At 64.6% G+C, this 57,671-nt stretch carries 48 protein-coding genes and 2 pseudogenes (1 of these 50 running past the window's edge); 30 read left to right on the top strand and 20 right to left on the bottom strand.

All coding sequences use genetic code 11. From position 1 onward, the window contains the following. The 6 genes from Q319_RS0102150 to Q319_RS0102125 form a co-directional block, all read left to right on the top strand. A protein-coding gene (locus tag Q319_RS0102150; protein WP_156039132.1) for a hypothetical protein crosses the window boundary here: on the top strand, positions 1 to 37 show its end. It extends 317 nt beyond the left edge of the window; 37 of the gene's 354 nt are visible here — the last part of the coding sequence; its start codon lies beyond the left edge, outside the window; its stop codon occupies positions 35 to 37. A 218-nt stretch (positions 38 to 255) separates the two neighbouring features. Then, a complete protein-coding gene (locus Q319_RS26810; RefSeq protein ID WP_156039131.1) occupies positions 256 to 435 on the top strand; it encodes a hypothetical protein in 180 nt (59 codons plus the stop codon). Then, a complete protein-coding gene (locus Q319_RS0102140) occupies positions 432 to 737 on the top strand; it encodes a hypothetical protein (protein WP_029480198.1) in 306 nt (101 codons plus the stop codon). Before Q319_RS26810 ends, Q319_RS0102140 begins: the two co-directional genes overlap by 4 nt. 561 nt (positions 738 to 1,298) lie before the next feature. Further along, entirely contained in the window at positions 1,299 to 3,278 is a 1,980-nt protein-coding gene (locus Q319_RS0102135; RefSeq protein ID WP_034413393.1) for a WD40 repeat domain-containing protein, read from the top strand. Positions 3,279 to 3,410: 132 nt separating this feature from the next. Continuing rightward, positions 3,411 to 3,698 (top strand): hypothetical protein, encoded by a 288-nt coding sequence (locus Q319_RS0102130; protein ID WP_029480195.1) that lies wholly within the window; start codon positions 3,411 to 3,413, stop codon positions 3,696 to 3,698. Positions 3,699 to 3,735: 37 nt separating this feature from the next. Further along, the gene (locus tag Q319_RS0102125) at positions 3,736 to 4,275 is read left to right on the top strand and encodes a hypothetical protein (protein WP_029480193.1); all 540 of its coding nucleotides are present in this window, start codon (positions 3,736 to 3,738) and stop codon (positions 4,273 to 4,275) included. A 150-nt stretch (positions 4,276 to 4,425) separates the two neighbouring features. Here Q319_RS0102125 and Q319_RS0102120 read toward each other — a convergent pair whose 3' ends face one another. Continuing rightward, positions 4,426 to 5,697 carry a hypothetical protein gene (locus Q319_RS0102120; RefSeq protein WP_029480191.1) on the bottom strand — a complete coding sequence of 424 codons (1,272 nt, stop codon included), beginning with the start codon at positions 5,695 to 5,697 and terminating at the stop codon, positions 4,426 to 4,428. 712 nt (positions 5,698 to 6,409) lie between these two features. Here Q319_RS0102120 and Q319_RS0102110 point away from each other — a divergent pair. The 5 genes and pseudogenes from Q319_RS0102110 to Q319_RS0102090 all read left to right on the top strand — a co-directional run bounded on the left by Q319_RS0102110 (position 6,410) and on the right by Q319_RS0102090 (position 10,300). Further along, positions 6,410 to 7,381: a diacylglycerol/lipid kinase family protein gene (locus Q319_RS0102110; RefSeq protein ID WP_081845849.1), complete on the top strand. Its 972-nt coding sequence runs from the start codon at positions 6,410 to 6,412 to the stop codon at positions 7,379 to 7,381. A 231-nt stretch (positions 7,382 to 7,612) separates the two neighbouring features. Then, positions 7,613 to 8,320, top strand: a pseudogene (locus tag Q319_RS25300) (HAD family hydrolase). Between the two features lie 213 nt (positions 8,321 to 8,533). Further along, positions 8,534 to 9,340 (top strand): GNAT family N-acetyltransferase, encoded by an 807-nt coding sequence (locus Q319_RS0102100; protein ID WP_029480185.1) that lies wholly within the window; start codon positions 8,534 to 8,536, stop codon positions 9,338 to 9,340. Between the two features lie 175 nt (positions 9,341 to 9,515). Next, positions 9,516 to 9,770, top strand: a complete 255-nt coding sequence (locus Q319_RS0102095) for a hypothetical protein (RefSeq protein ID WP_029480184.1) — start codon at positions 9,516 to 9,518, stop codon at positions 9,768 to 9,770. A gap of 8 nt (positions 9,771 to 9,778) precedes the next feature. Then, complete coding sequence (locus Q319_RS0102090; RefSeq protein ID WP_029480182.1) at positions 9,779 to 10,300, top strand: hypothetical protein; 522 nt, start codon at positions 9,779 to 9,781, stop codon at positions 10,298 to 10,300. A gap of 238 nt (positions 10,301 to 10,538) precedes the next feature. Here the strand turns inward: Q319_RS0102090 and Q319_RS0102080 are convergent, their stop codons facing one another. Then, positions 10,539 to 11,114: a hypothetical protein gene (locus Q319_RS0102080; protein ID WP_029480179.1), complete on the bottom strand. Its 576-nt coding sequence runs from the start codon at positions 11,112 to 11,114 to the stop codon at positions 10,539 to 10,541. After that, positions 11,111 to 11,413, bottom strand: a complete 303-nt coding sequence (locus tag Q319_RS0102075) for a PadR family transcriptional regulator (protein ID WP_029480178.1) — start codon at positions 11,411 to 11,413, stop codon at positions 11,111 to 11,113. Before Q319_RS0102075 ends, Q319_RS0102080 begins: the two co-directional genes overlap by 4 nt. Before the next feature lie 144 nt (positions 11,414 to 11,557). Between Q319_RS0102075 and Q319_RS0102070 the strand changes: the two genes are divergently transcribed. Next, entirely contained in the window at positions 11,558 to 12,844 is a 1,287-nt protein-coding gene (locus Q319_RS0102070) for a hypothetical protein (protein ID WP_029480176.1), read from the top strand. 33 nt (positions 12,845 to 12,877) lie between these two features. Here the strand turns inward: Q319_RS0102070 and Q319_RS0102065 are convergent, their stop codons facing one another. The 5 genes from Q319_RS0102065 to Q319_RS0102050 all read right to left on the bottom strand — a co-directional run bounded on the left by Q319_RS0102065 (position 12,878) and on the right by Q319_RS0102050 (position 16,020). Next, entirely contained in the window at positions 12,878 to 13,237 is a 360-nt protein-coding gene (locus Q319_RS0102065) for a hypothetical protein (RefSeq protein ID WP_029480175.1), read from the bottom strand. A gap of 105 nt (positions 13,238 to 13,342) precedes the next feature. Beyond that, complete coding sequence (locus Q319_RS0102060; protein WP_081845847.1) at positions 13,343 to 13,957, bottom strand: RES family NAD+ phosphorylase; 615 nt, start codon at positions 13,955 to 13,957, stop codon at positions 13,343 to 13,345. After that, on the bottom strand, positions 13,954 to 14,361 hold the full coding sequence (locus tag Q319_RS0102055) for a hypothetical protein (RefSeq protein ID WP_029480171.1): 408 nt from the start codon (positions 14,359 to 14,361) through the stop codon (positions 13,954 to 13,956). The genes Q319_RS0102060 and Q319_RS0102055 overlap by 4 nt, the downstream gene beginning before the upstream one ends. A gap of 407 nt (positions 14,362 to 14,768) precedes the next feature. Next, positions 14,769 to 14,906, bottom strand: a complete 138-nt coding sequence (locus Q319_RS27795) for a hypothetical protein (RefSeq protein ID WP_162178611.1) — start codon at positions 14,904 to 14,906, stop codon at positions 14,769 to 14,771. Positions 14,907 to 15,126: 220 nt separating this feature from the next. Then, a complete protein-coding gene (locus Q319_RS0102050) occupies positions 15,127 to 16,020 on the bottom strand; it encodes a hypothetical protein (RefSeq protein ID WP_156039130.1) in 894 nt (297 codons plus the stop codon). 105 nt (positions 16,021 to 16,125) lie between these two features. Between Q319_RS0102050 and Q319_RS24160 the strand changes: the two genes are divergently transcribed. Beyond that, positions 16,126 to 16,332 carry a hypothetical protein gene (locus tag Q319_RS24160; RefSeq protein WP_029480167.1) on the top strand — a complete coding sequence of 69 codons (207 nt, stop codon included), beginning with the start codon at positions 16,126 to 16,128 and terminating at the stop codon, positions 16,330 to 16,332. 75 nt (positions 16,333 to 16,407) lie between these two features. Here the strand turns inward: Q319_RS24160 and Q319_RS26065 are convergent, their stop codons facing one another. Beyond that, positions 16,408 to 17,343, bottom strand: a complete 936-nt coding sequence (locus tag Q319_RS26065; RefSeq protein WP_081845846.1) for a tyrosine-type recombinase/integrase — start codon at positions 17,341 to 17,343, stop codon at positions 16,408 to 16,410. A gap of 305 nt (positions 17,344 to 17,648) precedes the next feature. On the opposite strand from Q319_RS26065, the gene Q319_RS0102035 reads away from it, so the two are divergent. Both Q319_RS0102035 and Q319_RS0102030 read left to right on the top strand, forming a co-directional pair. Beyond that, positions 17,649 to 18,236, top strand: a complete 588-nt coding sequence (locus Q319_RS0102035) for a ParA family protein (RefSeq protein ID WP_029480164.1) — start codon at positions 17,649 to 17,651, stop codon at positions 18,234 to 18,236. After that, positions 18,236 to 18,658 (top strand): hypothetical protein, encoded by a 423-nt coding sequence (locus tag Q319_RS0102030; RefSeq protein WP_029480162.1) that lies wholly within the window; start codon positions 18,236 to 18,238, stop codon positions 18,656 to 18,658. The genes Q319_RS0102035 and Q319_RS0102030 overlap by 1 nt, the downstream gene beginning before the upstream one ends. A gap of 252 nt (positions 18,659 to 18,910) precedes the next feature. On the opposite strand, the gene Q319_RS0102025 is transcribed toward Q319_RS0102030, so the two are convergent. After that, positions 18,911 to 20,218, bottom strand: coding sequence for a replication initiator protein A (locus tag Q319_RS0102025; protein ID WP_029480160.1), 1,308 nt, complete (start codon positions 20,216 to 20,218; stop codon positions 18,911 to 18,913). 583 nt (positions 20,219 to 20,801) lie between these two features. On the opposite strand from Q319_RS0102025, the pseudogene Q319_RS24155 reads away from it, so the two are divergent. Then, a pseudogene (locus Q319_RS24155) lies at positions 20,802 to 21,515 on the top strand (IS5 family transposase). A 29-nt stretch (positions 21,516 to 21,544) separates the two neighbouring features. Then, a complete protein-coding gene (locus Q319_RS0102015; protein ID WP_029480158.1) occupies positions 21,545 to 22,540 on the top strand; it encodes a hypothetical protein in 996 nt (331 codons plus the stop codon). 119 nt (positions 22,541 to 22,659) lie between these two features. Here the strand turns inward: Q319_RS0102015 and Q319_RS0102010 are convergent, their stop codons facing one another. After that, a complete protein-coding gene (locus Q319_RS0102010; protein WP_029480156.1) occupies positions 22,660 to 25,218 on the bottom strand; it encodes a hypothetical protein in 2,559 nt (852 codons plus the stop codon). A gap of 262 nt (positions 25,219 to 25,480) precedes the next feature. On the opposite strand from Q319_RS0102010, the gene Q319_RS0102000 reads away from it, so the two are divergent. Both Q319_RS0102000 and Q319_RS0101995 read left to right on the top strand, forming a co-directional pair. After that, positions 25,481 to 25,873 carry a hypothetical protein gene (locus tag Q319_RS0102000; protein WP_156039129.1) on the top strand — a complete coding sequence of 131 codons (393 nt, stop codon included), beginning with the start codon at positions 25,481 to 25,483 and terminating at the stop codon, positions 25,871 to 25,873. A 317-nt stretch (positions 25,874 to 26,190) separates the two neighbouring features. After that, the gene (locus tag Q319_RS0101995) at positions 26,191 to 26,991 is read left to right on the top strand and encodes an SDR family NAD(P)-dependent oxidoreductase (protein WP_051655021.1); all 801 of its coding nucleotides are present in this window, start codon (positions 26,191 to 26,193) and stop codon (positions 26,989 to 26,991) included. 779 nt (positions 26,992 to 27,770) lie between these two features. Here the strand turns inward: Q319_RS0101995 and Q319_RS0101985 are convergent. Then, positions 27,771 to 28,694 carry a hypothetical protein gene (locus tag Q319_RS0101985; protein WP_029480152.1) on the bottom strand — a complete coding sequence of 308 codons (924 nt, stop codon included), beginning with the start codon at positions 28,692 to 28,694 and terminating at the stop codon, positions 27,771 to 27,773. 331 nt (positions 28,695 to 29,025) lie between these two features. On the opposite strand from Q319_RS0101985, the gene Q319_RS0101980 reads away from it, so the two are divergent. Continuing rightward, complete coding sequence (locus Q319_RS0101980; protein WP_156039128.1) at positions 29,026 to 31,482, top strand: NHL repeat-containing protein; 2,457 nt, start codon at positions 29,026 to 29,028, stop codon at positions 31,480 to 31,482. A 1,105-nt stretch (positions 31,483 to 32,587) separates the two neighbouring features. Here Q319_RS0101980 and Q319_RS0101970 read toward each other — a convergent pair. Continuing rightward, positions 32,588 to 33,052 carry a hypothetical protein gene (locus tag Q319_RS0101970; protein ID WP_029480149.1) on the bottom strand — a complete coding sequence of 155 codons (465 nt, stop codon included), beginning with the start codon at positions 33,050 to 33,052 and terminating at the stop codon, positions 32,588 to 32,590. A gap of 56 nt (positions 33,053 to 33,108) precedes the next feature. Continuing rightward, positions 33,109 to 33,759 (bottom strand): hypothetical protein, encoded by a 651-nt coding sequence (locus tag Q319_RS0101965; RefSeq protein WP_156039127.1) that lies wholly within the window; start codon positions 33,757 to 33,759, stop codon positions 33,109 to 33,111. Between the two features lie 606 nt (positions 33,760 to 34,365). On the opposite strand from Q319_RS0101965, the gene Q319_RS0101955 reads away from it, so the two are divergent. From Q319_RS0101955 to Q319_RS28940, 5 genes are all read left to right on the top strand, one after another. Next, the gene (locus tag Q319_RS0101955) at positions 34,366 to 34,809 is read left to right on the top strand and encodes a DUF2975 domain-containing protein (RefSeq protein WP_211252320.1); all 444 of its coding nucleotides are present in this window, start codon (positions 34,366 to 34,368) and stop codon (positions 34,807 to 34,809) included. Further along, a complete protein-coding gene (locus Q319_RS0101950; protein WP_029480142.1) occupies positions 34,809 to 35,015 on the top strand; it encodes a helix-turn-helix domain-containing protein in 207 nt (68 codons plus the stop codon). The genes Q319_RS0101955 and Q319_RS0101950 overlap by 1 nt, the downstream gene beginning before the upstream one ends. A 305-nt stretch (positions 35,016 to 35,320) precedes the next feature. After that, positions 35,321 to 36,889 (top strand): serine hydrolase domain-containing protein, encoded by a 1,569-nt coding sequence (locus Q319_RS0101945; RefSeq protein WP_162178610.1) that lies wholly within the window; start codon positions 35,321 to 35,323, stop codon positions 36,887 to 36,889. Positions 36,890 to 38,371: 1,482 nt separating this feature from the next. Next, on the top strand, positions 38,372 to 39,259 hold the full coding sequence (locus Q319_RS0101930) for a hypothetical protein (protein ID WP_029480138.1): 888 nt from the start codon (positions 38,372 to 38,374) through the stop codon (positions 39,257 to 39,259). Positions 39,260 to 39,502: 243 nt separating this feature from the next. Beyond that, the gene (locus tag Q319_RS28940; RefSeq protein ID WP_281173820.1) at positions 39,503 to 39,628 is read left to right on the top strand and encodes a hypothetical protein; all 126 of its coding nucleotides are present in this window, start codon (positions 39,503 to 39,505) and stop codon (positions 39,626 to 39,628) included. Positions 39,629 to 39,958: 330 nt separating this feature from the next. Here Q319_RS28940 and Q319_RS0101920 read toward each other — a convergent pair whose 3' ends face one another. The 4 genes from Q319_RS0101920 to Q319_RS0101905 all read right to left on the bottom strand — a co-directional run bounded on the left by Q319_RS0101920 (position 39,959) and on the right by Q319_RS0101905 (position 42,577). Beyond that, a complete protein-coding gene (locus tag Q319_RS0101920) occupies positions 39,959 to 40,507 on the bottom strand; it encodes a hypothetical protein (protein ID WP_029480137.1) in 549 nt (182 codons plus the stop codon). Positions 40,508 to 40,647: 140 nt separating this feature from the next. Continuing rightward, positions 40,648 to 41,301, bottom strand: a complete 654-nt coding sequence (locus tag Q319_RS0101915) for a DUF1648 domain-containing protein (protein WP_029480136.1) — start codon at positions 41,299 to 41,301, stop codon at positions 40,648 to 40,650. Beyond that, positions 41,298 to 41,606, bottom strand: coding sequence for an autorepressor SdpR family transcription factor (locus Q319_RS0101910; protein WP_034413379.1), 309 nt, complete (start codon positions 41,604 to 41,606; stop codon positions 41,298 to 41,300). The genes Q319_RS0101915 and Q319_RS0101910 overlap by 4 nt, the downstream gene beginning before the upstream one ends. After that, complete coding sequence (locus Q319_RS0101905) at positions 41,603 to 42,577, bottom strand: alpha/beta hydrolase family protein (RefSeq protein WP_029480134.1); 975 nt, start codon at positions 42,575 to 42,577, stop codon at positions 41,603 to 41,605. Before Q319_RS0101905 ends, Q319_RS0101910 begins: the two co-directional genes overlap by 4 nt. A gap of 929 nt (positions 42,578 to 43,506) precedes the next feature. Between Q319_RS0101905 and Q319_RS0101895 the strand changes: the two genes are divergently transcribed. From Q319_RS0101895 to Q319_RS0101885, 3 genes are read left to right on the top strand one after another with little or no spacing between them, the layout of a single operon-like run. Then, complete coding sequence (locus Q319_RS0101895) at positions 43,507 to 45,633, top strand: TerB N-terminal domain-containing protein (protein WP_029480133.1); 2,127 nt, start codon at positions 43,507 to 43,509, stop codon at positions 45,631 to 45,633. Between the two features lie 9 nt (positions 45,634 to 45,642). Continuing rightward, positions 45,643 to 46,995 carry an ATP-binding protein gene (locus Q319_RS0101890; protein WP_081845845.1) on the top strand — a complete coding sequence of 451 codons (1,353 nt, stop codon included), beginning with the start codon at positions 45,643 to 45,645 and terminating at the stop codon, positions 46,993 to 46,995. Continuing rightward, positions 46,992 to 49,187: a DEAD/DEAH box helicase gene (locus tag Q319_RS0101885; protein ID WP_029480131.1), complete on the top strand. Its 2,196-nt coding sequence runs from the start codon at positions 46,992 to 46,994 to the stop codon at positions 49,185 to 49,187. The genes Q319_RS0101890 and Q319_RS0101885 overlap by 4 nt, the downstream gene beginning before the upstream one ends. 18 nt (positions 49,188 to 49,205) lie before the next feature. On the opposite strand, the gene Q319_RS0101880 is transcribed toward Q319_RS0101885, so the two are convergent. Next, a complete protein-coding gene (locus Q319_RS0101880) occupies positions 49,206 to 53,681 on the bottom strand; it encodes a DEAD/DEAH box helicase (RefSeq protein ID WP_029480129.1) in 4,476 nt (1,491 codons plus the stop codon). Positions 53,682 to 53,973: 292 nt separating this feature from the next. Here Q319_RS0101880 and Q319_RS0101875 point away from each other — a divergent pair, with 292 nt between their 5' ends. Beyond that, the gene (locus tag Q319_RS0101875) at positions 53,974 to 54,984 is read left to right on the top strand and encodes a DNA-methyltransferase (RefSeq protein WP_051655020.1); all 1,011 of its coding nucleotides are present in this window, start codon (positions 53,974 to 53,976) and stop codon (positions 54,982 to 54,984) included. A 737-nt stretch (positions 54,985 to 55,721) separates the two neighbouring features. On the opposite strand, the gene Q319_RS0101870 is transcribed toward Q319_RS0101875, so the two are convergent. Further along, positions 55,722 to 56,186 (bottom strand): hypothetical protein, encoded by a 465-nt coding sequence (locus tag Q319_RS0101870; RefSeq protein ID WP_029480126.1) that lies wholly within the window; start codon positions 56,184 to 56,186, stop codon positions 55,722 to 55,724. Positions 56,187 to 56,949: 763 nt separating this feature from the next. On the opposite strand from Q319_RS0101870, the gene Q319_RS24150 reads away from it, so the two are divergent. Then, on the top strand, positions 56,950 to 57,671 hold a 722-nt coding region (locus tag Q319_RS24150; protein ID WP_034413375.1), incomplete at its 3' end, for a hypothetical protein.

The raw sequence follows: 57,671 nt of genomic DNA, 5'->3' as shown, positions 1-57,671 counted from the left end.
CTGGAGCCCTGGCGAGTCGCACCGCTGGGCGACGTGAACCGCCGTCCCCGCCACCATCTGCGGCCCGCGGCAGACCTGCTGACTCCGGGCGCCGGGAGAGCGGCGCCGACAGTGGCCCCTGAGCATGCGAGAGGTGCCTTCCTCGCGCGGATCCTGGCCGGGGAGAGGCTGCCGCCCGAGGCCCTGGCATTGGCTGAGCGGCTGACCGACGAGCAGCTGGCCTGGGCGCTGACCACGGACGCACGCGGCGTCGTTATGACCACCTGGCTTGACCACGACAACCTGACGCTGGCTTCAACAGACATGCGGGCGGCGCTGGCCGGCGAGGAGACGGCCTGGACCGTCAGCGCGGACGTGGACGGGCGTCCCACGGTGCTCGCCACCACCTCAAGCCTGCTGCACGCGGCGCTGGTGGCCGCGGAGCTGCGGACGTGAGCGCCCCGACCTGCCCGGACAGGCTGGCGCCGCTGGTCCTTTCTGGCACGCAGAAGATCACCGCTGAGTCACTCTCCGACCTGGCACTGCTGGAGGAGTGCCGGCAGGCCCACGCCTACGCGATTTTCACCTGTGAGGCGGGGGCGCGGGGCGGGCTCAAATTTTCTCTGGCCGAGGTGATCGAGGACATCCTGATTGACGCGCGGCGCCGCAGACCTCGGTGGATCCCCCAGGCCGTCTGGGTGGAGATTCGCGCGGCTGGCTGGGAGCGGCTGGTTGCTGAGTTGATCCCGCTGGAGTAGGATTTTTTGGACCGCGGTGCTCGGTGGCGCGCGGCGCGCCGGGCAGCAGCTTCGTGGGGCCGAACTATCGACGAACACGCTGCCTGGTGCAAAGGCTGGAGCCCGTGATAGACACGGGAATCTGAGGACATGCTGGAGTTGGGTTGACAGTGGCCCGCCGCGCCCATTCGAGTTCAAGGTCCCGGCGTGGGCGGGCGCTGGGCTTCTGGAAAGAAGCCTCTCATCCGGTCCAGGTCGTACGCCAGCAGCCAGGAAACGGTCTATCAATACCTCAAGGCCGCAGGCGACGCATAAGCTCGACACCCAGCGCATACCACGTTCGTTCTCGCAAGGCAGGCAGGGACGCTGGGTTGTCGGCAAAGCGTGGCTGTTGGAGGCGTGCGGCAACAGGCGACATGGCGAACGCAGTGACCCGGCGTCCACCGCGCCCCTGACGAACGGCTGGGAGAGACACGTCGCAGTCACGGCCCGCCCAGTGAATGCAGGGCGTCCAGGTAAAGTCAGTCTCCTCTTCTCGCCCAGACATCATCTCCCGGTCAAGGGGGACAGTAGCGTGGGGCCATGCCTCTGAACCGTGTCGCGTTGCTGCTCGCCGCCCTGACCTGCACCCTGTGGCCTGGCGCCGCCTGTGCCCTCCAGCCGTCGCCAGACGGCACGGCCCGCGTCGACGGCCACGCCTCGGGCACCTTCGACACGCTGAGCAGCTCCGCCGGCTTCGCAGGCGGACTGGCCTGGGGGCCAGACGGCACGGCCTACACCCTGGACGGCGCGAGGGTGCTGTACCGCTGGAACGTGCACAGCGGGCGTCCCGTATCCCGCACCACGCTCAGCCCCCCTGCCAGCCTGCCAGATGCCACCGCGGCCTTCGGGCCGCGCCTGCGGCTGGACGGCTACCGTGCAGACGGTGGGGCGCTCACAGGACCGTTCATCCGGGTGCGGGGCTATGTGAAAGCAAAGTCCTACCAGACCGCCTACACCCTGCGGGCCGACGGCCGGGCCGTGCTGGGTGACCTCTGCCCCCGTGCGGCGGGGCGCGCGGGCGGGTGCGCGGGCGGGTACAGCGTGACGGTCCTTGCCCCTCAGAAGGGACGGGCGACGTTGCGCCTGGAGGGCAACAAAGGGCCGAGCAGCGAGATCACCCTGCCTGCCGGGCAAGTGCTGGACGTGGAATCCTCGCCCGACGGCACGCGGGTGGCGGCGCTCCGCAGCGTGGCGAAACGCACCTACGACCCGGCGGCGCCCCTGTACCTGGACGTGGCGACGCGGGACGGCAAGGTGGTCTCGCGACAGGTGCTGGGAAGCTTCGGGGTGCAGCCCCAACAGGAGCCCCAGGTGCGCTGGGTGGACGCGGCGCGGGTGCTGACCGCGGCGCCCCGGACGACCTCCAGCACCTCCAGCCCCAGCGGGCAGAGCGTCAGCCTCTGGGGCCTCAGCGGTCAGTTTCCCCGCTGGACCGTCGGTGCGGGCGAACTGCGTGACGCCGTGCCCTCGCCGGACGGCACGCTGTTCATGACGGTGCGCCGCGGCAGCGTGCCGGAAGTGCGCCGCGTGTCCGATGGCTCCTTCATGCGCCCCCTGGGTGCGGCCGTCACTGCGTCGGTGCCGCTGCCAGGAGGCAGCGCGTTGGTGGCGCTGGACACCGGGAACGGGCAGGGCGAACTGCGGACCCTGCGTCCGGGCCGTCAGGGTCAGCCGCTAGGTGGGCCAGGACTGGAGGGCGTCAGCGGATTGGCCCTCAGCCCAGACGGACGGTTCATCGCTGCGGCGCGGCCAGGCGGTGTGGCGGTGCTCGACCGTGCCGGGCGGACCTTGCACACGCTGACGCTGCCCGAGGATGCGTACCAGTTGGAGGTGAGCTTTGCGGGTCCCAGGACACTGTTCGCACGTTTCGAGGACGGGGGCGGCAGCAGTTGGCGCAGCCGAACCTGGGACGCGGTGACCGGACGGGTACTGAACCAGGAAGCCAGCACCCAGCCCGCCGGGTCCTTGCGCCTGCGGGTGGCGTCTCGGCGGTTGCCCAGCGGCGAGTTCGAGTCCCGGCTGAGCGTGACTGGACCCGGCGGCGGAACGTTGTGGCAGGAGGCGTGGCGAGCAGACTACCGCCCCTTTCTCCTTCCCAGCCCCGACGGCCGTGCGGTGGTGCGCGGGGTGGCGCGGCGCATCAAGGAGCAGACTGAACAGTTCGACCTGTATCTCTACCGGTTCGACCCGCGCACCGGGCAGGCCGATCCTGGGCTGACCCTGCGGACGGGCGACCCCAAAGAGGCGTACCGGGGCCTGCGCCTGCTGGACTACGCGCCGGATCGCCGCTTTGTGCTGCTGGGGGAGGGTTCGGGCGACGGCTGCGGTGGGGCCTTCTACGGCCTGCGCCTCGCGGATCTGGAGGCCCGGCGGGAGGTGAAGCTATCGGCTGCCCTGACCGCGGGGCTGACGCGCTTCTTCGGCTGCGGCCAGCCGGTGCCGCAACCCACGGCGGCGTTCACGCCAGAGGGCAAAGGGCTGCTGGTGCGCGATGGGAACACGCTGAACTGGTGGCGTTGATCGCAGTGGGCCAAGGCGGGGACGTGTCCTTGCGCCGTCACAACCGGGGGTCCGTGAACGTGGGGGGACAGGAAAGGTCGTCCCCGCTGCGGCCACGGAACCCTTCGTCTCTGCACGCCCTGAAGAAGCGGCATGTCCACCACGCCAGAACCTGACTTTCTGAGCTTCCTGGGCGCATTTGCAGTGGCCTGCGTGGTGTCCATCTTGCTGTTCAGCCTGCACTCGGCGCAACCTCTCCAGAACTGCCAGGACACCATCCAGGCCTTCCAGGGCAGGGCGGCCATGAGCGCCCTGCTGGCCCTCACCTCTGGCTTGCTGATGCTGTGGAGACCTGAAAGGCGAGGCTTCTGGGGTGCGCTGAGCGTCTTGTTGATCGGCGCTGGCGCGCTGCTGCACTTCGCCACGCCGTTTTTCTGTTGACGTGATCATCCACCAGTCCCTGAGGTAGCGTGAACACATGCGCGCCTCAGTTCCAACCCTCACGCTGGGCGCCCTCGCCGGTCTTTTCCTGGGCGTCCCGGCGCTGCTGATCGGCGGCTACATCTGGCAGGCGGGACTCGACCTGCGGTCTCCCTCGTCCAGCCGCGAATGGGTGGGCCTGTGCGCCCGGGGGCGCGAGGACATTTTCTGCAAGGCGGCAAAACACGTGGTGGCCCGCGAGGTCACTGGCCCCTTCGTCGTGATCTACCCCGGCGTGACCGGCGACCGTGACCTCACTGCGGCGCTGACGGTATGGAAAGGGCATGACCCGACTGAACAGGAACTGGCCGCACTGGTGCGGGCCAACCTTTTCCTGACCGCAGACCTGGGTGTGGGGGAAGTGCGCTCACTGGACGGCCAGCTCTGGCAAGTCAGCCGTCCGGCGGACCAGAAAGGGTCATACAAAATCGGGCCACTGCGGGTCCACCGGCACACCCGGCCGGCCAAGCCCGACGACGGCGCGGTCTATGTCACCCTTGGACCCAGAGGGCACATAACCTTCCTGCCGCCACGCTGATCATCCAGCGCAAAGATGACATGCTCAGCGGAATATGCCCCGGCTGCCATGCTGCTCCATGCGTTCAAAAGCCCGTGCTGGACGCAGGGGCTGATGACATGCTCAAGTAGAATTGACACAGAGCAGCACCTTCGGGAATCAAGGACCTGCTCAGTTGAATTCGACAGAATGCTGGGAAGCGGGCAAAAAAGCGCGCAGCCAGACAGCAAGGGAGTGAGCGTACAGCAGCCTGTATTTGCCTTCGTAAAGTCCAAATGGATCCTGGCGCTCCCCACAGCGCCTGCATTCACTGATCGGGTAGCCGGGGCTGACGCGCTCGACCCAGGGGGAGAAGAATTGGAAGCGTTCGGCAGGTTCTAAAGGGTCCACACAGAGGATGGGCCAATGGCAGGACCTGCAGCGTCGTGCGATCAGCACCAGACGAGAATGCTTCTCAAAGTGCTCCAATAACTGATCAGCTGGATGGCCAAGGTAACTGGCGGCGAACCGTAATGCTGCGGCGTCCTTCCGAAAGAACTCGACCACCCCGGGCTTGAACGGGTGCATCAGCTCAGCTCCGAACACCTCGCGCTGTTCAGTCAACGCCTGCTGTATGGCTCGGCGGTGTTCTTGAAGGGCGCTGTGACGCTCAGCGGTCTGACGCTCGATGTCGGCCCGGCGCAGGGCAGTCTGAGCCTCTCGTTGCGCGGCACAGGCTGGACACCACCAGAGAACGAGGCCACTGCCGCCTTCACTGCGGGCGTAAAAGATCAGGTTCACCAACTTCGGGGGCACGCGAGTGCCTTCCAGGTATCGGTACAGCAAGTGCGGCTGGCTCAGTCGCCAGGCCAGCTTCTCTGGCAGTTCTGCCCGAGTGGTTCGGAGTCCACATCGCAAGTCTTTTTCGTCGTCCCCGACGATAAGTTCGTCCACCACCGGACACAGCACGTAGGGGTCCCGCGCCGTGGCTTCAGCTTGTAGTTCGAGCCATGGGACGCTGAGTTGCGCTGCCTTGACCCGCCCCACCCGGTGGCGGTGGTAGACCTCAAAGCCGAAGACAGCGCTTTGCTCCCGCATTGCAGCCACATCAAGCCGGTAGTCACCCAGCGCCACCTCCTCGGCGGCGTGGTCGAAGGCCGGCGGTTGCCAGGGTTCGTCGTGGGTCGCCTCGCACCCGAAGCGCTGGCAGACCCGCCGGATCACGAAGGACTGTTCGCGGTGGGTCAGGGCGTGGGCGAGACGCATCTTGGCTGAGAGGTGCAGGATGCTCTCGCCGGTGCAGGTGCTGCCGGATTTGTGGGAAAAGTCCGCGACGACGACCCGGCCTTGCCGCAGGTGTTCGCGGCGCAGCGAGACCGCCCTCGTGGCACTCCAGGTAGGCGAAAGGGCCACCATGTGCAGCCATCGCCCGGTCAACCAGACGGCCGGCAGTGTCGGCGGCATAGGGGACGGCGCGTGACATGTCCCAGCGTACGGCAAGCCCCGCAAGCAACAGGCAAAAAAAGTTGTCCAGCCCTACGAGCGTGGCCATCTGATTGCTCCAGTTCGCATTCCCCGTGGTGACGAGTTGACGGCGAAGATCACTGTCAAGGCATTGACGAGCGGGAGCACGCCATAAAAAAGCCCCAGCGTTCAGCTGGGGCGAGGCATCCGACTTCACTCGGCCGGGGTGGTGCTTTGCACTGGAGCCATTCTGCGGGAGGCTTTGTGAGCGGCCTGAGCCCGACGTGCAGGGAGCTTCATGGCTTACGCCCGGAACTGACCAACCAGGGCTGGGACACTGCCGGCTTCAGCCCAGCGCTCACCGGTTCCCGCTGGGTGCTGTGCCCACTGGCGAGGACCAGGTCGAGGTCATGCGCGGCGGGCGGCAGGGCTTTCACTGCGCTCAATTCCGCTGGATCGTGAGCGCGGGCCGCCGACGCGTGGGTGTCCGGTTCCCAGATGAAGCGCGTCAAGGCCGCAGGACCGCCAGGCATGGATGGTGGCGTATCTCGTCACCACCTTTGTGCAGAGGCTTTGTGGGGAGCAGGTTGAGAATCACGTTCCGGCGGAACTCGAGACGGCCCACAGCCCGCAGAGACCCGTGAACCCTAAAGAAGCAGAAAAGTCGTCCACCACGGTCAGCTGCTCGTCAGGCATATGAATTAGGTCACGTATGACAGACCCCTCCGCTTCCCCCGGCGCTGCGACCTCCCCTGACGCCCTCTCTGCCCTGGCAGGCAAGCGGGTGCTGCTGGTCTTCAATCCCAAAAGTGGCCAGGGAGAGAGTACCCTCCCCGATTTCGTCAGCCTGATTCGGGGGGCTGGGGCCGAAGTCACTGAGCGTGAACTGGTCAAGGACACGCCGATGAGTGAATACGTTGCCGATCTGGAGAACTTCGATCTCCTGGTCGGAGCAGGCGGTGACGGTACGGTGAGCAGCCTGGCCTACGCTGCGCGGTATACGGACGTGCCCATCCTCGCCTACCCGGCGGGCACCGCCAACCTGATCGCCAGGAACCTAGATCTGCCGGACGACCCTGCCGAACTGACGGCCGTTCTGGCGGCCGGCCAGAGCGTGCGGGTGGACCTGGGCGAGATTGAGGTCAGGGGCGAAAAAAGCGGCTTTGCCATGCTTGCGGGCGCGGGGGCGGATGCGGCGATGATCCGCGATTCCGAAGACCTCAAGGAGAAATACGGTGAACTCGCCTACGTCATGAGCGCGATGCGCCAGATCAATCCGAAGAAGACCACCTTTCACCTCGTCATTGATGGCGAGCCCCGCTCCTTTGAGGGCATTGGGGTGATGGTGGCGAACTTCGGCATGGCCAATTACCGCCTGCCGATCACGTCGGACATCAGTCCCAGCGACGGCAAGTTCACGGTGCTGATCAAGGCCGGGAACATTCTGCGCCTCGTGCCCAACATCATCGACTCCGTTCGGGCCAGGCTGAATCTCGGGGATCCCATGTTCAGCGGTAACCTGGAGACCCTGGAGGCCAAGATGGTGACGGTCGGGGCTGACGATCCTTTTCCCTTGCAATACGACGGTGAGCTGCACGTCGAGACGACACCCTTCACGGCGAGCATCGTGCCAAGTGCCGTCCGCTTCCTGACGCCCGTCAGGAAAGCGGATCTGGACACCTGAGCTGCCGTGAGGACACGCTGGACAGCCGGGGCAGGTCACGCAGGCGCAGACGGCGCTCGGCACGGCGGTCAAGGCTGCCACGGCAGCGCTGGTCAGCGCCGAGACCCGGCATCAGGCCATTCTGGGGGAGGCGCAGGCTCTGGTGGACGAGGCGAAAGCAGTGGCCGGGAAGCTGGCCTGCCAGCCCGCCTGACGATAGTGAAGCCTGGACAGGAGGCAGGAGGCTCTCCCATGGATCCCGTGCCCATGCCTGACCGTGACCTCCCCCAACTCAAGGCCATTTGCTTCGACTTTGACGGCACCCTGACCGATTTCGTCGCCGCGGACCTGACCGCCTTGGAGGCCTTGCGCCACCTCGCGGGCGTCACGCAGTCCAGGGAGACGTTCGTGGACGTGGCTGTTGAGGCGATTATGGCTTTCCACACTCAGGTCGAGCGAGGCGAGGCTGACCCCCTGCGCATGCACGAGGTGCGGCTGAGCCAGACGCTGGCCACCTATGGCGTCGCGTGGCGCAGCGAGTACCTGGAGGCATATCGCGCCCGCTTGCTCCAGGCGTGTTCTCCGGTGCCAGGAGCTCAGTCGCTGCTCACGGCATTGCGCCCCCGCTTCAAGCTTGCGTTGCTGACCAACGCCTATGACGGCACCGAGCAGCGTGACCGTCTACGCCACAGTGGGCTCGAGGAGTACTTCGATGTGATCGTCGCGTCTGGGGAGGTCTGAGTCTTCAAGCCGGATCCCCGCATCTTTCTGCACACACTGGACCTGCTGGGGGTCACGCCGGACCAGGCCCTGTACGTGGGCGACTCGCTCACGCATGACGTGCATGGGGCAGCCTCAGCAGGGATGCGTGCGGTGCTGGTCGGGCGGCGCACCGCCCACCCTGAGGCCTGGTACACCGTTCCCACTTTGCAGGCTTTGCGAGACGCCTGGGTGTCATAAGGCCAGCCCCTCAGTCCAGCCAACGGCAAATTCGTTCGGCGCTCGGCTGTCGGTCCTGTAAGCTCCCCCCATTCTGCTGTGCCCCGGAGGTCCCCATGATGCGAACCCGTCTGCTTGCCCACGTTGTGCCGTACGTTCGTCTCCCGGTCACCTCAATCCGTCGCTGACCCGAGCCCGACGGATTGCCAGTGACCCGCCTTCTGAGGTCACCACTTGAACACCTACTCCATCCACACACTGACGCTGCACACCTTGGCCGATGCCTTCGCCCTGGACCCTGACCGTGAGGAGGCCGAGCGGCGCCTCACCGCGCTACGGGCGCGTATCGCCGAAGGCAAGGCTGCGCCCGAGCAGTTCCTGATCCTGCGTTCCGAACGGGGCGTGGAGGGCATCGCCTCGCTGGCCGCTCCTGCGCAGGTGCCGGTCTTTCCCCACTTCCGCCCGGACGTGGGCCCGGGCGGCATCACCGTGCTCGCGCGCGCCATTCGTGAGCACGCTGGGCTGAAGCGCAAGTTGCTTTTGCAGGACAGCCTCGCGCCGCTGGATGCCGAGGCGGTCCTCGCGGCGGGCTGGGTGAGCGACGCCCCGGTCCAGGTGATGTACGAGACGGACCTCCGCGCGCGTGCCTACCCCCTCGTGCCCGGTGCCGTGGAAGGCGGCGACGAGCTTCGCCAGCGTCCTGAGATCGCCGCACTCATGGGCGCCCTGGGCCATTCAGACTGGGAATGGGCGGAAGGCTGGACCCTGGTGGCCCTGGCCGACACGGCTGAAAAGCCTGTCGCGCTGGGAGCCTGCGGCCCCAGCAATCGCCCCGGCTGGGCCAACTTGAACATGCTCGGCGTCCACCTGGAGGCGCGGGGCCAGGGATACGGCACCCGCTTGCATGCGCACCTGCTGGCCCGTGCGGCCGAGCACTTCGTCATGCACGGCGGCAGCACTGAGGCCGAGAATCAACCCATGCGCCGCATCTTCGAGAAGCACGGCAGCCGCCACGACGCCACCCAGATGTCCTTCCGGTAACCACCTCTGGGCAGCAGCCCCTGGCTGTGCGCGCCATCGCGCACAGCGCAGGACAGCAGCTTGACGGGGCAGACCAATCCCTGCGGACATGCTGCCTGATGCAAAGTCTGGAGCCCGTCCCGGACTCGGTTGACATACTGGAACTGACATTCCCCCGCCTGCGAGGAGACAACCCATGATCAATGCACTCAAATCCCTGTGGGCCGTCCTGAGCGCCCTGTTCCTCGGCGTCATCGGCCAGCCCACCGGTGGCACGGACCCGGAAGCCCGGGCCCGCAAAACCCGCCAGCGTGAGCGCATGGAACAAAATCCACCAGCCGGACCGCTGCGAACGCTCAGCACTCTGCTGCGAACCGCCTTCTACGCTGTCACATTCCAGCCCGACAACGAGCCTGGCACTCGGAAGCCACGGAGCGGACGGCGCAAATGAAAAGGCTCGTGTTGCTCGCCGCCCTGGTCTGTCCTGGGATCACCGGTTGCGTGCCAGCGCACACCCAGTCCACGCACCTGCTGCGTCCTGGCACGACCATCACCGGCGCCGGCGGTGTGCGCGTCTCGGCCCCAGCGCAGTGGCGCGAGGGCCCGCAAGCGGGCGTCCGGGTCACCATCACCCGGCTCCCCCGGGACACCCTGGCATGGCCCATCAAATCCGGAGCGCGCCTGGGACTCCCCATCTACCGGGTGGAGGCCGAGGTCCCGGTGCTCACGGACGACCGGGACCGATTTACCGTGACCATTCCCGTGGGCACCGCTGACCCGGCGTTCCTGGCGCCGCTGCTGTTGAGTACTGGGATCGCTGACTCAGATGGACCCGGAGGCAGCTTCACGGTCTGGGCCGACGATCCCTCGGCCACGCTGGAGGGCAACGAAATCACCTTCAGGATCACGGGATTTGTCGACGAGACCCACCTGTTCACGGCTGCCTTGCTGGATGTGCCGCGCACCTGGACGAAGAGATGACGCCTCTGTGCTTGTCAGGCGATGCTGACCACCTCGGGGCGGCTGGACATTCTCCGATTCAAATTGAGGACATGCTCAGCAGGATAGCCCTCAGGACATGCTGCTTTATGCAAAGGCTGGAGCCCGTGCTAGACACGGGCTCCGGGGACATACTCAGTTGCCAGATGGCGGACATGGTTCAGACTGATCTGGTTAGCAAAATGCTGGTGCCGGCGAGGCTCCGTCTGGGCTCCGCTGGTTACCGCTTCAGTCCGACCTGACCCGCTTTGACGTTCTTGCGAAGCGAACGCTGGCCGAGCCAGAGGCCCAGGCCAACGGCCAGCGCCTTCCACACCAGGACCAGCAGAAACTGCCGCAGATCGATCCTGCCCCATGGCAGCAGGTCCATCTGCTGGCCAGCGACCGCATCAGGAAGATTCATGGGCAAAGTCATGGTCACCAGTCTGGCGATCAGCGGCTCCAGCACCATGCCAAGGGCCGGAACCATCCAGATCAGCGCCGGACGAACACCCAGACGAACGAGAAAGACGGCTGCAAGACACGGAATCAGTAGCACCAGCAGACTTATCGGTAAAGGCGAACCCAGAAGCATGGGACGCAACCCCTGAGGGCCATAGCCGATGCTGAATGCATTGAGCGCCATCACCAGCACGCTGTTGATCAGGATGTACAGCAAGAGTGCCGCACCGAGGACCAGCAGCACCCGGGGACCGCGCTGAAACCAAGCCGTGCGCCGCGCTTCTCCCGCCCAGGTTGCGTCGTCCACACTTGCCGCCTCGTTCTCCATGCCGTTGTGCCAATCTTCGGGTGTCATAACAGCGCCCCCTTGAGCGAACGAATTTTCGTGTCCTGCGTCTTCTCCCGCGCCAATTCAAGCCCCTCTGGTGTCAGCGTGTAGATGTGGCGCGGCGGCTTGCCAGGATGCGGGGAATCCTCCCACTGCGCGTCCAGATAACCCTGGGCATGCAGACGCTGGAGAATAGGGTAGAGGGTGCCACTTTTCAGCTCGGTGGCCTTGCTCAGGTCATAGCCGTAGCTGGGACGTGGGTGGGTGCGGGCCAGCGTTGTCAGGACGGCGCGGGTGTGCGGACTGGAATTTGGAGGGCGGGCCATAAGTCATTCTACATATATAGAGTTAGGTGTCAAGCTGTGAAGCGCGTGCTTCGCGTCATAACGCGGCCTCTGGAGCAACGCCCCGCTTCAGCGCGCCTGCGACAATGCCAGACGTTCTCGCTGGCCTGAACGCTAGTCTGGGCCATGCGTGCCCCCTGGTGCTTGCCCTTCACCCTCGGCCTGGCCCTGGCCGCTCCCACTGCCTTGCCCTGGTCCGAGGGCTACCTCGATCTGGGCCAAACCGCCGCCTTCCCTCTAGTCCTCCGCCCCCGCTCCCCCACACCCATGCCAGACGCCCCGTCGCCGCCGCGCACCGTGGGTGCGCGGGTCCTGTGGTCCGCGAAGCCGCTCCCTCCAGTCCGGGCGGTCCTGACGCCGGGCCGGCCCACGCCACTGGGCCAGGGCTGGCAGGCTCCCGTGGCCCTGACCCTCAATGCCACGGCCCCCGCCGTGGTGGAGGTCCTGAACCAGCCCATGGCCGTTCACCCAGGACTGACGGTGCCCGCCGTGCGCCTGGGCCAGGCTTTCTTGCGGGTCGATCTCGACGCCGTCTACCGGCAGGCCGGCCGGGTGCTGAGCGTGCCGGAGCTGGCCGGCCGGGTCCTGACCCTGAAGCGTCTGGATGCCGGCGCCGCCACCTTCATGATGGACGGCCTGGGCGAGGTGCAGCGGGACGGTGATCCAAAAGGCGGCTTCCCCGATCTGGCCCCGCTGATCGACGATCCTGAGCTGGCCGCGCTGAAGCGGAAGTATGAGGGCCAGCCCGTCTGGGGCTACGGCGGACTCCACGCTGACTGCTTTCCCTCGGCGCGGGAACAGGTGGGCATGGAGGTGCCCCTCACCCAGGGCGTGCGGGTCCGGCAGGTGGCCCGGCTGGGCAAGCCGATGCTGCTGAACGTGCAGGGAGGGGTGGGCTCTGGTGAGGTGGGATGGGGCGCGGACGCCCTGGCCCTGACGCCGCTGGTGTTCCTGCTGGACCCCGCCCCCTTCGAATCAGCTGGAACAGTCTCGTTCTCCTCGTCCGGGGGCAACGAACCGCCGCAATCAACCGGGGTGCCCTCGTCGGCCCCGGAGGACTTCATGGCGCAGATCGAGCAGGCCACGCGGCCCGGCGTGTGCGGGCAAAGTGTGGCGATATACCTGCTGGACACCTGGGCAGTGACGCGGGTGCTCAGCCGCACCGCGCCGGGGGCGGGGGTGCCGGGTGTGGGGGATGGCCGCGGGCCAGGGATCAGCGCGCCGATTCCGGCGCGGGGACTGACGCGCTGGCAGTACGCCTGGCTGTCGGGGTTCCCCAGCAGCACCTTTGGGGACCTCAGCGCGGTGCTGCGCCTGTCCAAGTGGGAGTACCGCAACATTCCGTTCCCGGCCACAGTGACCTTTGACGCGCAGGGGAAGGTGTCTGAGGTGGACGTGCCTCGCCTGCCCTGAAGGGCGGCTGCACCACCTTCAGCATTACGAGATTTATCGATGCCCCCACCTGTTCACGGCTGCCCTGCTGGATAGGCCACGCACATGGCCGGAGAGATGACTCCATCTGTGCTTGACACAGCCGGCTGATACGCGGCCTGGTGCACTCAAAAAGGCCGTGCGGGCTGAAGTCCTGAAGGGGACAGAGCTGTACATTTCGTTCGGGGTGATTTGGACAGATTCACTCATGGCCAGGCTGACCATCGGATCGCGTTCGATCACCTGGGAGCCGCCCCGGTCACCGGAGAGTTCCAGGAAGATAACCTTTTCGTTGCCGGCCTCGCGCAGGTCGATGGCCAGCAGCGTGCACGAGGTCTGCTCGCCACGCAGGTCGAACTTCAGGCGCACTGTCATAAGGCCTGGATCCCGGCGGGCGTATGAAGAGGAGCGGCGCCAGTGGACCCTGCCGATGCCTGATCTGATCGGCGCTGACGCTCAAGGCGCGCCAGAGACTCCTTCTCAGACGCTCTGAATCAGGGCGCGCAGCCGGTCGATTTCACCGTCTGGTTGCCAGACCCGGGCCAGGTGCTGGCCGGCGGGCAGCAGCGCGTGATTGATGCCGCCTTCGAGTTTGGTGCTGTAGAAGCGCACAGCGTGGACGATTCCTGCCTGGTGCGCGGCGGCGCCCAGATTCTGAGTCAGGGCCAGCTGGCCGCGTGCGGCTTGGATTTTCCAGTTGGCGTCCAGGTTGCTGCGGGTAATCCTCAGGTGGGTCAGTGTTGCGGCGTCGGTGAGGTCAAGCACCATCGGCTGGTCGATTTCGACGTCGATGTCCACACGCGGCGGGGTGGGTAAATCCCGGCCGAGCGTGCCGTCAAGGTTGCGCAGCAGGCCACCGATCTCGCTGTGGGCCGTCGCGGCGTGGTCGGCGAGATACAGCGCGGCGTAGGCGCCTCCTTGGCCCTCGCGCGGGTTATAGCGCCCACCGGTGACCAGGGAGCCGCCGGGGTCCAGGGCGTTGCCGCCGTAGCGCAGCAGCGCGTCCAGGGAAACGCTGCGGTGACACCACAACAGTTCAGCGCGCCTGATCGGCGCGCTGAGAACGAGGTCTTTGAGAGACGCTTGTGGGATCAATTGAACACGCCCTCGCTGCCGAGCCTGGTCAGGGCATGCAGGTCCGCAGCGTGTCCTTCGAGAACGAAGGTCATGGGGACCTCATCGCCCAGCTCAGGGTTGGCGGCGCGCAGCCACATGCGCATCAGTTCAGGCGTGCCCAGTTGATGCGTAATGGTCCGGGCCAGTGCCTCGAGTGTGGTCAGCTGCGGCTGCAGGCTGGCGCTGCTGGGCGTTCGGCGCAGGCCGGACACGTCCCGCTTCAGGGCCTGGGCGATCTCGGACGTGCTCATGCCCAGGTGCCCTGCCAGTTTCACGGCATCCAGCAGGCCAGTGGCAGGGTTGCGCGTCTCGGGGATCAGGTGATCACTGCTGACGCGTGCAGACGAGGCCTTGCCAGTGGGCCGTTCAAGTAAAGTGGTCATAGCTCTCTCCTGCGTCTGAAGATGGTCTTTCAGACGTCTTCTTTTGGTCCCCAGATTAGCACAGATGGAGAGAGACTTCTCTTTCCTGTTCTTGATCAGTGTCCTGATTCGGGCGCTCTCTCCGGTTGTAAAAGAGTCTTAATCGTGTACAACACGTGATGGATTGTTGAGAAGGCAGTCAGGTGAGACGACCGTATGGGTGGTTGGGAGGCCGTTGCCCCGAGCCTTGGGAATGCCGGTACTGCTTGGTCTCGAACTGTTTCTGACCATAGAGGCTTACGACACTCACCAGCCCGCCATCCGTTGCCTGAGGCCCTCATCGCTCCACTTGGCGTAGATGCGGGCCGTCTCCAGCGCGGAGTGGCCCAGGTGCCGGGCAACGTCATCCTGGGACGCGCCCTCGCGGGTCAGCCGCGTCCCAGCGCATGATGTCCCCGGTAGGCAACGCCAGTGCGGACACACAAGCGCCGCAACCGCTCGACTGCGGCGGGATAGCTGCCTCCGATGATCAGGTCATTCTCAATCAGCGCCTTCAATGCTGTCACCAGGCTTCGCCCAGCACCACCCGGCGGGTCTTGCCCCCCTTGCCCTGCCGAGCTGGTGCGCTGCTCTCGTCCGACCGCCACGCGCGACCTGGCGGACCTGGTCGCGCGTGGGCTGTTGCGCGTGGTGGACGGCACGGCGGGGCGGTCGACGGCGTATGAAATCGCGCCGGCGCCGGTACGCCCGCCGGCTTAAAGGGGCGCCCGGTTCAGGGCGCTGCGTTCAGGGCGCTGCGTAGGTGATGGTGCGGGTCTCGGTGGACTTGAGTTGACGGGGACCGCCCGCTGAGATGTACTCCAGCTGCTGGGTCCAGTTGCCGCGTGCGTCCAGAACGTACTCGAAGGTGGTGGTGAGCGCGTCTTCGAGCCTGCCGGCATCGTTGTAGGTCTCCTCGACCCTCTGCACGGGCAGTCCGGCGCTGTTGTAGGTCGTTGACGTGACGTTCAGCGGGGTCGAGCGGTTAATGAAGCGATTCTCGGTGCGCGTGACCGAGCCGTTCTTGCCGCGGGTGATGGTGGTGACGTCGGTGTCCTGCTCGTGGCCCTCCATCGTCCGGGTGGAGCGCGTGACTTGGCCCGTAACGTCCAGCGCATAGACGGTGGTTCTGGGCTTGAAGCCCTGGACGTTGGTCTCGTGTTCGGTCACGCCACCGGGCGAGAAGCTGCAGGTGGCCAGGGTGACCCAGGCGCTGCGGGGGGCGCCTTTATACAGCACCCGCACCAGCCGGCCCTGGGCGTCGTACTCGTATTTTTCCTGAATGTGGGCTGGACGGTACGTGTTGTCAAAGACCATGTCGATCTGGGTGAGTCGGCCAGCAGGGGTGTATTGCCATGTCTCTGCCGTGGTGGAGGTGAATTGCTCCGTTTTAGTGGTACTGGAAAGGGACGGCAAGACTGTAACGCTCTTACTGTTCACGCTTCGGAGCAGACCACCCTGGTAGGTGTTGTGCTTGGTGGTGGTCATGCCGAAGGCCTGGGTGCTGTTCAGCATGACGCTGGCCACGTCGTTGAGGTTGAGGGGGTCAGGTGTGATGGGAGGCACGCAGTACAGGGCACTGGCCTGACCCGCGCCCAGCAGGGCGAGCATGGACAACATTCGGAGGGGCAGACGGCGCATGGTGCCGAGTGTAGCGGGGCCAGTTGCCCCCCACGGACGACTGGCGCGAGCAGGGCTGCTGGGATACGGAGTGACCTGGCCAACCACGCGCAGAGTCCAGGGCTGGTGCCCGCCGCGAAGGAATTCCGGGTGCCGCTGCGGGACATCGCAGGCCGCGCCGCGGCGGTGGTGTGGCCGATCATGCGCAAGACGGAAGCGCGCTACGACTGCGCAGAGACCACGCGGCCACAGGACCATGTGATCTTTTCCGGTCCAGGTGTGCCGAATTTGCGCGTCCTCTCCCGCCCTGAGGGACTCAAAAGCCTCAGGTGACCGCGCACTGCGAGCCTCTGGAAGTCCAGTACTGCTTGATCTCGACCCGTTTCTGAGGATAGAGGGCCACGACACTCACCAGCCCGCCATCCGTTGCCTGAGGCCCTCATCGCTCCACTTGGCGTAGATGCGTGCTGTCTCCAGCGCAGAGTGACCCAGGTGCCGGGCCACATCGTCCAGACTGGCTCCTTCACGTGTCAGCCGCGTCCCGGCGTAGTGTCTCAGGGCATGGTGTCCCCGGTAGGCAACGCCAGTGCGGACACACAAGCGCCTCAACCGCTCGACTGCGGCGGCATAGCTGCCCCCGATGACCAGGTCGTCCTCAAGCAGCACCTTCAACGCTGCCACCAGGCTTTCGCCCAGCACCACCCGGCGGGTCTTGCCCCCCTTGCCCTGCCGGACCGTCAATTCACGGGCTGCCAGATCGACATCGTCCCAGCGAAGGGCGAGCGCCTCGCTGATCCGCAGGCCGCCATGGGCACAGAGCAGCAGCAGGGCCCGCGTGCGGGCGTCTGCTGCGCCCATCAACGTCTGAACTTCTTCATGGGTATAGGGTTGTCTCTTTTCCCAGGCGGCAGTTTTGTCCCGCACTGGCTTGACGTCTGAAAAAGGGGCAGCCTGGGTCACCTCAGCCCAGCGCAGTGCCGAATACAGCAGCCGGACTCCGGCGAGCTGCACCCGTGTACTTGAGGCGCTCAGCCCTTCAGCCTCGGTCGCACGCACGAACCGTACTCCATCGGCAGATGTGGCCCGGAGGAGGTTGACGGCCTGATGCCCGGCGTAGTCCAAAAATCTATTCACTGCCCAGCGATACGTTCTGAGGGTTCGGGGGCTGGTTCCGGTCCCGCTGGCTCCGTGCAGAGTCAGGTAAGCCTCGGTCAAACTCCACAGCGCTTCAGCGTCCCGATCCCGGCAGGCTTCGACTCCCCGGCGTCTCCTCTCTTCTGGGTTAAGGTCTGCCCAGGCTCTGGCCCGGTCAAAAATCTCCCCACGATAGACATCCAGTTGCATTCCCATACCCCATAGTTAATAACAGTTAACTCCATGTGTAGAACAGGATGGATTTGTTAAACCCGTCACTGACGGCCCTGCTTTCGAGAAAGAGACAGCCTTGCTCAGGGCGCCGACAGTGTCAGCCGATGCTCCAGAACTGGAGCAGTAACCCGATCAGCTCCCGACAAACAGCAGAGATGGAATCTGGAGTATCCTCTCAGTTCTCCACCTCTCATGATATACATCTATATGTACGTATAGATGGAGGGATTGGCATCTATTGTGGTAGATATACAGACGTGACTACTGTCCAAGAAAGTCCAATGATCATCGCGATTACCAGCAGCAAAGGCGGCGTGGGCAAGAGCACGCTGGCCGTCAATCTTTCTGGCGCGCTCGCGCTCCGGGGTCAGACAGCCCTGATGGATGCGGATGCCGTCGTGGGGACAGCGCGGCGCTGGGCCAGCCGTGTCGGCGTGGTGCAAGTCCTGCGGGAAGGTGAACGTCCCGCAGCCGGAACGCGGTACCTGGTCCTAGATACCGAGGGAAGGCCAGCACTCAAGGACATGGTGGACCTGTCGCGGCAGGCAGGCGCTGTCCTGATTCCCTCTGGCGTCAGCGGCGTTGAGTTAGAGACCACTGTCGCGCTGTGGCAGGCGCTAGGCGACCAAGGGGGGGCGATGGAGGCTGTGCGGGTGGTTCTTACCCGGGTGCCGCCCGTGGGGCGAGCGGCGGAGCAAGTTCGGGAGGAACTGCGCCAGCGCGGCCTCCAAGTCGCGCAGACCTCTATCCGCCAGTACATTGCGTACCAGCGAGCCCATGAGGCGGGCAAGCTGGTACGTGACGTGACAGACGAGCGCGCCGCCGTAGCGTGGGCAGATGTCTTGGGCTTGGCTCTGGAGGTGTGCTGATGACCCGGAAAGAACGGCGCTTTGACTTTCTGGACAATCTTCAGACGGAGGGGCACACACCTCCGAACACGCCAGGGACGGCGACATCCGAAACGACTGGAAACGGGCAGTTGATGGAGTCCGTGCAAGAAAGCATTGATCCAGCTCTGCCTGCGACGACGGCAAGGATCCCGGCACAGGAGTCGGCCAGGCCGTATCTCTACGAGCCAATGAATCGGAACGAAGCGCAGGCCCCTTTGGGAAACCGAGTGCGCCTCACTGCGAAGCACGAACTTGAGGACTACGTTCGGGCCCTCAAGCGGGCCGGGCATCCTGCCACCGAGGGACGTGTATTGGAGGCACTAATGTTGCTGTTGAAAGATCACGCGATCCAGGCCCAAGTAAACAGCTTTTTGACGGGAAGAGAACAATTGCAGGATTGACGTAGAGCTTTCTATATGTATGTATGTAAATTATGAGTACTCTTCATCAAGGCGAACAATGCACTCAGTCGCCCTCGTCCCGAGTCTGGACGCAACATGCCGACTGACTGACAGCTGTGCCAAACGCCACGGTTGGGTTTTTAATCTGGGTCTTGTCTGAGACATTTTCGAGCATGGATCCAGAGATGAGTTGGCGACCATTCAACGGGCTTCAGGAGGTGTGCCGGGACCGGCGCAAAGGTTGATTGCCCACTACAGCTCGGTACTCAACAGCGCGCTGACCAAGGGCAGGACCTCACCCGGCGGGCGCTCCAGCGCGGCGCGAATGGCGGGCAGTTGAGTGTCGTCCAGCGCTTGCAGGGCGGCCAGCGCAGCAGGGGAGGGGGCCCGGCCCAGCCGCAAGCGCAGTAATACCAGCACCGTCTCTCTCAGGGCGGGTACCGGAGCTTCCTCTCCACCACTGGCGCTCGCTTTCCTTTTCTTCAAGTTCTTCGGGACACGTGACGAAGACTTCGCAGTCGCGCTTAGACCCACGCCCCATTTTTCCGGATCTCTTACGGCGTCCACCAAAGACGCGGCCAGAGACCGTGGCTGCCACCCGGTGGTCAGCCGTCCATCAATTTGCCGCAACACCGGGTGAATTCGCTCCGGGTGGTCCGCCGCCAGCGCCTCAGCAACTGGCCGGGTCACGCCACGGGCCATCAGCACATCCACCAGTTCCGGTTCTGGAGGTGCTTGAAAATGATAGGTCACCAGCCCGCTCCGCCCACGCCCGCTGAACTGCGCGCTCGTCAGATAGGTTTCAGAGAGCAGACGCTCATGTGCCAGATCCAAAGTGCGCTTGGCGTTATCTGTCCGCTCTTGCTCCAGACCACAGGCCACGAACCAGTCTCGTAACGGCAGGGTCAAGACATTGGCCAGAGCGCCGTCCAGCTGCACGCGGTGTGCCTGCAGGACGCGGTATAAGCTACGGGCCGTCGGCTGTCCCAGCCGGCCCAGCAGCTCACCGTCAAGCATTTGGAAGAGCCCCGCTCGAATCGAGGCAGCGAAAGTTGAGGTGAAGACGATTTCCACTGGAAGCCGTTCATTTAGCTCGCGATGGTGAAACGGCCGATGTCCGCCACTGCCCTGATCGACAAGGCGTAGATCAGAAATCAAGCCTGTGACCGTCGTCTCTCCCTGATGCCGCCTCGTCTCCGGCTTCCACGCACTGCGCACGAGGCTCCACTGCACGCCTGAGAGGCGCAGCAGGGCTTCGCGGAGCCGGACATACGCCTGACCATTGTCTGGCAAGCCACTGAAGGCAAGAAGCTCGGAGGGCATCACCAGAATTCGGTTCCCCTCGGGGCAACCGGCACGGAAAAAAATCGTCTGCAGGGCCAGAAGAACATCGGCATCTGTGCCGTAGGGACGTCCATGGAACGCATTGCCGACCACCCGGTAGAGCGTGCCGGCAATCTCGTAGTCCACTTGCCATGACGTGTCGCCCCCCGGAGGAGTTTTCGTGACACTGATCACACCTGCCCTGGTGAGGTCCAGCTCGTTGATGCGCGTCGTCATGGGCTTGATTGATCATATCAAGTGAAGTAAAAGATATTGATTGCAACAATCAAGGAGGCTCTATGCAGGCTGTATGCATCGACGGGAGCGCAAAAAGGCGCGGAGTATTCCTCAGAACCATCGGTAGTTCACCTCAGAACCATCGGTTTTTTACCTCAGAACAGTCGGCAGTATGCCTCAGAACAGTCGAAAGAATACCTCACAACAGTCGGTAAAAAGTCGCATTCTTGGTCTTGTCGGTATGGCCTTAGGCTGATAGTTCCGATACATATGAGGCAAAAAACCGATGGTTCTGAGGCATTACCCGACTGTTGTGAGGCATATCCCCGATAGTTCTGAGGTGATTAGCCGATAGTTCTGAGGCATATTGTGTGGTCCAAGGCGCTTGTCTGGCGGCCTGAGTGTCAAGTACCAGTGACGGCTCACAGCTCGTGCCCTACAGGGGAGCAGATTCTGCTCTACCCCCGACCATTCCTCCCTTAGGACAGCGTCTAGAGGATGCCAAGAACAGGTTTGAAGTTCGTGGTCACGACTCTGGAATGGGCAGAATGCCGGGGTGAATCGGTAAGGCTACCCTGGCGATGTGGATGACGACACGTACCTATTCCTGCTCCCGTATCTCTTGTTCAGCGCTCAAGATGCCAGACAGCGGAAATACCCGATTCGGAACGTGTTGAATGCGCTGCTGTGGGTGGCCCGTACGGGTGCGCAGTGGGCCTACCTCCCGAACGGCTTTCCGCCTGCGGAGATGGTGCGCCAACAGGCGCACCGTTGGTTCGAAGCCGGGTGCTTCCTGAACGCTACATACGATCTGCGTGTGCTCTCCCATCTGGAGCACGCCAGGAACGACGCGCCCACCGGGCAGGCTTTGACGGCACCAAGAAACGCAAGGGGACGACCACCTGGCAGTGGATACGCTCGGTCATGTGCTCGCGGTACTCACCACGCCCGCCAACGAACAGGATCGAGCACAGGTCTTTGACCTGTGCCTGGAGGTCCAGGCCGCCACAGGGATGAACATTGACGTAGCCTACGCTGACTAGGGCTATACCGGGGCCCAGACCGCGCTGGATGCCTCAGAAGCGGGCGTGGAACTGGTGGTAATCAAGCGGCCCGAGGCAATGAAAGGATTCATTCTGTTGCCCAGACGCTGGGTGGTGAGCGGTCACTTGCGTGGCTCTCACGGTTTCGCCGTCTGGGACGGGATTTCGGACGGTTGCCGTCAACTCTGGTGGGCCTTCACTTCTTGGCCACCTGCATTCTGCTGTGTCACAATCTCAGCCCGCTTTTTGCATGAGGTTCTTGTTAGCCTCTAGATTGGGAAGCATGCCTAAAGAACCGCGCCTGGAACTCATCGACCGCTTCGACGAGCTGGCGATGCTGCTCTCTTCTCTGGTGCCCGGGCTGCAGGCTCCCGACGTGAAGGTCAAGGAACTGATCGACGCCGTGAGCATGCCCGAGCGCCTGCGCACCCAGTTCCACCAGATCCGCCGGATGCGCAACAGATCGGCCCATCCCGAAGGCAACCCGCCGGGCGACTTCGAGGTGCGCAGCACCCTGGGGCTGCTCGAAACCTGCGTGCGCGAGCTGCACACCCTCCTGGGCCTCGATCCCCTCACGCTCGAAGAGCTGCATGAGCTGCCCCCGGACGTGACCTTCGCCGAGCTGCCCGAAAACGTGCAGGTGGGGCTGGTGCTCGGGCGTGACCAGAGCGTGCGCACCGAAGCCGAAGTGCAGGTGCTCACGGCCTTCCGGGCCAGATGCGCGCGCGAGGTCCAGGCCATGAACGCCGCACATCCCGAGTGGAAGCGCAGCACCAACTGGACGCTGCTCCCGTGGCCCGGGGTGCTGTGCACCGCTCTGGCCGCACTCGGCGTCCTGGCGGTCTTCCTGGTGGTGGTCTACCTCGCGGTGACCGGCACGCCCGCGGAGTCCGAGGGGCTGCTGCTGATGGTGGCCCTGCTGCTCGGCGGCGGCGTGCTGGGAGCCCTCACCTTCTTGCAGGCCCACGGCGTGAGGACCATGACCGACAGCTCCACGCCCCCCAGCCTGAAGCCCCCGCGCTGGCAGACCGCCCTAGCCTTCCTCGCCTGCATGGTGGCGGCCGCGGCGCTGATCAAGGGCGGCTTCCTGCGCGGAACGGTGATCTTCTTCGAGCTGCTGGGCCTGCTCAGCGTGCTGATCTACCGCGAGCTGCCGGTGGGGGCGTGGAGGGGCCCGGCCAACATCATGGAGATAGGTCTTTCCACAGACGCCCAGGCGTACGTCCAGGCCCTCAGAGACCAGGCGGCGCACAAGCAGGTCCTGAGCCAGGTCAACTGAGCGGTAAACGACCTGCGGGCCGCGCACCGGAAGCTAGACCGGGTTGTAGACGTGCTCTACAGCATTGAGGCACGAGCAACTGAGGACAGGACATCACGGCGGGTCGGCAACGGCCGTCATCACTTCGGGTGCTTCTTACGCACTCTGCGCCACTTCGGTGCCCGCGCTGCCTGCACTTTCTGGTGTGCGGCGACGTAGGCGAGAATGCGGGCTCTCTGCCGTTCCGGCCGGCGGTTCGGTGAATTCCTCAGGAGTTGCTTGACCTGCGCGAGCAGGTGCGGGTGGTGACCGGCTGGGACGGACGGATACCGCATCGTGCCGAAGACCAGCCACTCTGCAGACCGCCAGGCGGCCCACTGGTCGGCCCGGACGCGCGCCGCCCCGGTCAGGGTCTCCCGGTCTGCTTTCGCCAGGCCGCGGTTGTAGAACTCCTCCACGAGGTGCTCGAGCCTGAGCGACTCCATCCATTCCTGCCTCTCAACCCACAAGCCCTTGCGGATGTCCATCGCCACCAGATCCCTGAATTTCCTCGCTTCGCGGAGCAGCTGGGCGATCTCCGGATGGTCCCGGTTCATGGTGGTCCAGAGCGCGTGCTCTTCCCATTTCTCAAGATCCGCTGTGTACAGGGTCTTGAGGGGAAGCTCATCCGCAGCGCCCTTGCCCGTGAGCTTCTCGTCCCGCAGGTAGCGCAGGACAGCGCGGTAGGCCCGCCGGGGCAGCCCATGGGCCGCGTAAGGGGAGAGGCCAAACGGCAGGCGGCTGTCATTCTCCTCGTGATACTTCCACTCTGCATTCCACAGCGCCCAGCTGAGCTGGGGGTAGCGCTGCCTCAGCACGACCTGCCGATAGCCTCCAGGGGGCTCGTGTGCCTGCAAGAACTGCACGGCGGCCTGGGCCACCCGGTCATGACGGCCTGGGCGGTATCGACTGCGAGGAGCATCCACAGGCTTCTCCTCCTTCACCAGCTGCAGATCCAGCAGCTCGCCCTGAGGAGTTGCTAGGAGCAGCCACACGCGGCCCGAGGTCCAGACCTCGTCGTAGATGACGGTCGGTGGGCAGGACGTCGCGGGCAGATCCGGACTTCCCTGAAGGGCACCGATCTGCTGAGCGGGGATGCCCGTCAGGCGTTCCAGGGTCGCGCCGTTGAGCGGTCCCTGCAGAGGATCGCGCAGCCACTCGACGAGCGCGGGTGTGACGGGCCCAGGATCAGGCATGGCCTGGACACCGCAGGTGGAACACCGCACCCGGGTCGGGGCCTGCAGGATCAGCGGGGTCAGCCCGCGGGGCAGGGTGGCCACCGGCCGCCAGCCGGTGCGCGGTGGCAGGGCGGCCTGCTCACTGCAGATGGGACAGCGGAGCAGTGCCGGCGACAGCAGGACTGGTTCTGGTTCCGGCCAGTCCTGCGCAGCATGCAGCTGCGTCATGATCTGCTCCAGCCGGCCTTCTGCCGACCTGAAGCGCAGGTGCTGCATCACCTCGCGGACGGTTCCATTGGCCCTCTCCCCACGGGCGTTGCTGGGCCGCTTGCCGTCATGCTGGGTGCCGAATGTCTGTCCGAGGACCCGCAGCCGCGAGCCCCAGGCTTTTGAGCGCAGCATCCGGTCGAAACGGGCATGGGGCTCCAACCAGGCCCCTGTTCCAGGCCTGGCCCGCAGCGCGTACCAGCGCTCTTTGAAGGCCCGCCACCCGGTGGCGTCGCCGACCTGCCAGATGCTGCCCAGCACCTCGCCCACCTCCTGGTTGTACCTGTAGCGGTCGCAGCGGGCCCCGTCCGTGCAACAGGAGTGACAGACCTTCTCAGCGGCGTCATCTGCCTCGCGGATGTGCTTTCGCAGGTGAAATGGATCGGTGGCGAAAAGAACTTGGTCGCCAAAGACGTCCGGGTTCCGGGCGGCCAGCCAGAACGCATCCCACATGTCCGCGGTCACGCGCGTCGGTCGCGGCTGTGAGGGCCACCACTCGCGGTACCACGACGCCACGATCCGCAGCGGCGGCAGCAGGTCGGCGACCTCACGGCCACGGCACAGGCCGATCACCCGCTGGCCCCGTGGCAGGTTCGGATCTGGATCATTGTTGCTTAAAACCGTCCAGTACTGCCCGCCAAGAGAGACCTCGTCCATCGCCAGGTGCTGCACCACGCTTGCAGGACGCTTGAGAATGTACCGGTCGGTCTGGAGGAACGCGCTGACCTCACCCGGTGCGCCGCGCGCCGCGCGCCGGACCTGCGTGAGCAGACGACCGTTGTCACCCAGACTGCGCACGACCAGGGAGGCGGGGATGTCCGTCTGCCCCTGTACGTCCTGGACAAACGCGATCAGCGCGTTCGTCACCTTGATGCCGCCGGCGTTCAGATCGGCCAGGTCCTGGGGAACAGGGGAGGTGAACTGTGGCTGCTTGTCCCGCGTCTGCCAGCGCTGCCGCCGGATGACCAACTCGACGCCGTCCAGGCCGCTCGGCGTGTCGCGGATGGTTCTGGAGGCCCAGCCGCACCGGTAGAGCGGGACCGTCGCCGTGGGCGGGGTGTCGAAGCACAGTTCGGCGGTCCAGCCACGTCCATTCGGATGGGGGACGGCGGGAACCGCGATCAGCGTGTCCGGGGAAGGCGTTCGCCTGGGCCAGTTCCGGGTCAGCGTGGAGCCGACCAGGACCCTCCAGGGAAGGGTTACAGCCCCTGCCACAAGGTGCCCCCGATTTTAGTCGTCTTCCCTATGCGGTGAATTTTCACAGGTGGTGGTGTTGAAACGTCAGGATATGGGGTCACGTGATCCCAATGATGCCGCAGCCGGCTGCGATTTCGGGCATATGTGCGGGCGCAATCCTGGTACGAACCGCCTCGCAGGGCGCGAGCTGGAAGTGCATAAGAAGGGTCACGGAGGTGCAGCAGAGGAAGGAGGCGGAAATCCAGAAAGGATTTTCAGAACGCCAAAAAGGAGGGCAGGCATGCACACACGGAATGCACGTGTTGGACGCGTATTGGGGCTGACGCCACAGGAGACGCAGGCGGTGCGGCGGCACCAGAATGATCTGAAGCAGAACTGGACGGAGGCGGAGGTGCAGGCAGAGGGATTACCCCGGTATTACGCACGCGACTGGTTCATCCGCGAGTTGAATCGGTTGGGTTGCCTGGCGGCAATGGAAGTCGAGTACGGCTACAGCAACCAGGTACTCAGCAAATGGGGGACGCGCCATGGGCTGAGTCTGCGGCCCCGCATTGAGCCTGGTCTCCGGCCCGAGGCCCGTGCCCTGCGGGCTGCTGGCCACAGCTACGTTCAGATCGGGGCCGGACTGGGCATTAGCGCCACGACGGCGCAACGACTGGTCAAACAGGACTGAGCAGCCTGGTAGAGCCGGAGGCGCCAGGTGCCGGCTCTACCCTCATGACACTGCAACGGAAGGGCTTAACCTGGCGAAGGTCGAAATTTGGGACGTGGCATAGGGACACCGTATCGCTCGCCATGCACAGAGGTGTCACAGCGCAAAATGACCTACGCTGGAGTGTGTCTACGACGCATTTAAGCATCACTCTGCAGATGGTTGCGCAGCACAATCTGACTTTCCTCAACGCCAGTGAGCGTGCCGCTTTTCATCTCCGGAGCACGAGGCGGCGGCGGCGGGTGGTGGACTTTGGCTGGAGCGTCCACACTTCCTCTATGTCGAGTCACCGAGACGACGGAGCCGATCTCCTGCCGCTTGCCACCCATTCCGCGCCCGGTGCGCCCACGCCGGGGGGCCCCCGCAACCTGGCGGGGCAGGTCGCGGTCGTGACGGGGGCGGGCAATGCCATCGGCGCCGCGACGGCGCTCGCACTCGCGGAGCAGGGCGTGGACGTGGTGCTCGTCGCGCGGCGGGAGGCGCATGTGTACGCTCTCGCGCAGCAGGTGCGGTTGGCTGGGGGACGCGCCGAGGTGGTGGCCGCGGACGTGACGGACGAGGCCCAGGCCCGGTTCGCCGTGGACCGTGCCGCCCACGCGTTCGGCCGGATCGACATCCTGGTGAACAACGCGGGACTGACCCTGCTCGGTCCGGCCACCGACACGACCGACTGGCGCGGCATGCTCGGCGGTGATGTGCTGGGGATGGTGCGGACCACCTACGCCGCGCTGCCCTCCATGGGCGCCCGGGGCATCGGGCGCATCGTGACCATTTCCTCGGTGACCAGCGAGGCTCTCGAGCTGGCGCTGTCCTCCATACCGGGTGCCGGGTGCCTTGGTCACCAGATGCGCCACCACGACGTGATGGACAGCGTCCGCTTCACGACCATGGGGCCGGACATGACCACGCCAGTCCCCTGTCTGGCCGCCCGGCACCGCATCCAGCCCCTGAGCTGCCTGCGCCCGGAGCACATCGCCGAGGCCGTGATTTTCGTCGTTCGCCTGTCCGACTTGATTTCCCTGGAGAGCCTGCAGGTGCTGTCGCCCGCCCAGATGGCCTCCCTGGACCAGTCAATCTAGAGAACCCTCGCCCAGCCCATTCCATTGCCCACCCTGCCCCAGCAGCTGCACAAGCACCGCGAAGCTCGCTCCCCCCGAACTCGCCTTCTCAGCGAAAGGACAGGGCGATTTCGGAGGGGGGAGACGATTTGTTGGGAGTGGACTTGCTGGAAGTCCGGTCCTGCGTCACGTCCACGCATCATGCCGCAGCCCAGCGGCTGCCCGTGCCACATCACCCATGTGCAGCATAGAAGATCGACCTTGGTGCCTGGTGCTGACCAGGAATCAAGGTGATGCAGGCTGTGCGTGATCTTTCCTGGTTCAGCGCCAGCGGCCACGTCAGCACCTCGCATGGCCGGGACCGCGGCGTCTGGGCGATGCTCTGACACTATGGCGGGTCATTCTCTGGAGCCGTCTGCTCCTTGCTCTCTGCGTTGGCCTGCTGTAACACCGCGATGCGCGTCTCTACGGTTTGTGCCTCCGCGATCAACTGACTTTTCCGCTCCGCTTTGCCCGCTCCAATTCCTGGCTCCGCTCCAGCGCCTCGGCACTCCTCAAAATTTCCCCGCTGACAGGGAAAGGCTGTCTGGGAGGACGGATTTTCTACTTTGCGCTCTGGAGCGGCTTCCTTAAACTCCCCTCGATTTCCTCGGTCGCTTCGACGACTCCTTTAGCAGGTCGAGTGTGACAAATCGCTCCCGCTGGATGTCGCATAAATTCCAACCAGGACAGCGAATATGCACAGAGGCGTCCCTGATAGGAACGCCTCTTGAGGGCTAGGCGGTGTGTCGGGCGTGAGTTTAGGGAATCTTAAGGACGCTGACGTACGTAGCGGACATCAGCACGACGTCGGGCATGGGTAGGGTGGTGCCGAAGTTCCTGGCGTAAATCCAGGCGTTGTAGGTGCCACTCGGGGCTGTTGGCGTGAGTTCATCCTGCAGGCTAAAGGTTGGTGAGGCCAGCAGCTTGCTGCTCGTCGTGTGATCAGACGTGTCGTTTTCCACCGAGGCGTAGACCAACTTGGTGTTGGCGGGGGCAGTGCCCGAATACGACGCCTTGTTGCCAGTGACCGTTACGGTGGGCGTGCTGATGTTGCCGAGCACAACCTTCGGATCGACCGTGCAGGTGTCGGTGTAGTTGACCCCGGCTACCCTGAGCGAGGCGCTGTACGTTCCTGCCACCGCACGCGGGCCACCGTAGCCGCTGCCCGCAGAGGTGCTCTGGAACACCATGCCACGATAGGCCTTGCCCTCGTTGAAACCACCCGGGCCGACCACCTCGTAATCGGTGTTGGCCTCAATGTTGCCGCCGTCTGGCGCACGGAAGCGGGTGTACATGGCGAAGAAGGGCACAGTCTCAGAATCAGTGCTGTACGTGTAGGTGCCGCAGGAGAAGTCGAAGCCGTGAGGCAAGACGGCAACCGTGCCGGTCTTGCCGTCGCTGCTCGCGGTGATGGTCACCGTCTTTTTCGCTTCTTCCAGGCTGAAATGATGCGCAGTGATCTTCCCGCTGGCGTCGACGCTGATCAATTCGGGGGCACTGGAGGTCCAGGTGACCGCGCGGCCACTGAGCACGTTGCCGCCGGCATCCTTCGCCACGGCACTCAACGTTTTGGTCTGCCCGATAACGATGCTTGAGGTGCCGGTCACCTGAATGCTGCTGACGGTCGCCGGGGTTGTTGTGTTGGTGCAAGCGGCGAGCAGTGCCGTGAGCCCGAGGGCCATACATATTTTTCTCATCACCGTACTATCAGGTCTGCACCAGGCCGGGTCAAGCAGATTTGAGCGCTGGAGGCTCTGAAAAGTTCCACCCCCGTTGGGGGTACGTGACGTTGGCTGTCGTTGCGCAGGCTGGCCACGGCGCTGGGTCAAGTGGTCATCTGGGAGTTGCTGGTGCTGCAATTTAGAGCCTTGCAGAGACGAAGGTCAAGCGATTCTTCAACCTGTGAACCCCCGATTTAAGGCTGCACAGAGGTTGCGCAAGACGCCTGTATACGTCCAACGTGGTAAATCTCTCCACCCACCAGAGCGGAAAACATTAAAATTCTGAGAGAATATGAAGACACTTCGACTTCCTGCTTGCCTTGCCCTCTCTGCCGCGCTCGCTGCCTGTGGTGGCGGAAATGGTCCTGCGCCCACCGCCGATTTCGCTCTCAACGTGAAATTGATGGGCGTCTCGGCGGCTCCAGTCTCCGTCAAAGCGGGGAACACGGTCCTGTGGAACGACACGGTGACCGGAACCAAGACCTTCACACAACTCGCGGCGGGGACCGTGGTCACGGTCAAGGGCGCCGCCGTGCCCGGGTTCGATGTTCCTGCCGAGCAGACGGTGACGGTCAACGCCAACCAGACCGTCACGCTGACCTACACGGCGCAGCGCGGCGCGGCAATCAGTCCGGCAAAGATCAGCGGTACCGTGACTGGGGCAACGTTCCCCGCGGGGTACGTGCTGCTCGGCAATGCCGATGGCGTCAGCGCCAATTCCCGGGGGACCCTGAGCGCATCGGGCGAGGTGGATCTGAAGCTCGCGGCTCCGCCTTCCACGGGCCGCTCGTCCACCCTGCTTCCCCCGCCATTCAGTGGATGTACCTTCACGGGGACCAGCACCGCCAACCCTGACATCTTCCGGTTCAGCCGCCTGTACGCGTATTCGGCGCAGGGTGATCCCCTGGGCGAGATTCATGAGGAGCTCGTGGCGGGATCGACGGTGCCGGGCAGCACGGTGGCCCGTATCTACAGCACGGCCGCCTCGCGGACCAGTGGAACCGTCGACTGCGGAAACAGCGGTTCAGTGGTCTATGACCTTGATCTGAAGGCCGGTTGGAACGCCGTGGAGTACAGCGCGAAGACAGACGTCCCGACGCGCCTCACGCTGAAGTCACTGGACCCGGCGGCGGCCTCGCAGCTCAAAGGCCGGCTGTTCGAGTCATTCGTCAACGTCGACCTGGGCACTGCGCCGCTGACCTTTGCCGCCAATGAAACGGTCAGCGTGCCCGCCAAGTTCCAGCAGGTCGGCGGCGTTTCCGGTGCGGTCACGCTGTCCACCGACGTGCCGGGATTAACGGTGGAGCCATCCCGACTGACGCTGCCCACCCTGGGAGCTGCCAGCGGGGCCGCCCAGGGGCAGAGCGCCTTCGTGCAAGGTCTGGGCCTTGCGCCGCAACAGCTCGACACCCAGCTCACCTTCCGGTACACGGGGACAGTCCCGGGCATCCTGCCCTTCCGGCTCCTCGTGAACGACAGCGCGGGCCGGTCAGCGGGCGGTGGTTTCGGGACGATTAGTGTCCAGCGACCCGGCGTCAAGCTTCAGTTCGGTACTGAGGAATTCGTCTGTCAGGGAGAAACGGGAGCTGTCCGGGGACAGCTCGTCAGCCTGTTCGGTTACGCAGGGCCAGTCACCTTAAGCCTCAAGGGGCTTCCTGCCGGGGTCAGTGCGGCGCCCGTTCAGGTCACCCTCGGGGCCAACACCAGCACCGAGATCACGCTGCCGATCACCGTGGCCAAAGGAGCAAGCCCCACCCAACGCGATGTGACCATCGAGGTGTCCGGCCCCGGGGCCACCAGTTCGGTGTCGCTGGCCCTGGGGGTCTGCCCCCAGCGGACGCTGATCAATAACGGCGGCGTGTCCGAGCGCGGGCTGGCCCCGGTGAGCAGTGGCGTGTGGATCCTGACTGGCATCGCCGAGACGCAGACCAACAACTCCTATGACCAGGTGCTCAAACGGTTCACGTCCAGCGGCGTGGCCGCCACAGTGACGTTGCCAGAGGTGGGCCAACTGGCCGGCCTGAGCAACGGTGACGTGGTCGCCCTGCCGTACGCGAATGGTGGCACACAGGCCAAGCTGGTCAGACCGGACGGCACCTTCACCACCGTGGTCAAACCGGAAGGTATGGGTCAGGCTGTCTCGGACGCCGATGGACGGCTGTGGTATGTCGGCCGCGACGCTGCAGACCAGCGCCTGGTGCTGACCCGCTGGAACCCGGTGACGGGCGAGGTGGCCGTCATGGACCGGACGCGCGTTTATTCCCTGGACAATACAGAATTTCTGGTCAGTCCCGATGGGAAGACGTTGCTGTATCTGGCTTTGAGCACAGATCTTCCGGTGGTAGTCAATACCGTGACGGGCGCGGTGCGTGATCTGGGGACGCGCCTGGACGGGTATCCATTTTTCACGGCGGCCATCGGCAATGACGGCACCATCTGGCTTACAGATATCAACAATAATCTGAATCGCCGGGATCCGGACGGCCGCGTGTCCACGGTGATCTCCAGGGCGACCCTGCCTGGGCCGCAAAACTTCATCGTCATTGGCCTTGACGCGGCGACGCCGGGCGTGTTGTGGCTGCAAAATGGATTCAAGGCCATTCGCCTGGAGACCAGCAGCCTGAAGATGACGTCCACCCCCGTGGGCCGGATCTCCAGAATGATCACCACCCGTAACGGCGGTGTGGCGGTGGTGACCTACGACGGGTGCGCCACTCAAGCTTGCTCCCACCTGACGCTGCTGAACTGAACAGTCAGCCGTGAATGGACAGTGGTCAGGTGTGGGGACAGACGCGTCTGTCCCCACACCTGACCGCGACTTCTAGATGATCCGGAGCGAGTTCTGAGGTCCAGACTTTCTGAGGGCCGAGATCCTTTCACTTTCCCGGCTGCGAGCCTTGCGATAATGAACATTTGTGTGATCCAGAGGGCGTCCCGTAGAAAGCAGCGTTCCTGGATTGTGTATCTCTATTGCAAAATTTAGAGTAATGGCGACAGGTTTTCGCAAGCAGCAGCCTCGCGGACGATGCTTACGGTAGGCGTGTCAGACAGTAAAACTCGACCTCTCATCCGAGTTGGCCAAAAATTGGGCCTTCGCCAGGTTAAGCCCAAGCTGGGCCTACACAACCGCGTGGAACTGGCTCGCCGGGCCATGGAACACGGACTGGCGGACAGCACGACGCCTGGACCGCCCCTTCCGTAAGAGTCCCGGTCCTGCGGCTGGACACGCCAGAGTCAGCCTGCTCTGGCGAATAGTCAAAATCGTTTCGCCCGCGGACAGTCAGGCCGCCCACTGCTCCCGCCTACTGGTCCCTGCGCCTGAACGCCAGCACACCGTACAGGGCGGCAAGGCACAGGTAGAGTGGGGTATGCGGGTGTACAGCTGCGCGTCGTCGCGGGCAAACGCGCTCTCCCCAGCCTGTCGGGCCTTAGCCAGGTTAAGCCTCAGAACGATGGCATGCTGGGCTGCGCAGGCCCAGGATCTGGCACGGGATGCATGATGCTGCTTTTCCCCCAGCTGCCGTTCGTGCCGGCGGCGTTGAGCGTGATCGTGATGGTCGGCAACAGCGGGCGCCGCCGGGCTGCGGGCAGCTGGGACAGCAGGGGCTCCTGGTGACCCCGCAGCTGGGCGTGATCCGCGCCGATGGTCAGCGTTATGCCCCCCGTCGTTCTGATCCTGGGGCTCCGTGAAACGGCCTGGCATGCAGCGGGATCCAGGGGTGGGGGTGGTCAGGTCACCGTTGTCACGTCACTCAGGTCGGCGCTGGCACACATGGATGGGAAAGGCCCCCAGGGTGGGGGGCCAGATATCCCAGTTCAGTCGACGTTTCATGCGCGGAAAGACCCCTGCGTTCTTACAATTCGAATTCGGCATAGTACGCCAGACGCCAGGCGTTCTCGGCCGCCGCGTTATCCTGCCCGTGATCCACATTGCGGGGACTCCAGTAGGCTTGCGCTTCCTCCGGGGTGGCAAGGCGGTAGTACACGTAGGTCACGGGGCCGCCGTAATCCAGGTTGGGCTGCCCCATGTGTTCGAGCGTGTCGGCGCTCAGATACCAGCAGCGGTCGCTGGCACCGGTGGCCACCACGACCCCGCCCTCGCACGCGAACACGGTGCCGATCTCGGGGACCATATCGGCGGCCACGAGCGTGCGCAGGCGGTTCTCGGGACGCTGAACCGGAACGGCCGCAGGCTGGGCGCCGATCAGGGCCCAGCCAATGGAGGTTTTTTCCAGCTGTGCGCCAGCCTCGTAGCGCTGGCCAGAGACCGGGCAGGTGCCAGGGTAGCGGGCAGTGGTGGTGGGGGTGCGGTTGGTCACGCCATCAATATGCAACATTCTTACGCTAATTTGTGAGAGAGCCTCTCGCGCTTCGCTCAGGTGACGCGCAGCAGCAGACGCGGGTCCTCGGGGGTAATTTGCGCTGCGAGCATCGCGGCCACGGCATCGTGCTGGGTTGGTGCCCGAAACAGGGCCGTAGAGAGGTCATGTTCGAGCAACTCCCACAGCGGCTCTCCGCCCAGATCCTGCGGGCGCGCGTGGCGTCCAGGGCGCCAGCCTGCGATGGGCCACGCGAGGATGTCTGGCCCCGGTCCGCGCCGACGCCCGGCGGCCCGCACGACGACCAGGCCGGGGCCGGCGGTCATGCCCGGGACGGCGTAGTCCTCGCGCTGGGTTGTGATGAGCTCGTAGCGCCCATGCTGGATCTCGCCGTCCAGGTGGGCGAGCGCCAGATTGAGGGCCGCTTGGCGCTGGGGGCCGCTCATCAGGGCCCACATCAGGAACGCGGGCTCAGACAGGGCCAGGCTGTGGAACTGCCGCACTGCGCCGGGGCGGGTCTCGGTCACGCTGGGTGGACCTGCGCACAGCACCTCCTCGAGTGCGCGGCTGCGGCTCACCGGGTCAGTGTGACTGTGCACGTGCGCCAGAGTGGGAGAGACGCGGTGCGCGGTGCGCGGCAGCGGGTGGGTGTCGATCCGGCCCGACAGGCCGGCGATACGGGCGAGTAGGGCGTGCGGGGTACTCATGGCCGGCATCCTAGCTGCCTTGCCACTGGAGGCGCGTAAGCAGAGAGTCGCGCACGTCGCTCAGCCCTGCCTGTTCCAGGCAGGGCAGCGCCAGCGGGTGGGCAGGTGCCCAGGAGGCCACGACCACCGCCATCCGTGGTGACGGAGAGCCGGCCGCCGCGCTGTGCGACCTGCTGGACAACGGTTCCCGTGCCGCTCTGGACAGCGTCTGCGGAGACCAGACCTTCGCCCAGCAAACCGTGGGGTCCACGGCCGATCTGCCGGCCCGCCTGCAGCGCGCGGCCGCTCCACTGCCTTCAGACCAGCGGCATGTCGCGTTCCGCTGCTGGACGCGGGAGGGTTAGCACAAAGGCCAAGCCCCCTTCCGGCGGACTGGACGCCCGGACCCAGCCGCCCCAGCGCCTTCCGGTGAATCACCGGAAGGCTTGATTAGAGACAACAAAGGACATCTCAGCTTCTTAGCCATGCGCGGCATGGCGCTGCCATCTGCCGTCTCAGTTGTTCTCTGCGAATCTCATCAATCAGAGCCTGCGTATTGACTTTCGATAGGTATTGAACGATAGTCAATACATGCCGATTCACCGCTGGGCCGTCACTCTGCTGCGAGTGTCCCTCGTGACCCTCTTCATGGTCCTCCTCCTGCTCCAGACATTCTCTTTCCCTGGACAGTTCGCACACATGGCTCAAGAGAATCCTCAAAGCGCTCACCTCCGCTGGCCCCTCACCATCGTCTTTGCCTGCTGGATTCTGTGTGCGCAGATCGTTCTCGTTGCCATCTGGAAGTTGCTGGCCCTCATTGCCGCCAACCGCATCTTCACCAGCGTCTCCATGACCTGGGTCGATGTCATCGTCCGTGCCATCGTTGCTGCCTGGATCATCCTCGCTGGCGCACTGCTCTACGTCGGCCTGCAGGCTGATGACCCCGGCCTGCCCCTACTGCTGTTCACCTGGTTCATCGGTGTGACCGTTCTGGGCCTCCTGATGATCGTCATGCGTGCCCTACTGCGACAGGCCACCACCCTACAGACCGATATGGACGAGGTGATTTAATGCCGATCATCGTCCGCATCGACGTCCAGCTCGCCAAACGCAAGATGAGCGTCGGCGAGTTCGCAGAGCGCGTCGGCCTCACGCCCGCCAACGTGGCTGTCCTCAAAAACGGCCGAGCAAAAGCCGTGCGGTTCAGTACCCTCGAAGCCATGTGTCGTGTCCTCGAATGCCAACCCGGTGATCTGCTGGAATGGATTGAAGACTAACCTCACCTAAAAAATGATCATCCCACGAGCAACTGCGGCCCTGCGGCCGCAGCGGCAAGCGCAGCACACTCCGACGCCGAACCCACCATGACTCAACTCCAGAGGTCAATCACGGCAACAGCTCCACGCGGACGACACCGGCCGAGACCATCACGCCCATCAGTGAGGTCTCCAAGCATCGACGAGTAAACGCAAGTGAGGTCACTATGAGGCACATTTACCCACTCCCTTCCCGCTCTCTCCCTCTGTCCATCGCCATCACCCTGCTCCTCGCCAGCACCTCCACCCACGCCCAGACACAGGACATGCCCAGTCAGATCGACACGCTCTTCCGCTGGGCTACACCAGCCACTCCCGGATGCGTCATCGCCGTCTCCCAGAATGGCCAGGTCATTTTGAATCGCGCGTACGGCTCAGCGGACCTCGAGCGAACCGTTCCACTGACACCCGATGCGATCTTCGATATGGGCTCTCTGCGCAAGCAATTCATCGCCGCAGCGGTGCTCCTTCTCGTTGAGGAAGGCCGCCTCTCGCTCAACGACGATCTCCATAAGTACTTCCCCGAGCTGCCCACCTACGATCACACGATCACCCTCGACCACTTGCTCACCCACACCTCCGGCGTCCGTGACTGGACCGGCCTCCAGCCGCTCACTGGCGGTCAGGCCGATATCCTGACGCTGATCCTGCGGCAGCGCAACCTGAACTTCATCCCCGGCAACGAATGGGCCTACTCCAACAGCGGCTACGTGCTGCTCAAGGAACTCGTCGAGCGCGCGAGCAGCCTGCCATTTTCTGAATTCGCCCGTCAACGCCTGTTCGACCCCCTCGGGATGACCAACACCGCCTACCATGAGGATCTGCGCGACGTCATCGAGAATCGCGCCCTTGCGTACGCGAAAGACAGCAACAGTTGGAAGCAGGACATGCTTCTCGGCGATGACCGTGGTGGCGGTGCACTTTTCAGCACCGCTCGCGATCTCCTGATCTGGAACGACGCGCTGACTGCCGCGCGGCTTGGCCCCTTCGTGACCGCAAAACTTCAGGAACCCGCTCGACTGAACAACGGCAGGACACTGAGTTACGCCCGTGGCCTGATCATCGAGCCTTACCGCAAGGGCAAGGTCATCTGGCACTCCGGCGCCGCCGCCGGGTATCATTCCTGGCTCGGTCGTCTGCCGAACGACAAGCTCTCCATTGCCGTGCTCTGCAACTCCGACGCTGTCGGCGCATCCACCATCGCGCGTCGCATCGCCGAGGTATTCCTGCCTGCTGTAAACCCTGACTCCACTCAGACGTCCGCACCGACCACCACCGTGCCGACGGGCGACCTGAACGGCAAGGCAGGGCTTTTTCTCGACGAACGCACCGGCGAACCTTTGCGCCTGCTGAGCGACAACGGCCGCTTGAGCATCCCCGGTGGCCCCCCGCTCGTTCCGGTAAGCTCAGACCACTTCCGCAATCCGCGTGGAGATCTCTTCTTTCGCTCACAAGATGAATTCGAACTACACTTCCTGTCTCAGAATCAACTTGAATTGATCTCCATGGAAGGTCAGAAGACCTCTTACCGTCGCGCTCAGCCAACCACTCTCACTGCCGCTGATCTACAGATGCTGGCTGGCCGCTACGAGAATAACGAGGTCGGGTCGGTCCTTCGACTCGTCTCCGCTGACGGGAGCTTGATACTGCGTCTGGAATTCAACCCGGACACGGGGATCAGTCTCCTTCCAGTTGCACGCGATCTGTACCAGGCAGGTGGAATGACGGTGCGTTTCCAGCGTGATTCGGCAGGAAAGGTTGTGGGGTTCAGCTATAGCAATCCAACGGTACGTAACCTGCAATTCACGCGAAGCGATCGTCCAGAGGGACAGTAAAACCTCCACTCCACCACCGGACCGCAGTATGCAACCAAAAGTACCGCTGCGCCGGGCGCGGCGCGTGGTGATTTGACGCCCCGCTTGTGTGCCGATCGGCGGCCTGGGTCCGCTGGCGCTGACTGGCCTGGGCCCTGGGTGTCCGGTGGCCGCCGGCACTCCGGCCATCGCCTGGAAATTGACGCTGTTGGCAAAAAGCGGCGATGGCAGAGTTGGAACTGAGCGCTTGACGGAGACTGGTGGCGCCCGGCCCCACGGCCCAAGCGCCCAGTGCCGATGTGCCCGGCACCGGGGGTGTGAGCTGAACCGCGTCCGGATGATGCTGTCCGAGCCAGCCCCTGTTGTTGTGGACCTGGCTGCCGAGAATGTTGAAGAGCACCGAGTTGACGTCCTCGGTCAGGGCGGGGGCGGGGGTACCCGGACGGCGTGGTGGTGGGGCGTGAGCCGGAAAGCCGCTTGAAGAACGACATTTGCTGTGTCTCCCTTCAGTTGGGGCCGTTCAGCTCCGCAGTGCGGTCAATGCAGGCTTTTGGGGGCCCCTGCTCTGGGGTTTGCGGTGCGCCATTAGCGCTGCGTTCTTCACCTCTTACACCACCAGTGGGAAGCTGGCCAGGATATGCATGAACTTGGCTTCGGTCAGGCCGTAGAGGTGCGCCACGCGCGCGTCGAGCTCGGCGCACAGGACGGCACAGCCTGCCTCGCTGGTGATGCCGTCTTGGTAACCCTGAAGTCCCGCAGCGCGCGCGCGATCATCGAACCCTGGCGCGGTGCAGATCAGCTGACAGGGTCAGAGCCGCCTAGAGTTACGCCCCCGAGCAACGTCTGGGGCGACTCAGCACGGTCCTTCAGGAAGCGTCGCGGTCCAGACGAGTCGGACCAGTGATCAACGCGCATATACCTCGCTGCTCCGTTCCGTTGCTACCGCAATGCCGAGACCCTGGGCGCGGTGTGGCATGGATAGGGGCTTGAAGAGTGACTCTCAAATCGCTGGACGTGGCGCGTGACACCGCTGTGCTGCCCGGACGCACTCGGGCCTCAAAATGCGGTCACGCAGGGCGTATGCGGGAGCTAGGCGCGCTCCTGTGCGCCGCTGGCCCTGGCCGCGGCCCCCATCTGGGTTCCGGCCTCGGCCAGAGTGGCACTGCATCTTCAGCCGCATCGCCTCAGCTGCCTAGCAGCGTCCCTATGTCATCAGCCACGAACCGAGATCAGTCGTGACCTACCGTGCAGGAAACCCGCCGTCCGGGGTCTGGTACAGCCGCAGCGTCTGCCGGCGCAGGCGGGAGACGTCGGAGATGTCCAGAGCCACGGCCCGACCACGCCAGAGGGCGTCGCCTTGCACTGGGAACGCGGTGATCACGGGGAGCGGGCGCGCTGCAGCGGGGTCAGGACCTCGATCGTCGCTCCCTCGCCGCACTCTCACGAGAACACGTTCTGGCGGGCTGGTGAGGAAGTGGGTCCGGCTGTCACAGTCGAGCGGAAATGAAAACCTCTCCAAACCTTCGGCACCTCAACGCCCTTCAGACCGCCACTGCCGACGCCCTGCGGATGGGAGGTCCGCTGGCCCGCGCCATCCGTGACCTGCTTGAGAACGGCAACGACGCCGCAGCGGACAGTGTGCACGAGGTGCTCTCGCTGCTGAACGAGGTTGTTCCGAACGGCCTGACAGCCCGCGTCCAGACCGCAGCGGCCGATCTCGGTGAGGCTGTGCGGCGCGCCCATCAGGCCTTTCCCTACGCGCTCGACCAGTGCTCGCTGGTCCTTGCGCACCAGACGATGCAGCGCGTCGCCGCCCACCTGGTCACCGACGACGAGTGGCAGGCCCTCGCGCGGGGCATGGGGGAGCCGGCACCTGACCTCGTGCCGCCGCACCTGGCGCTGCGGCAGCACGGGGGCGTCCTGGCGGCGGTGGACTCGCACGCCCGGGAGATCGTCAACCGGGCCGATCACGTGATGACGCAGGTGGTCAGCTGCCGCATTGCCGGTGCATACGCCCCGCCGGAACCGGCGCTCGTCAGGCGGGACCTCGCGTACCACGACGTCCCTGACCTGGATCTGCGCCTGGGCCTGGTGCTGCTCGGCCGCGCACAGCGCCTGACGGCGGACGACCTGATGGACTGGTACCTTGAGCACCGACCGATGGTGCCGCTCCACGGCGTCCATATGGCCGGTGCGCTGCAGGTGATGGGCGAGGACTTTCTGACGTGCGGCGAGCGGGTGCATGCCTTACTGGCTGAGGCGCTGCGGGCCAGCGGCGCTGTGCTGCTGTCTCTGGCTGTACGGTCCCAGCTCAGCGCGGTCGCCAGTCTGGCCATGGAACTGATGGGGACCGCTCACGAGCTGACCGAGTCTGGAGGCGAGAACCTGTAGCACGCGGAGGGGGGCACACCGGGTGCGGTCCGCCTCCATCTTGAATAAGAAAAGCGGGGCCGGGTGACCTATCACCCGGCCCCGCTCGGAGCATGACGGCAATTTTTGAGAGGGAGACAATTTTTGGGAGGGAGCTGGCTGGAGGCCGGGTACCACGTCACGTTCGGGCATTATGCCGCAGCCTGGCGGCTGCCCGTGCCGCATCACCGATGTAGGGCTTTGCCCCGATAAGGAGCAAGACTGATGAACAAGAATACCCGGACTGTCCTGCTCACCCTAGCCGCTACCGCCGTCGTCCCGCTGGTCGGCTACGCTTTTGCCCAGACGACGCCTGCGTGGATTGCCCTAACGCAGACCCGCACGGCGTAGGGCCAGAGCACGGGGAACAACGATACGGAGATGCAGGAGGACCAGACCCCGGCCTACAAGATCGTCCGCGTGCTGACGAAACAGCTCTGGGCGCCGGAGGGTTCACTGGCCCGGCCTCCCCAGATTCAGACGGAAGCCTCAACGGGGCGAAGACCAGACTTCCATCAATGGGAGGAAGCTCGGGCGGGCTGGCGAAGCTTCCCGGCGAGTCCCGGGCGGCCAGGGGGTCATGACGCCCGCATCTGTGTCCGCCACCTGGGACTGCGGCCTTCACTGACAGTTCTGGCGCGCCCGCCTTATGGCCGCCCAGCCATGGGGGACGGGGATGCTTCAGATGTGCCGCTCTTCGCCGAATTCCTTGAACAGTTCACCCAACAAGAAGGCGGGGCCAGTCACCTCCTGCGCGGTAAACGTACACCAGGCTTCGGGCAGACCCATTTGCAGCAGCAGAGCCTTCGTGAACTCAGGCTCGCGTGTCAGGCGGTCCTCGAGGGCCTCGACCGGCAACGGCATGCCCCCGAGCACGGCCGCCGCACTGGCCGGGTCGAGCGCGATCAGCGCCTTTGCTGCCGCTTGTGCCATGTAGCGGGGTCCGCGCTCGTCGGGGGCCAGGACCGTATGAATCAGCAGCGTCTTACTGTTGCTTGGGTGCAGCGCCACCTGCACGGCCTCCACCCGCTCAGCGATGCTGGTGGCGCGGTCGATGCATCGCGAGAGAGCGTGGTTCACGTCCCGCAGACCATGCTGGTGGGCGTACTTGAGGAGCGTGTCAGCCGAGGCGTCATTGCCGTACATCGTTATCAACTCGCGCAGGACCCGGAGGCTCTCCGTGTAACGGTCTCTGTCAAGCGACGTGGCCGTCGTGGGTGGGGCGGGCATGCCTGCATTATTGGGAGTGGATTCAGGGGGAAGTTGTGAGCTGGATGAGGCCGCTCCATATTGTGACCAGTACGGTCGCTGCCAGTCAAACCTGCTGTGGGCAACGTCACCGGTCACTGACCACCACGAGGCGCAGGCTCTCAGGGCTTGAACACGGGTTCCGGCGCAGGATCTTCCTTCCAGTCCCGGTAAGACGCGTAGACCAGCCAGGCCACCATGCCCCCCGTGCTGAGCAGCAGACCCACAGGCGCGGCCCAGGGGAACAGCACATTCAAGGGCAACAATGCCGAGACTCCCATCAACATCACGCCCAGGCCAGTGAACCACAGGGCCGTGCGGCGCTGGGAGGCAAACCACGCCCGGCGGCTCAGAAACACCCACGGCGTGCGCAGCCCCACAAAGACGCTGGGCTGCGCGCGGCCCAGCACATTGCCCAGCAGAGCCAGCAGCAGCCCCGTGCCGATCAATGCGGCGCGGCCCAAGTTCCACTCCAGAGCCTGGGCCAGCGTCAGCAGCAGGGTGAACGCCCCAACCCCCAGCCGCACGGTGCGGAAAATTGTGGTGTTGGCGCGGTCTGGTGGGGAAAAACGCTCGATGAGCCACAGCGGCGCGATGACACTCAGCATGGTCAGCGGCACCGTGAACAGCGCTTCGAAGCGGGAGCCGAACCGGTCTGGGGTCCCGTCAATGCCCCAATGCACCGGGACGGACTGGGGCAGGCGCGGGTAGATCACGGCGATGATCACGCCGGACGCGAGAAAGCACAGCGCGGTGGGCCATTCCTTGAATTTCACAGGCTCTCCTTCGGCTGCATTGTTGCGGGCCGCGGCGCCCGTGCCGGGGCCGCGCCGAACAGCTCGAAAAGACCCACCGACACCTCCTGAAACACTGTCGTGTTCAGCCGGTAGACCACCGACGTCCCGCGCTTCTCGGACGTGACCAGGTCAGCGGCGCGCAGGACGGCGAAATGACGGCTGAGCGTGCTTTTGGTCAGCGGGAACAGGTCAGCGAGTTCGCCCGCCGTCTGCTCGCCACCGCGCAGGGTGCGCAGGATCTCGCGGCGGGTGGGATCGGCCAGGGCCTTGAACACCTCGTTCATGGCGTGGACGGCTTGCCCAGACTGGTCTTCAGGAAGGGGACAACGGTGGGGAGCAGCGTGGGGCTGAGCGGCACGGTGGGATCACCGTAGGAGCGCTGATTCAGGGTCAGATCGCCACCCACCTGCTTGAGCAGGTGGTTCATGCCGGGAATGAGCAGGAGTTTGGCTCGCGGGTCTGCGGCGGCCAGCCGCCGGGCGTCGTCGGGCGTGACCTGGAGGTCACTTTCGCCCTGCACGATCAGCACCGGGGCCTTGACCGTCCGAATGAATTGAGCGGGATCATATTTGATGGCCGAGATCAGGAACGGTTGCACGCTGGGCCGGAACAACGCGGCCAGCACGGGTGGCACGGACGTCACCCGGCGGCCCGCGCGTAGCTCGGCCAAAATGCGGTCCACCTCAACCACCAGCGCGGGTGGGTTGGCTGTGTTGGCACGGACCTGACGCGCGATGACATCAGCGAAGTTCTCGCCGGGACCCGCCAGCGTGACCACCGCACCCACTGGGGTGGAGTTTGCCACCGCCAGAGCGATGAGCGCACCCTCGCTGTGGCCGATCAGGCCCACACCGGCAAAGCGTGGGTCCACCTTCATCTGCCGGACCCATGCGGCGGCGTCGTTCACGAAGTCCCCGAACACCACGTCCTCCTCGCGCAGGGCTGGGCCTGAAGTGGGCACGCTCTGACCAATGCCGCGCTTGTCGTAGCGCACGCTGGCAATGCCCTGCTGGGCCAGGCCCTGCGCCAGTTGCTTGAGGCTGTCGTTGGCTCCCGGTAGCCCGGCGCTGTTGCCGTCCCGGTCCGTGGGGCCGGAGCCAGCCACGATCAGCACGGTGGGCCACGGGGCGGGCGCGTCCGGTGTTTCCAGGGTGCCGCGCAGGGTCAGCGGTCCGACACTCAGGGTGGTGGGGATGGAGGCGGCTACGGTAGAACCCGTCAGGGCCAGGGTCAGGGCGAGCAGGGGGGTGCGCATGTCTTCTCCTTGGTTGGCTATTTCGCCAACTAACGAAAGAGTAGAGAAGAAACAGGCTGAATGTCAATGTCAGCCACCAGAATGACAGCGTCTGTGAAGACTCTGGCCTGGTCAGGCTCCAGGAACGGGGCAGAGGGTGACATGAATCTTGGATTCCGTTGGTAAAGTCAGGCGAGCAGCGAAATACACGCCGGGATGGGAATTCCTGCGCTCCGGAAGAAAGCTGCACGGCGATTCTGAAGGAGGGAGAGTCAATTTTTTGGGAGCGAGCTTGCTGGAGGCCGGGTACCACGTCACGTTGGGCGTTATGCCGCAGCCCGGCAGCCGGCCTTATCACACGACATGATGCGCTTTTGGAAGCATATGACGGCAAGATCTCGCCGTCCTACGCCCGGATGTCGGACAAAAATCCGATCCGTGGTTCGGTACCCTGGCGGACGATTTTCGAACTGAAGATCTGCGCCCAGGCCAGGGGGCTCCGTCCGTAGAATGGGTGGACAGCGAAGGAGGGGAATGGGGCTGCGAGAATTCATTCGGTCACTACTGTTCAGTGAGCAAGAAGACAAGAGCCCGGCACTGCGGGGAAAGCCGGCGATCAGGCACCCTCACCAGCGAGTGCTGGTCGTCATGGGCATACTCCTGTGACGAACGAGCCCACTTTTGCCGTGGTTGAGCTGGAAGACCCGGAGGGACCTGCCACTCGCGTCCCCAACCGGCTCACCTCGCTGACCACCGATAACCCTGTTCCCCCGCGCCCCGCGCCCAGAGTGGTCGCCCCAGCGGCCTCCACCAACGCCGCCTCTAGATTCCCACTGGAAGGCGTCCGATCAGTTGCCGAGCCCAACCCATCAGGGGCGCCCAGCCAGCCGCGGAGCGGAGCGCCCGCCTCCGATGTCCCCATTCCCCCGCCTCCGGCACCTTCCAGACCCATGGACCCGCGCCCCGGGGTGCGACGGGAGATCCTGGGGCTGCTGGAGAAACGGCGTCGGCAGGTGGAGGCCACAGCGTCTTCCCAGACCGCACTGGACGGTTCTGTTGATCCCTTTGAAGACCTGTGCTTGGCCTTGCACGACGTTCTGGAGAAGCTGGGTCAGCGCATGGAACAGGCGGCCGCCCTCCTTACAGCGGAAGGGGCCGAACTTCAGAAAGTTCCCCTTGACTTGCAGCGCCCCCAGTCGGGATCCTTCCTGACCAGTGTGCCGCTGATCGCCCCAGAAGCGCCTGCAAACGTGATGGCCCGCGTCTCCCCGGTGCGGCGGGTGCGTTGGGAAATAGTGCAATACGACCGGGCTTACCCGGGCGAATTCCTTGAAGAAGCGCGTCGCCGGGTGAACGAAACACGTAAGCAGGCCCAGCCTGTGCCGCTTCAGGCGTACTGGACGAGCTATCACGTTCTGGATCACGCTCAGGAGAACTGGTATTTTTTCTGGCGTGCGCGCTTCCGCGCTGGGGAAGCCCTCCCCACCGAGCTGAGCTACCTCTTCCTTCACGCCTACGAAGTCCTGCATGGCGTGGGCTTCCCCCATCCCGAGGCGGCCTTCGCCCACCTGCGTCAGCTCTGGTATAGCTACCGTGAGACCCATCCCAAGCTGGACGACTACCTGCTGGCCTGGCTGACCGACTTCGTCCACTACTACGAGCTGGACGACCAGACGGCTCAGGCCTGGCGGGAAGAGGTCCAAGCGCACGGCAGAGCCGATCTGACGGTGACCAGCTGGGAAGACCGGGGGAACCTGATGATCCAGAGCTGGTTGGAGGGGGACAACCGGGACCATGTTCCTAAGGAGATGTTTCGCCAGCTCATCACCTACGTCCCGGGCAGCAACAAGTTCTACCGGGAGGCCCAGGACCAGGCGGCGCTCGATGCCCTGTTCGGCCGTGCGATCGCCCTCACTGACGACTTCTACCGCCAGACGTCCGGCAAGTCGGTGTTCGAGCGGCTGGGTCCCAAAAAAGCGGCTCAGATCAAGAGGCAGGCTTTCGTGGGCGCCGTGTTCGAGGGCCCTCATCTGTCCTACACGGTCGGCACGGTGCGGCGCTACCGCCGGGATGGGAAGCTCTCCAAGCTGCTCACCCAGGCGGTCCGGTACGCCGAGAATCTCGCGCGCAAGCAGACCGGCTTTAAGACTTTGCTGCGCGAGATCGCCCTGCCGGCGGAGCTGAAGACTTACCTTGACGCCCACCTGATTCCCGGGTTGGGTGTCCTCCACACGCCGGCGGCCCATCCGCCTGCTGTCCCAGAGCGCCCCAGGGTACAGCTGGACCCCGAACGTCTGGCGGCCCTGCAGCAGGAGTCCGATGAGATTCGGGAGCGCTTGCTGGAAGAGAGCTTGACTGGGGAGGCACCGGTGGGGGGCTCGGCGCCTGCGCTGCTCCTTTTTAAAGTCCAACCTGTGGTCCCCGCTGAGCCACCGTCTGTTGCGCCGGCCTTATCCCGCCGCCCGCCGCTTCCCGCCGAATTACCGGAAGGCCACCTCACCGACGTGAACGGGGTCGCTGAGGTTCTGTACACAGCCTCGGAGGCTGGATGCGATCTGCTGCGGCAACTGGGGAGTCACGGCTGGGAGCTCGCCGAGCGTGACCTGCGCCTGCCGCCGGGAACCTTCGCCAGCACCCTGATCGACGAGGTGAACGAGGCGGCGCAACTGAGGCTGGGCGACGTGCTGCTGCTGCAAGAGGATGGCGTCCTGATCGCCGTGGAAGACTACCGCGCCCAGCTGGAGTTCTTGCTGCCCTCGCCTGGACAGACAGCGACCGCGCCTGCAGTCATACTCGAGGAGCCCTGGCAGGCGCTCGCTGGGGCCCTGCCGTCCATACACCTGGAACTTCTGGATCACCTGCTGCAAGCTGACCTGACGGTTCCGGAGCTGGAGGCCTTCACCGCCGCCCGCCACGCCTTTGCCTCGGTCGTCCTGGAAGATCTCAACGCACACGCCCTCGATACCGTCGGTGACATCCTCGTCGACCCCTACGGTGATCCCCTGACCCTTGAAGACGCCTACCGCGATAACGTGCGGCGCGTGCTGCAGGCGCGGGGGCTCATCCGCCCGGAGTAAACCACCCACATGACTAACCCACCCACTGTCCCTAAACGCATTACCACTGCCCTCTTCAGTTCCCTCGGCGCGGGCGTCGTGCCCCGCACCGGCATCGAGCACATCGTCGTGGGCCGCAAGCCTGAGATTGAGGCGGTGCTGGACGACCTCGCGAACGTCGCCGAGGGCGGTGCCGGGTTCCGGGTCATTTCCGGGCGCTACGGCGCTGGGAAGAGCTTCCTGCTGCAGCTGCTTCGCAACTACGCGATGAACCGCAACTTCGTGGTCGCAGATGCGGACCTCAGCCCCGAACGCCGCCTTACGGGCGGACGTGGGCAGGGCCTGGCCACCTACCGGGAACTGGCCCGCAACCTGTCCACCCGCGTCCGGCCGGACGGCGGCGCGCTGCCCGCCATGCTGGAAAAGTGGATCAGCGGCGTGCAGGGGCAGGTGGTTGCGGGCGGGATCACTCCAGGCGATCCGAGATTCGGAAGTGCCGTCGAAGCGCGGATTCACGAGGCGGTCAATGAGCTGGAGGGGCTGGTGCACGGCTTCGATTTCGCCAACGTGATCAGCGCCTACTGGCGTGGGCACCAGCTGGGAAGCGACGAGCTGAAGAACGCGGCGCTGAAGTGGCTGCGCGGCGAGTATTCCACCAAGACCGAGGCGCGCGAGGCGCTGGGAGTGCGCGTCATCATCGACGACGACACCTGGTACGACTACGTCAAGCTGCTCGCACAGTTCGTAAAGGCGATCGGGTATGCGGGCCTGGTCGTCGTGATCGACGAGGCGGTCAACCTCTACAAGATCACGCAGAGCGTTTCACGCCACGCCAATTACGAAAAGCTCCTGACCATGCTGAACGACACCCTGCAGGGTCGCGCCCAGTACCTGCAGTTGCTTGTTGGCGCGACACCGCAGATGGTCGATGACACCCGCCGCGGTCTGTTCTCCTACGAAGCGCTGCGCACCCGCCTGGAGCAGAGCCGCTTTGCCCGTGATGGCCTGCAGGACTACGCCGGCCCGGTGCTCCGCCTGGAGACGCTCAGCAACGAAGAGGTGTACACCTTGCTGACCACCCTGCGCCGCCTGCACGCGCTGCACCACGGCTACGCCACCACCATCAGCGACGAGGAGTTGCTGGAATTCATGAACGAGGTGCTCGGCCGCCTGGGGGCCGGCGGCTTTCTGACCCCCCGCGACGTGACCCGCGACTTTGTCAGCGTCCTTAATCTTCTGCGGCAGAACCCGGAACAGACCTTCCTCGGCCTGGTGAAGGGCCCGGACTTCGTGCCGTCGAAAACAGACGTGTTGGCCGAGGCGCGCCGTGAAGAAGCGCTGCCGGTGCCAACCAGCGCTGAATTCGCTGCCTTCGACCTGTGACGACGGCTGACCCTTTCGCGCGTCTGGCGCCTTTTATTCAGGAATACATCTGGCGGCAGGGGTGGACCGAGATCCGTGCGGTACAGGCTGCCGCGTGCGCGGCGCTGCTGGATACGGACGACCACGTGTTGATCGCCAGCGGCACGGCGAGCGGCAAGACGGAGGCCGCCTTCCTGCCGATTCTCACCTCGCTTCACGAGGATCCGCCCCAGAGCATTGGGGCGCTGTACATCGGTCCCTTGAAAGCATTGATCAACGACCAGTTCTACCGACTGGACGGCCTGCTTGAGGAGTCGGGCATCCCGGTGGGGGCCTGGCACGGCGACATCACCGCCAGCCAGAAGAAGAAGACGGTAGAACGGTCACGCGGCATTCTGCAGATCACGCCCGAGTCCCTGGAAGGGCTGTTCCTGCGCCGGAACACAGTTCTCGCGCAGCTCTTCCGGGATCTGCGCTTTGTGGTCATCGACGAGGTGCATGCCTTCATGGCGGACGAGCGCGGCCGCCAGGTGCTGTGCCTGCTGGAGCGCCTGGAGCGCGTCACCCGTGTTCCGCCGCGACGGGTGGGACTCTCGGCCACGCTGGGGGACTTCTCGCTGGCGCAGGCATGGCTGGCCGGAAAGACCGGCCAGCCGGTGCGGGTGGTGAACGACGCTGGCGCAAAGCGGCAGCTGCGCCTGGCGCTGGAGCATTTTCCCATCCATGAGCCGGAGGCTGGCGAGGACGCAGGCCCGCTGGACGAGGCGCCGGACCTCTACCGCCACCTTTACGAGCGCACCCTGGGCCGAAAGAGCCTCGTGTTCCGCAACAGTCGACAGAAGGTCGAGGAGACGGCGGTGGCCCTGCGTGAACTGGCCGAGGCGCAGGGGTCGACGGACATCTACCACGTGCACCACGGCAGCGTCGCCACCGCTTACCGTGAGGACGCCGAGCGGGCCATGCGTGAGGAGGGGCGCCCGGCCTGCACCGTCGCGACAGTGACGCTGGAGCTGGGCATTGATCTGGGACAACTCGAGCGGGTGTTGCAGGTCGATCCGCCGCCCAGCGTCTCGAGCTTCGTGCAGCGTCTGGGAAGGACCGGGCGCCGAGGTGGAGCCGGCGAGATGATCTTCTACACGCTCGAACGCGGGCACACCGATCAGGACCCCCCTCACCGGCGCTTGCCCTGGACCCTGCTGCAGGCCATCGCGACTGTCCAGCTGTATCTCGAAGAGCGCTGGGTGGAGCCGAGCCGCCAGCCCCAGTTGCCCTTCAGCCTGCTGTTCCACCAGACGCTCGGCGCGCTGGAGCAGTACGGAGAACTCGCGCCGCGTGACCTCGCCGCCCGGGTCCTGACGCTCAGCCCCTTTCGGCATGTCACCCAGGAGCAGTGCCGGACCCTGCTGCAGGACCTGCTGACCTCGGACCACCTGCAGCGCACCGACGAGGGGGGCCTGATTCTCGGGCTTGCGGGCGAGAAGCTGGTCCAGGACTGGCACTTTTTCGCGGTGTTTCCGGACGTGCCAGAGTACGCCGTCTTCAACGGGACCAGTGAGGTGGGGACCCTGAGCAGCGCCCCGGAGGTTGGGACCGTGATCTCACTGGTTGGGCGTGCCTGGCGGGTGATGGACGTGGATGAAAAGCGCCGCCACGTCTTTGTGCGCAAGGAGCGCGGAAAGAAAACCAGCGCGTGGTCAGGCGGCGGCGGCGAGATTCATGACCGCGTCGTCCAGAAAATGCGTGAGGTCTTGGCCACGGATACCGACTACGCCTACCTGCAGCCGGCGGCGCGGGCCAGGCTGGAGGAGGCCCGCGCCCTGGCACGAACCTCAGGACTCTTGGAAGGGCCGGTGCATCCCCTGAGCGAGCGCAGCTTGCTGCTGTTGCCCTGGCGCGGCACTCAGGTGCAGCGCACGATTGTGTCAGTGCTGTCTCGGCTGACCTCTGGAGGCGCTCAGAGCGATACGCCGTACTCGGTGATCGTGGCAGGCACCCAGGCAGACCTGATCCGGCAGGTGGCCGCCCTGCCTTCCGAAGACGAGGTGAGGGCCCAACTGCGCGCAGCGTTCCTCGCCGGCGCCCATCCCAGTGGTCCAGGGAAGTTTGACGCCCTAGTGCCCCATGGGCTGCTCGCCGACGCTCACGTGACCGATCACCTGAACTTGGCCACGGCCCTGGAGGACTTGCGTGAACTGGCCGGAGTCATGATCTGAAGTTGAGACCTTAGGTGCTCAGCGCGCCACACGCACTTCACAGGCACGCACAAGCACCTCTCCACGCTCGTTCCGCACGCAGAGGTCTGCCGCCGCCCCGACTGGCTGGCAGTACAGCTCGGCGAAGCGCTTAAGCAACCCAGACTGCTCCAAGACGTCCTTGTCGTTCGCCATGAAGTCCAGGAGCGCACGGGTCACGAACACGATCAGCTTGTTGCGTGCACGTGAGGCCATCACGTTAAAGCGCCGCAGGTCGTACAGGAACTCTGCCTCGCTGGAGATCATCTCCGTGTCGCCCAGACCGAAGACCGCAAGCATCACCTCACGCTCCTGACCCTGGAAGCGCTCGACTGTATCGACCGCCGAGGTCACGGCGGCCGCAGGTGCTGCCGGGAACAGGTGACGGAAGCTCTCCGCGACCTTGCTGACCATCGCCTTGTGCGGGGCAACGACGCCGAGGCCTTCCTTCCAGAAGTGCTGGTCGTCTGCCAAATCAGCCGGGCACTCAATCTCCTCCCCAGCCGCGTTCAGGCGCCCAAGCGCGCCTCGGCCCAGGTGACGGCGCAAGATCCAGGCCAGGGCCGAGGCCGCCTCCACCTCGAAGTCGTTCACCTGACCGCTGAGGGCTGGATCTTCGTAGACCACGCAGGTGACGGGGGCGTCCGGGTCCAGCAGGTGGTACCACACCGGGGACCAGGTGACGGTCTGGGGCCATCCCTCGGGGGCCTCGGTGGGCACCTCCCAGTCACGTAGATTCAGCCGCATGGACTCTGACCAGGCATGCAGGTCCTGGCTGTACTTCGCGAGGTGGGCAACGCGCACGATGGCCCCGTTGGAGCGGTAATTGACATTCAATTCCACGGGCTTCACCTGCCCGATGGTCTTGAAATACTCGTAGACCGAGCCCAGCAGGGGATCCCGGCCCTCAGGCTTTTCAGCCGCGTGGATAGGCGGCAACTGCTTATCATCACCGGCGAGCACTACGGTTGACTCTGGCCGGGCCTTCGTGAACACGAGGGTGCTTGTCACCGCGTCCATCTGTGAGGCTTCGTCGATCACGACGTAGTCGAACCAGGGCAGTCTGGCGTACTTCTGGGTGCCCTCGTCCCGGGCAGCGTAGGCGAGGTTGTGCACCTGAATGGCGGGAGCCCCCAGGATCAGGATGCCTTCACGAGCTTCGATCCGGCCGATAAGCTCGTGGACCTCGTCGGCCGGAGCCCATCGGTCCACGTCCAGGTTGCTGAAAAGTCCAGTGTGCTGCTGCAGCGCCTGGGTCACCCGTGCGTCGGTCTCGCGTCCTTCGCGTTGAACCCGTACCACCTTCGCGGAAGTGTCATTCAGGTCATTCAGCAGCTCCAGCAGCACGTTGTCTACAGCGGTATATGTGTTCGCCGTGACGAGGATGACCCGGGGCTCTCCAAGCAGTTCCGCCTCGCGTACGACGCCCTTGAGGATCGACCGGAGGGTCTTGCTCTTTCCGGTGCCGGGCGGCCCCCAGATCAGCGTGAGCCGCTGCGTAAGCGCGCTGCGCCAGGCGTCGGCCTGCCGGCTATTGAGTGCCGCACCAATGCCCAACTCGTCTTGCAGCTGCTTTGCTAGGTGCCCCAGTCGCGGAGCCTGGGCGGTCTCGCGGCCACGCCAAAGAAAGTCCACCCAGGGTCCGTTCCACTCCTTGTTGCGCCGGCGAGGCAGGGGGCCGCGCGCCTGAGGGTTGAGAGGCCTGAGGGCCAGAGGGTCCAGGGTGACGTTCTCGGGCACGCCCATGGCCTTCAGGGTGATGCGGATCTTCTTGGCGAAAAAGTCACGCTGTAGACGATCAAGCATCACTGGCGTGGTGTCGTCCGGATTGAAGTCGAGAAGGGTGCACAACTGGTAGTACTGGTCGGAGAACGGCTTCAGGAGCACCAAACCGGCCCGCCGGTCCAACAACTCGATGCTGACTGAAAAGTTCATGACCTGCCACAGCGGCTTCTTCAGATCTCCCCCGGAGAAGGGGAGAGTCATGGTACGGCCCTGCTTGCCAGCCTGCTTTGACTGCTTGTACACGTCGCGAGGCTTTTTGAAGCTGCCCAGTGTGCGCATCAGGAACCCTGGCTGGTTCGTGGGTGACAGGCACAGTCCGATATCGCTCAGCCGCAAGTTCACGTCGCGGGACTCGTCGGTCATGCAGAAGACCAGGACGTCCGCATGGCTGTACCGGGTCCCCGCCTGCCGATTGAGGTGATTGAGCGCGTCTTGTGCTTCCGGACCCCTCAGGCGCTTGAGCTCGGCCCCCTTGAACTTCGCGACTCGCTCAGCGGCTGGCAGGCAGTAGGCGAATTCCGATTCGAACTGTTGCATGGCTGCGTTCAGGCGGTGATACTGGAACCACAACTGCGACTCTTCGCTTACGCCGTCGAGCGTCTCAGACTCATACCCAACGGAGGGAGCGGCCGAATTGCTGGCGGCTTTACGCACACGCAGGTCTCGTTCCAGTCGGCGCTGTACCTGTTCGAGGGCGTCAAGCTTCTTGCCGGTCTCCAGACGCAGCGTGTCCTCCATGCGTGCCTGTTGCGCCTCGGTTCGGGTCGCCCCGCGGTCCCAGATTTCGTGAATGCGTTCAGGCGGGAGCAGGCTGCTGAGCTCGTCATAGAAGCGCTGGTCGCGCGACCAGCCAAAAAACCCGTCGTTGTATTGCGGCGCGATGCTCATGAGGGTGTAGTGGTGCGGTACCGGCACTGCGACGAACGCTTCCAGGACCGGCTGTACGATCGTGAGCGGTGCGGCGCGTGTGGCGTCTTCGGCCTGCTGAAGCAGTTCCCCGGAAGGAAAGAGCCAAGCCAGGTCCTGCAACTCCGGCTCCTGTAAGACGGCTTCCAGATGGCGGCCCACGAGGCGCTGTAGGTGGCGCTGCTGTGCCTCGTCCCACAGGTAGATCTGGTAGCGGCTACGCCGGGGGTACACGGCCTCCTTCTCATCGGTACGCGAATTGACCTTCCAGCAAGTGGGGGGGGCGCTCAGGCGGGCGTCGTCCTGCTCCTTTACCCAGGTCAGAATGCCCTTCAGGGTCCGCAGGAATATCAAGAACCGCTCTCGTTCCAGAGAAAGGTCCTGACGATCTTTGCGCTCCACCAGGAAGATCAGGCGCTCGCCGTAGCGCCCCCACTCTCGTTTCCCCCGTTCTCCCACGCACTCTGTGGCGGGTTCACGCGGTTCGAACCAGCCTGCACGAATGCCAAAAGCTCCTGTGATCGCCGTGCTGGGGTCATACTCGATGTCAATCCAGATTTTCAGGTCAGCGTAGGCGGGCATTGAGGCGGTGAGTCCATCGCCAGGCACCGGCACTGCCTGACCCTGATTCAGCGACTGGGCACGGGCGACGAGCTTGGCGGCATTCGCCCGTAGGGCTCCACTGCGCTTGAGGGGCGGGGCCTGCGGCGAAAGTGTGGCCAGCTTGGACACTGAGGTGACTCCCTGACTCTCCAATTCCAGGGCCATACTGCGGGTGAGTCCATAGACGCGGCTGAGTCGGCCGTCATCTTGAGCGGCCAGCTGCTTGCAATGGTCAGAGCGCCAGGTGTCGCTCCCCTGAGCGTCCTGCCAGTCATGGCCGTAGAACTCACAGCCCATGCAGTTATAGCTCGGGTGCCAGGCAGCCCCACCCAGCCCGGCAGTCAGCACGCGCGGAAGGTCCTCACGTAGGAACCGCACGATGCGCGGGGTGAACAGCTCAATGTCAATTTCCTCGAAATCCTTGTGAAGGGCTTTGAAGAGCTCTTCGGGGGTAGCGGCCGTTCCGGTCTCGGCGCGCTTGCGCGCGAGGCCGACCACCTCCGAGTTGTCGTAAGAGCCGGGCCACAAGGCGGCTTGTGGGAGCACCACAAAGTGGCCCTCCAGTCCCCAAGCTTCCAGCGCGCTGGCGAGGATAACCGAGTAATACGCGACCTCTCCGAAGTAGTTCGCGCCGGGTTCCGAGGCGAGTTTGATGTCCACGACCCGCAGCTGTAACCGCCCATCATCAGGGAGAAGGGCCACAACGCGGCCATCCGGCGTGACCTGCTGATTCCCGTACCCGGAAGGCAACACCTCGGTGAGGTCGGGGCGCACGTCGTTGTGGAGCTTGCCGCTCTTCCCAGCGGCTTGCAAGCTGCCCTGTACGCCGGCCCAGCGCAGAAAGCTTTCCGGCACCTCGAACTCTCCCTCAACGATCACGGAGTAGGCCTGGGCCTGTTCCAGCGCTGCCCGAAGGTCGGTCGCCTTCAACTGGTTCGGGTTTTTGGGATCAGCCTCCCCATGCACGACGCGGTCGCCCAGCACCTCCACTAATTCACCCACGCGCCAGGCTTGGTACTCATGCCCAGCTTGAGCTGCCTGACCGAGCCCGGGCCGGGCCTGCTGACGTTCCGGCATGCCCAGCGCCGCCCGTTCGTCGTCAGTGTGCAGGTAGAGCAGGAGCTGCCGGTCGCAGCGATTCTTGAAATACAGAGACAGCGACTTCTTCTGGAGGGTGGGCATGGAGTCCTTCGAGTATAGGACTAGCCCTTGTGGTTGCAGGCCGAACCTGCGGAGTAGGGCCTTCTTCTATCGGAAATATCCACCGGCACTCCGGAGGATAGGAAGTGGGCGTGCTCTGTTGCACGCGAATCCCTGCCCCGTACCGACACTAAGGTGCTAGGCTCGGGACCACAGAACCTGTCGGGGCGGCCGCTGAGAAGGGTCGCCTCGATTCTCGCCGAGGGCTCCCATGACGACAATCCCGCAACCTGGAATTCCCCTGAAGCGCCGTCTCAGACGCGTCCAAGCACCCATGACCACCACGCCGGTGGTCTTGCCTGGAAATGCCCGTGACGCCGCAAAGTTGATCGCTCTGGGGAGCGTGGACGTCATCGTCACCTCCCCTCCGTACTGGCAGAAGCGTGACTATGGACATCCTGAGCAGCTCGGCTGGGAGCGAGATCCGCAGGAGTTCATCAAGGAGCTGGTGACCACCGTGCACGGCTGGCGCCCCCTCCTGAAGCCGCACGCCAGTGTGTTCGTCAATCTGGGCGACTCAATTCGAGACGGCGAGGTCGTTGGCATCCCGCGGATGTTCGAGACGGAGATGATCCGCCGGGGCTGGCACTTGATCTCGCACATCGTCTGGGCCAAGCGCAGCGGCATCCCCAACCCTCACGCGCGCTTGGCCCAGCGCCACGAGGCGATCTTTCAGTTCGCGCGCTCCCAGCGGCCCTTTATGGACACCTTCGCTTACGCGCAGGAATTCGATCTTTCTGAGGGAAATGTATGGCACATCAAGTCTGTCCGGAGTCGCACGGCCCACCTGGCTCCCTTCCCCGCCGAGCTGCCCCGGCGCGCCCTGCGCCTGGGCTGCCCCGAGTGCGTCTGTGTCTCCTGCGGCGCTGCTCTTTCACGCGTGATTGAGCGCGGATTGGAGCTGGATCCACAACGCAAGCAGAGCAAGCGCGCCCGGGAGATCTGGGAGGCGAGCGGCCTGACTGAGGGGCATCTCCGGGCGATTCGCGCCACTGGCAGCGGTGATGTGGGTAAGACGCTGCAGTATCAGAACGGGTCGGGTAGGAACAGCGCTGAGGTGCAGCGTCTCGCCGCTGAGGCCAAGGAGAAGCTCAACGGGTACTTCCGCGAGTTCACCTTCGCCCTGCCCCAGCACGTGCGCTTCGACCCCTGCCCACAGTGCGGGGGGGCCGAGAGCCGGCCAGGCCTGGTGCTGGACCCTTTCATGGGGTCAGGAACCACCATGAAGGCGGCTGAAAGTCTGGGGCGCAGGAGCATTGGGATCGACCTGAGGCCCATGTTCTGAAGGAAGTGGGGGGCGGCCAGCAGACACATTTGCGCCTGATCAGAAGACTGAGACACAATGGAGACCTGTTATAACCGCTTCAGTGCCACCGCCCGCGCCATCAGCGGAAGCGTCTAAGTTCCTGCTCTGCGGGATTGTGCCATATGGGTGCTGAGAGCTCTAGGAGCGCGCGGCTGAAGTGCGCGCGTGATGAGTCAGGAGCGGTTAGGGAACTGGACAGGGCGCTGAAGCATGTTTGCGGCAGCCCACGCAAAACAGACCTAACGCCGCTTCGTCGGCCCCTTGACCAGTCTGAAGAACGCGTGGAGGACGTTGGCCAGGGCGGGAACCTGCACAAAACACACTGCCTGCACTACCGCTTCTGCCGGCGCCGGCTCTGCGAGAGCGTGCCAGGGTGCGGCTGCTCAGTGCAGGTGGGTCAGATCCCATGCTCAGGGGCTTGACCTGGCGAAGGCCTGATTTTTGTCCAACTTGTATGAAAGATTAAATTTTGCCGTCTGACACGCATATCATGATCTACGTTATGGACGATGCTCCTTGCACAAACCTCTCGCCATTATTCTGAATTTTGCAACAGAGATACGCAAATTGGGGGCAGGATGCAGGCGCGATGATTCATCCGGCCCGGCAGTGACACGCCGCCGGCTGGTACGCCCTGAGCCTGTCCCAACGGGGCTGACTCAGCGTGAAAGATCCGTCGACAGGAGCCTTCTGGCTCTTATCGACACGATTTCGCTTCAGGACGTCGGTCTCTCCCAGTCGGTGGTGTTCGATCCGTCGTCAGTAACCGTTGGCGCATCGGCCCCCACCAGGTCAGCGCGCTCTGGGAGAAGGCTGTGCAGGTCATCGGAGATTGCCTTGAGGTGATCAGCCAGGGCCTGCAGATGGTCCTGCAGCACCATCTGACGATCCTCAATGCCGGCGAGCGTGTTCTCCAGGTCATCGAGCCGCCCCATCAGCCGCTCGACGCTGGCCGGCGGCACCGGTTCAACGAACAGGTCCAGCGCGCGCTCCAGGGCTTCACGGAACGGCATTCCAGGACGGTCCCGCATCAGCGTCCGCGCACGCTGCATGTCATTGATGGTCTGGTCGTCCAGTCGACGCTCGATGGTCCGCTCGGTGAGTTGCGAGTACGTGGAGAGCCACTTCTGGACCGTCGAGGAATTCACGCCGAGTTCGTCGGCAAGTTCGGATCGAATCATGCTTCAACCGTAGCCAGGGGGTCTGCGGTCCACCCGGCCGCGTCCTGCTCCAGACTGACCGCGTTGTCCAGCTGCACCGGGCTGGACATTCCGGGCCCCCAACAGTGGTGCTGCGCTGAGGTGCGCTTGGTGGAGTGGCGAACCATCGGTGCGGTGGGCGGCCTGCAGGCATTCTCATGTTCTGACGCCCAGTGCCGTCCAGAGCACAGCAACGCGCGTTGCAAAACTTTGAATGACCTAGAACTTCCAGTCGTAAGCCGGTGTATCCGATCTGTCCTCCGAAGTGCTCAGGCCAGCGCCTGTGAGCCGCCTCTGTCCCATCCAGGCGCAGCTGCGCCGCGGGTCACACCGCACCCATATCAGCCCCACAGCCAGGTCCAACCCATGCCCGGGCCATGGCGGGAGTGCATACCCACCGCGTGTCCTGTCGCGTGCGCGAACCCACCGTCTGCCTGACATGGGCGCGCCCTATGCCCTGACCCACCATCGGTGGTTCATGCCGGTTAGACCCACCACCGGCCGTACGCAACGGCTGAAATGACATCACGGAACGGGGAGGTCTGATAGGCGCATCACCGGTCGTGCCGGCGGGTTTGGGCGCGCGTACAGGTCACCGCGCGCAGCGCGCCCCATCACTGGTAGCCGCCGCGCGCTTCCCATCCAAGGACAGTGCATCGCGCGCGCGTCACCGGGCGGGAACCCGGAAAGGGGCAGAGCAGGGACACACAGGCGACGGGCCAGGAAAGGGCAGGAGGAAAGAGAAATGCAGACAGACACAACACACAACCTGCGCGTCAGCGTGGATCAGAGCGCGCAGCTGCGCGAGCTCGTCCGCACCGGCTGGATGCGCCATACGACAGAGCCGGTCAGCGGCCTCGCGGGGGGCCGGGTGTATATCCCCGACGCCGCTGACCTCACCCAGCAGTGCGGGTGGCACGATGAACGGTTGCAGCTGGGTGCAGTGGGGCTGCAGGCCCAGCTCTACCGGCTCCCGACGCTGGAGCAGACGGCGCTGGTGCAGGCCTCACCGGGCTACGCGCAGCACCAGGACGAGCTGCTGCTGGCCCAGGGCCTGCTGGGGCATCTGGGCCCGGCGCAGCAACGGACGTGGGTCCGCCAGGTGATTCAGACCACGTTCCAGGGACGGCGTGCGTTGCCAGTGGTTCTGGGCGGCGGCGGTGTGCGCTGGCTTCAGGCCGGGACGCGGCTGGTGGAATTGGAGAACCTCTGGTTCGCGAGTCTCAAGTTCGAGATGCCGGCTGTGCAGCGCCGGGCGGGAGGCGTTGCCATCGGGATCGATGTCGGGCTTTCGCCGCTCGTCACCGCGGCGGGGCCGGGGGCACTCGCCCAGCTGGCCCCGCCGGCCCTGCCCGATCGCCTGCGGTGGGCGACGTTCGCCGCCCACCTCGACCTGCTGCCGCCCACCGCGCAGCGTGAGCTGCAGGGCCGGATCGAGCGGCTGCACTACGCGGCCGCCCGCCAGCG

The sequence above is a fragment of the Deinococcus marmoris DSM 12784 genome (assembly GCF_000701405.1).
Classification (GTDB): Bacteria; Deinococcota; Deinococci; order Deinococcales; family Deinococcaceae; genus Deinococcus; species Deinococcus marmoris.
This window is presented reverse-complemented; position numbering and strand designations above follow the sequence as displayed.

Bases quoted from the DNA above. Each gene is read 5' to 3' on its own strand.
- Q319_RS26810 (WP_156039131.1), top strand. From the start codon at position 256: ATGACCACCTGGCTTGACCACGACAACCTGACGCTGGCTTCAACAGAC.
- Q319_RS0102135 (WP_034413393.1), top strand. From the start codon at position 1,299: ATGCCTCTGAACCGTGTCGCGTTGCTGCTCGCCGCCCTGACCTGCACC.
- Q319_RS0102130 (WP_029480195.1), top strand. From the start codon at position 3,411: ATGTCCACCACGCCAGAACCTGACTTTCTGAGCTTCCTGGGCGCATTT.
- Q319_RS0102125 (WP_029480193.1), top strand. From the start codon at position 3,736: ATGCGCGCCTCAGTTCCAACCCTCACGCTGGGCGCCCTCGCCGGTCTT.
- Q319_RS0102120 (WP_029480191.1), bottom strand. From the start codon at position 5,697: ATGCCGCCGACACTGCCGGCCGTCTGGTTGACCGGGCGATGGCTGCAC.
- Q319_RS0102110 (WP_081845849.1), top strand. From the start codon at position 6,410: ATGACAGACCCCTCCGCTTCCCCCGGCGCTGCGACCTCCCCTGACGCC.
- Q319_RS0102095 (WP_029480184.1), top strand. From the start codon at position 9,516: ATGATCAATGCACTCAAATCCCTGTGGGCCGTCCTGAGCGCCCTGTTC.
- Q319_RS0102080 (WP_029480179.1), bottom strand. From the start codon at position 11,114: ATGACACCCGAAGATTGGCACAACGGCATGGAGAACGAGGCGGCAAGT.
- Q319_RS0102075 (WP_029480178.1), bottom strand. From the start codon at position 11,413: ATGGCCCGCCCTCCAAATTCCAGTCCGCACACCCGCGCCGTCCTGACA.
- Q319_RS0102070 (WP_029480176.1), top strand. From the start codon at position 11,558: ATGCGTGCCCCCTGGTGCTTGCCCTTCACCCTCGGCCTGGCCCTGGCC.
- Q319_RS0102065 (WP_029480175.1), bottom strand. From the start codon at position 13,237: ATGACAGTGCGCCTGAAGTTCGACCTGCGTGGCGAGCAGACCTCGTGC.
- Q319_RS0102055 (WP_029480171.1), bottom strand. From the start codon at position 14,361: ATGACCACTTTACTTGAACGGCCCACTGGCAAGGCCTCGTCTGCACGC.
- Q319_RS0102050 (WP_156039130.1), bottom strand. From the start codon at position 16,020: ATGCGCCGTCTGCCCCTCCGAATGTTGTCCATGCTCGCCCTGCTGGGC.
- Q319_RS26065 (WP_081845846.1), bottom strand. From the start codon at position 17,343: ATGCAACTGGATGTCTATCGTGGGGAGATTTTTGACCGGGCCAGAGCC.
- Q319_RS0102035 (WP_029480164.1), top strand. From the start codon at position 17,649: ATGATCATCGCGATTACCAGCAGCAAAGGCGGCGTGGGCAAGAGCACG.
- Q319_RS0102030 (WP_029480162.1), top strand. From the start codon at position 18,236: ATGACCCGGAAAGAACGGCGCTTTGACTTTCTGGACAATCTTCAGACG.
- Q319_RS0102025 (WP_029480160.1), bottom strand. From the start codon at position 20,218: ATGACGACGCGCATCAACGAGCTGGACCTCACCAGGGCAGGTGTGATC.
- Q319_RS0102015 (WP_029480158.1), top strand. From the start codon at position 21,545: ATGCCTAAAGAACCGCGCCTGGAACTCATCGACCGCTTCGACGAGCTG.
- Q319_RS0102000 (WP_156039129.1), top strand. From the start codon at position 25,481: ATGCACACACGGAATGCACGTGTTGGACGCGTATTGGGGCTGACGCCA.
- Q319_RS0101995 (WP_051655021.1), top strand. From the start codon at position 26,191: ATGTCGAGTCACCGAGACGACGGAGCCGATCTCCTGCCGCTTGCCACC.
- Q319_RS0101985 (WP_029480152.1), bottom strand. From the start codon at position 28,694: ATGGCCCTCGGGCTCACGGCACTGCTCGCCGCTTGCACCAACACAACA.
- Q319_RS0101980 (WP_156039128.1), top strand. From the start codon at position 29,026: ATGAAGACACTTCGACTTCCTGCTTGCCTTGCCCTCTCTGCCGCGCTC.
- Q319_RS0101965 (WP_156039127.1), bottom strand. From the start codon at position 33,759: ATGAGTACCCCGCACGCCCTACTCGCCCGTATCGCCGGCCTGTCGGGC.
- Q319_RS0101950 (WP_029480142.1), top strand. From the start codon at position 34,809: ATGCCGATCATCGTCCGCATCGACGTCCAGCTCGCCAAACGCAAGATG.
- Q319_RS0101945 (WP_162178610.1), top strand. From the start codon at position 35,321: ATGCCCAGTCAGATCGACACGCTCTTCCGCTGGGCTACACCAGCCACT.
- Q319_RS0101930 (WP_029480138.1), top strand. From the start codon at position 38,372: ATGAAAACCTCTCCAAACCTTCGGCACCTCAACGCCCTTCAGACCGCC.
- Q319_RS28940 (WP_281173820.1), top strand. From the start codon at position 39,503: ATGAACAAGAATACCCGGACTGTCCTGCTCACCCTAGCCGCTACCGCC.
- Q319_RS0101920 (WP_029480137.1), bottom strand. From the start codon at position 40,507: ATGCCCGCCCCACCCACGACGGCCACGTCGCTTGACAGAGACCGTTAC.
- Q319_RS0101910 (WP_034413379.1), bottom strand. From the start codon at position 41,606: ATGAACGAGGTGTTCAAGGCCCTGGCCGATCCCACCCGCCGCGAGATC.
- Q319_RS0101905 (WP_029480134.1), bottom strand. From the start codon at position 42,577: ATGCGCACCCCCCTGCTCGCCCTGACCCTGGCCCTGACGGGTTCTACC.
- Q319_RS0101895 (WP_029480133.1), top strand. From the start codon at position 43,507: ATGGACCCGCGCCCCGGGGTGCGACGGGAGATCCTGGGGCTGCTGGAG.
- Q319_RS0101890 (WP_081845845.1), top strand. From the start codon at position 45,643: ATGACTAACCCACCCACTGTCCCTAAACGCATTACCACTGCCCTCTTC.
- Q319_RS0101880 (WP_029480129.1), bottom strand. From the start codon at position 53,681: ATGCCCACCCTCCAGAAGAAGTCGCTGTCTCTGTATTTCAAGAATCGC.
- Q319_RS0101875 (WP_051655020.1), top strand. From the start codon at position 53,974: ATGACCACCACGCCGGTGGTCTTGCCTGGAAATGCCCGTGACGCCGCA.
- Q319_RS0101870 (WP_029480126.1), bottom strand. From the start codon at position 56,186: ATGATTCGATCCGAACTTGCCGACGAACTCGGCGTGAATTCCTCGACG.